Annotated in this window: 47 protein-coding genes (2 of these 47 running past the window's edge); 18 read left to right on the top strand and 29 right to left on the bottom strand. The window is 70.8% G+C overall.

Annotated features, from left to right (window positions below; all coding sequences use genetic code 11):
* The 5 genes from JKV81_RS32655 to JKV81_RS32635 all read right to left on the bottom strand — a co-directional run.
* Nucleotides 1-198 carry the 5' portion of a DUF397 domain-containing protein gene (locus JKV81_RS32655; RefSeq protein WP_129266119.1) on the bottom strand. 9 nt of this gene lie to the left of the window's left edge, so only the first 198 of its 207 coding nucleotides appear in the window; it begins with the start codon at nucleotides 196-198; its stop codon lies off the left edge, out of view.
* Nucleotides 182-1,027, bottom strand: coding sequence for a helix-turn-helix domain-containing protein (locus JKV81_RS32650; protein WP_202079227.1), 846 nt, complete (start codon nucleotides 1,025-1,027; stop codon nucleotides 182-184). Before JKV81_RS32650 ends, JKV81_RS32655 begins: the two co-directional genes overlap by 17 nt.
* A gap of 154 nt (nucleotides 1,028-1,181) precedes the next feature.
* Complete coding sequence (locus JKV81_RS32645) at nucleotides 1,182-1,820, bottom strand: class F sortase (RefSeq protein ID WP_241748541.1); 639 nt, start codon at nucleotides 1,818-1,820, stop codon at nucleotides 1,182-1,184.
* A gap of 64 nt (nucleotides 1,821-1,884) precedes the next feature.
* A complete protein-coding gene (locus JKV81_RS32640; RefSeq protein ID WP_202079226.1) occupies nucleotides 1,885-2,562 on the bottom strand; it encodes a hypothetical protein in 678 nt (225 codons plus the stop codon).
* Nucleotides 2,563-2,748: 186 nt separating this feature from the next.
* On the bottom strand, nucleotides 2,749-4,218 hold the full coding sequence (locus JKV81_RS32635; protein WP_236058336.1) for a hypothetical protein: 1,470 nt from the start codon (nucleotides 4,216-4,218) through the stop codon (nucleotides 2,749-2,751).
* 45 nt (nucleotides 4,219-4,263) lie between these two features.
* Here JKV81_RS32635 and JKV81_RS32630 point away from each other — a divergent pair, with 45 nt between their 5' ends.
* Nucleotides 4,264-4,500 carry a hypothetical protein gene (locus JKV81_RS32630; RefSeq protein WP_202079224.1) on the top strand — a complete coding sequence of 79 codons (237 nt, stop codon included), beginning with the start codon at nucleotides 4,264-4,266 and terminating at the stop codon, nucleotides 4,498-4,500.
* A gap of 78 nt (nucleotides 4,501-4,578) precedes the next feature.
* Here JKV81_RS32630 and JKV81_RS32625 read toward each other — a convergent pair whose 3' ends face one another.
* Entirely contained in the window at nucleotides 4,579-8,427 is a 3,849-nt protein-coding gene (locus tag JKV81_RS32625; protein ID WP_129266122.1) for a GH92 family glycosyl hydrolase, read from the bottom strand.
* Between the two features lie 496 nt (nucleotides 8,428-8,923).
* On the opposite strand from JKV81_RS32625, the gene ngcE reads away from it, so the two are divergent.
* The 9 genes from ngcE to JKV81_RS32580 all read left to right on the top strand — a co-directional run bounded on the left by ngcE (nucleotide 8,924) and on the right by JKV81_RS32580 (nucleotide 21,103).
* Nucleotides 8,924-10,372 carry an N-acetylglucosamine/diacetylchitobiose ABC transporter substrate-binding protein gene (gene ngcE, locus JKV81_RS32620; protein WP_124275344.1) on the top strand — a complete coding sequence of 483 codons (1,449 nt, stop codon included), beginning with the start codon at nucleotides 8,924-8,926 and terminating at the stop codon, nucleotides 10,370-10,372.
* A gap of 50 nt (nucleotides 10,373-10,422) precedes the next feature.
* A complete protein-coding gene (locus JKV81_RS32615) occupies nucleotides 10,423-11,346 on the top strand; it encodes a carbohydrate ABC transporter permease (protein WP_202079222.1) in 924 nt (307 codons plus the stop codon).
* A gap of 97 nt (nucleotides 11,347-11,443) precedes the next feature.
* On the top strand, nucleotides 11,444-12,361 hold the full coding sequence (locus tag JKV81_RS32610) for a carbohydrate ABC transporter permease (RefSeq protein ID WP_124275346.1): 918 nt from the start codon (nucleotides 11,444-11,446) through the stop codon (nucleotides 12,359-12,361).
* A 300-nt stretch (nucleotides 12,362-12,661) separates the two neighbouring features.
* The gene (locus JKV81_RS32605; RefSeq protein WP_129266123.1) at nucleotides 12,662-13,861 is read left to right on the top strand and encodes an ROK family transcriptional regulator; all 1,200 of its coding nucleotides are present in this window, start codon (nucleotides 12,662-12,664) and stop codon (nucleotides 13,859-13,861) included.
* A gap of 120 nt (nucleotides 13,862-13,981) precedes the next feature.
* On the top strand, nucleotides 13,982-15,091 hold the full coding sequence (locus tag JKV81_RS32600; RefSeq protein WP_129266124.1) for a sugar ABC transporter substrate-binding protein: 1,110 nt from the start codon (nucleotides 13,982-13,984) through the stop codon (nucleotides 15,089-15,091).
* Nucleotides 15,092-15,287: 196 nt separating this feature from the next.
* Nucleotides 15,288-16,076 carry an ATP-binding cassette domain-containing protein gene (locus JKV81_RS32595; RefSeq protein WP_124275349.1) on the top strand — a complete coding sequence of 263 codons (789 nt, stop codon included), beginning with the start codon at nucleotides 15,288-15,290 and terminating at the stop codon, nucleotides 16,074-16,076.
* Entirely contained in the window at nucleotides 16,073-17,350 is a 1,278-nt protein-coding gene (locus JKV81_RS32590; protein ID WP_124275350.1) for a sugar ABC transporter permease, read from the top strand. Before JKV81_RS32595 ends, JKV81_RS32590 begins: the two co-directional genes overlap by 4 nt.
* 173 nt (nucleotides 17,351-17,523) lie before the next feature.
* Nucleotides 17,524-19,437: a 1-deoxy-D-xylulose-5-phosphate synthase gene (dxs, locus tag JKV81_RS32585; protein WP_099174880.1), complete on the top strand. Its 1,914-nt coding sequence runs from the start codon at nucleotides 17,524-17,526 to the stop codon at nucleotides 19,435-19,437.
* A gap of 163 nt (nucleotides 19,438-19,600) precedes the next feature.
* Nucleotides 19,601-21,103: an amino acid permease gene (locus JKV81_RS32580; protein ID WP_129266125.1), complete on the top strand. Its 1,503-nt coding sequence runs from the start codon at nucleotides 19,601-19,603 to the stop codon at nucleotides 21,101-21,103.
* A 5-nt stretch (nucleotides 21,104-21,108) separates the two neighbouring features.
* Here JKV81_RS32580 and JKV81_RS32575 read toward each other — a convergent pair whose 3' ends face one another.
* Together JKV81_RS32575 and JKV81_RS32570 are read right to left on the bottom strand one after the other, a co-directional pair.
* Complete coding sequence (locus JKV81_RS32575) at nucleotides 21,109-21,510, bottom strand: NYN domain-containing protein (RefSeq protein WP_129266126.1); 402 nt, start codon at nucleotides 21,508-21,510, stop codon at nucleotides 21,109-21,111.
* Between the two features lie 17 nt (nucleotides 21,511-21,527).
* Nucleotides 21,528-22,613, bottom strand: coding sequence for an LCP family protein (locus tag JKV81_RS32570; RefSeq protein ID WP_129266127.1), 1,086 nt, complete (start codon nucleotides 22,611-22,613; stop codon nucleotides 21,528-21,530).
* Nucleotides 22,614-23,013: 400 nt separating this feature from the next.
* Here JKV81_RS32570 and JKV81_RS32565 point away from each other — a divergent pair, with 400 nt between their 5' ends.
* Nucleotides 23,014-24,087, top strand: coding sequence for a PLL family lectin (locus JKV81_RS32565; protein ID WP_129266128.1), 1,074 nt, complete (start codon nucleotides 23,014-23,016; stop codon nucleotides 24,085-24,087).
* A 74-nt stretch (nucleotides 24,088-24,161) separates the two neighbouring features.
* Here JKV81_RS32565 and JKV81_RS32560 read toward each other — a convergent pair whose 3' ends face one another.
* The 10 genes from JKV81_RS32560 to JKV81_RS32515 all read right to left on the bottom strand — a co-directional run bounded on the left by JKV81_RS32560 (nucleotide 24,162) and on the right by JKV81_RS32515 (nucleotide 38,697).
* Nucleotides 24,162-26,144 (bottom strand): glycosyltransferase, encoded by a 1,983-nt coding sequence (locus tag JKV81_RS32560; protein WP_202079220.1) that lies wholly within the window; start codon nucleotides 26,142-26,144, stop codon nucleotides 24,162-24,164.
* A complete protein-coding gene (locus tag JKV81_RS32555; protein WP_202079218.1) occupies nucleotides 26,141-27,778 on the bottom strand; it encodes a stealth family protein in 1,638 nt (545 codons plus the stop codon). Before JKV81_RS32555 ends, JKV81_RS32560 begins: the two co-directional genes overlap by 4 nt.
* An 88-nt stretch (nucleotides 27,779-27,866) precedes the next feature.
* Nucleotides 27,867-28,889 carry a Gfo/Idh/MocA family protein gene (locus JKV81_RS32550; RefSeq protein ID WP_202079217.1) on the bottom strand — a complete coding sequence of 341 codons (1,023 nt, stop codon included), beginning with the start codon at nucleotides 28,887-28,889 and terminating at the stop codon, nucleotides 27,867-27,869.
* On the bottom strand, nucleotides 28,886-30,013 hold the full coding sequence (locus JKV81_RS32545; RefSeq protein WP_202079215.1) for a DegT/DnrJ/EryC1/StrS family aminotransferase: 1,128 nt from the start codon (nucleotides 30,011-30,013) through the stop codon (nucleotides 28,886-28,888). Before JKV81_RS32545 ends, JKV81_RS32550 begins: the two co-directional genes overlap by 4 nt.
* Nucleotides 30,010-31,779, bottom strand: a complete 1,770-nt coding sequence (locus JKV81_RS32540; RefSeq protein WP_307820649.1) for a stealth family protein — start codon at nucleotides 31,777-31,779, stop codon at nucleotides 30,010-30,012. The genes JKV81_RS32545 and JKV81_RS32540 overlap by 4 nt, the downstream gene beginning before the upstream one ends.
* A 367-nt stretch (nucleotides 31,780-32,146) precedes the next feature.
* Complete coding sequence (locus tag JKV81_RS32535) at nucleotides 32,147-34,276, bottom strand: 3-hydroxyacyl-CoA dehydrogenase NAD-binding domain-containing protein (RefSeq protein ID WP_129266134.1); 2,130 nt, start codon at nucleotides 34,274-34,276, stop codon at nucleotides 32,147-32,149.
* Nucleotides 34,273-35,493 carry a thiolase family protein gene (locus JKV81_RS32530; RefSeq protein WP_099174891.1) on the bottom strand — a complete coding sequence of 407 codons (1,221 nt, stop codon included), beginning with the start codon at nucleotides 35,491-35,493 and terminating at the stop codon, nucleotides 34,273-34,275. Before JKV81_RS32530 ends, JKV81_RS32535 begins: the two co-directional genes overlap by 4 nt.
* A 270-nt stretch (nucleotides 35,494-35,763) precedes the next feature.
* Nucleotides 35,764-37,038, bottom strand: coding sequence for an HRDC domain-containing protein (locus JKV81_RS32525; protein ID WP_202079211.1), 1,275 nt, complete (start codon nucleotides 37,036-37,038; stop codon nucleotides 35,764-35,766).
* A 117-nt stretch (nucleotides 37,039-37,155) separates the two neighbouring features.
* Entirely contained in the window at nucleotides 37,156-37,818 is a 663-nt protein-coding gene (locus tag JKV81_RS32520) for a helix-turn-helix transcriptional regulator (RefSeq protein WP_033300087.1), read from the bottom strand.
* 219 nt (nucleotides 37,819-38,037) lie between these two features.
* Nucleotides 38,038-38,697 (bottom strand): DUF3000 domain-containing protein, encoded by a 660-nt coding sequence (locus JKV81_RS32515; RefSeq protein ID WP_099174893.1) that lies wholly within the window; start codon nucleotides 38,695-38,697, stop codon nucleotides 38,038-38,040.
* A gap of 158 nt (nucleotides 38,698-38,855) precedes the next feature.
* Between JKV81_RS32515 and hemE the strand changes: the two genes are divergently transcribed.
* The gene (hemE, locus tag JKV81_RS32510; RefSeq protein WP_164992769.1) at nucleotides 38,856-39,899 is read left to right on the top strand and encodes a uroporphyrinogen decarboxylase; all 1,044 of its coding nucleotides are present in this window, start codon (nucleotides 38,856-38,858) and stop codon (nucleotides 39,897-39,899) included.
* 15 nt (nucleotides 39,900-39,914) lie between these two features.
* Here the strand turns inward: hemE and JKV81_RS32505 are convergent, their stop codons facing one another.
* Together JKV81_RS32505 and JKV81_RS32500 are read right to left on the bottom strand one after the other, a co-directional pair.
* The gene (locus tag JKV81_RS32505) at nucleotides 39,915-41,294 is read right to left on the bottom strand and encodes an FAD-dependent oxidoreductase (RefSeq protein WP_129266136.1); all 1,380 of its coding nucleotides are present in this window, start codon (nucleotides 41,292-41,294) and stop codon (nucleotides 39,915-39,917) included.
* A gap of 50 nt (nucleotides 41,295-41,344) precedes the next feature.
* Nucleotides 41,345-42,328 carry a DUF4349 domain-containing protein gene (locus JKV81_RS32500; protein ID WP_202079208.1) on the bottom strand — a complete coding sequence of 328 codons (984 nt, stop codon included), beginning with the start codon at nucleotides 42,326-42,328 and terminating at the stop codon, nucleotides 41,345-41,347.
* 126 nt (nucleotides 42,329-42,454) lie between these two features.
* Here JKV81_RS32500 and hemG point away from each other — a divergent pair, with 126 nt between their 5' ends.
* Nucleotides 42,455-43,942, top strand: coding sequence for a protoporphyrinogen oxidase (hemG, locus tag JKV81_RS32495; RefSeq protein ID WP_129266138.1), 1,488 nt, complete (start codon nucleotides 42,455-42,457; stop codon nucleotides 43,940-43,942).
* 4 nt (nucleotides 43,943-43,946) lie between these two features.
* Nucleotides 43,947-44,660, top strand: a complete 714-nt coding sequence (hemQ, locus tag JKV81_RS32490) for a hydrogen peroxide-dependent heme synthase (RefSeq protein ID WP_099174898.1) — start codon at nucleotides 43,947-43,949, stop codon at nucleotides 44,658-44,660.
* A gap of 283 nt (nucleotides 44,661-44,943) precedes the next feature.
* Here hemQ and JKV81_RS32485 read toward each other — a convergent pair whose 3' ends face one another.
* The 3 genes from JKV81_RS32485 to JKV81_RS32475 form a co-directional block, all read right to left on the bottom strand.
* Nucleotides 44,944-45,720: a TIGR04222 domain-containing membrane protein gene (locus tag JKV81_RS32485; protein WP_202079207.1), complete on the bottom strand. Its 777-nt coding sequence runs from the start codon at nucleotides 45,718-45,720 to the stop codon at nucleotides 44,944-44,946.
* A 118-nt stretch (nucleotides 45,721-45,838) separates the two neighbouring features.
* Entirely contained in the window at nucleotides 45,839-46,852 is a 1,014-nt protein-coding gene (locus tag JKV81_RS32480) for a TIGR04222 domain-containing membrane protein (protein WP_202079205.1), read from the bottom strand.
* Between the two features lie 7 nt (nucleotides 46,853-46,859).
* Entirely contained in the window at nucleotides 46,860-48,152 is a 1,293-nt protein-coding gene (locus tag JKV81_RS32475) for an MbnB/TglH/ChrH family RiPP precursor modification enzyme (RefSeq protein ID WP_202079203.1), read from the bottom strand.
* Between the two features lie 315 nt (nucleotides 48,153-48,467).
* Here JKV81_RS32475 and JKV81_RS32470 point away from each other — a divergent pair, with 315 nt between their 5' ends.
* A complete protein-coding gene (locus tag JKV81_RS32470) occupies nucleotides 48,468-49,817 on the top strand; it encodes a family 43 glycosylhydrolase (protein WP_202079201.1) in 1,350 nt (449 codons plus the stop codon).
* 6 nt (nucleotides 49,818-49,823) lie between these two features.
* Here the strand turns inward: JKV81_RS32470 and JKV81_RS32465 are convergent, their stop codons facing one another.
* Nucleotides 49,824-50,576, bottom strand: a complete 753-nt coding sequence (locus JKV81_RS32465) for a DUF4142 domain-containing protein (protein ID WP_202079243.1) — start codon at nucleotides 50,574-50,576, stop codon at nucleotides 49,824-49,826.
* A gap of 158 nt (nucleotides 50,577-50,734) precedes the next feature.
* Nucleotides 50,735-51,499, bottom strand: coding sequence for a peptidyl-tRNA hydrolase (locus tag JKV81_RS32460; protein ID WP_202079199.1), 765 nt, complete (start codon nucleotides 51,497-51,499; stop codon nucleotides 50,735-50,737).
* 74 nt (nucleotides 51,500-51,573) lie between these two features.
* Here JKV81_RS32460 and JKV81_RS32455 point away from each other — a divergent pair, with 74 nt between their 5' ends.
* Genes JKV81_RS32455 through JKV81_RS32445 form a run of 3 tightly spaced genes read left to right on the top strand, consistent with a single transcriptional unit; the run spans nucleotide 51,574 to nucleotide 54,133 of the window.
* Nucleotides 51,574-52,251 (top strand): AIM24 family protein, encoded by a 678-nt coding sequence (locus JKV81_RS32455; protein WP_129266144.1) that lies wholly within the window; start codon nucleotides 51,574-51,576, stop codon nucleotides 52,249-52,251.
* Nucleotides 52,252-52,262: 11 nt separating this feature from the next.
* Nucleotides 52,263-53,927 carry an ATP-binding cassette domain-containing protein gene (locus JKV81_RS36735; RefSeq protein WP_307820648.1) on the top strand — a complete coding sequence of 555 codons (1,665 nt, stop codon included), beginning with the start codon at nucleotides 52,263-52,265 and terminating at the stop codon, nucleotides 53,925-53,927.
* A 26-nt stretch (nucleotides 53,928-53,953) separates the two neighbouring features.
* Nucleotides 53,954-54,133 (top strand): hypothetical protein, encoded by a 180-nt coding sequence (locus tag JKV81_RS32445; RefSeq protein WP_099175372.1) that lies wholly within the window; start codon nucleotides 53,954-53,956, stop codon nucleotides 54,131-54,133.
* Nucleotides 54,134-54,151: 18 nt separating this feature from the next.
* Here JKV81_RS32445 and JKV81_RS32440 read toward each other — a convergent pair whose 3' ends face one another.
* The 4 genes from JKV81_RS32440 to JKV81_RS32425 form a co-directional block, all read right to left on the bottom strand.
* Nucleotides 54,152-55,084, bottom strand: a complete 933-nt coding sequence (locus JKV81_RS32440; RefSeq protein WP_129267168.1) for a polysaccharide deacetylase family protein — start codon at nucleotides 55,082-55,084, stop codon at nucleotides 54,152-54,154.
* A gap of 117 nt (nucleotides 55,085-55,201) precedes the next feature.
* A complete protein-coding gene (locus tag JKV81_RS32435) occupies nucleotides 55,202-56,578 on the bottom strand; it encodes an alkaline phosphatase PhoX (protein WP_124275375.1) in 1,377 nt (458 codons plus the stop codon).
* Nucleotides 56,579-56,795: 217 nt separating this feature from the next.
* Nucleotides 56,796-57,233, bottom strand: coding sequence for a peptidase inhibitor family I36 protein (locus JKV81_RS32430; RefSeq protein WP_236058334.1), 438 nt, complete (start codon nucleotides 57,231-57,233; stop codon nucleotides 56,796-56,798).
* A gap of 272 nt (nucleotides 57,234-57,505) precedes the next feature.
* Nucleotides 57,506-57,671: the 3' portion of an OsmC family protein gene (locus JKV81_RS32425; protein WP_099174907.1), read on the bottom strand. Its footprint extends 260 nt past the window's final position; the window shows 166 of its 426 coding nt (coding positions 261-426); its start codon lies off the right edge, out of view; it ends in the stop codon at nucleotides 57,506-57,508.

Genomic DNA, 57,671 nt, shown 5'->3' with positions numbered 1-57,671 from the left:
GCCGCTCCTGAAGGCACCGACGAACGAGGCCCAGGGCGCGGCGGTGAAGACGAGCGCGGGGCCGTCGGGGGCCTTGCTGTCACGGACGGGGACGAGACCGGGGAAGCCGTCGGCGATCTCGACGCAACTGCCGCCCTCCCCGTTGCTGTAGGTCGACTTGCGCCAGACCGCTGTACGGGTATCAGGGGCGGTTCCCATGAGCTGCGTGCTCCTTCGCTGCCGATACGAGCAGGGCCTGCGAGGCCTCCGGTGACAGGGCCATGGCCCGTGCCAAATCGTATGCGGCCTGGACATCGGCTACCAGCCCGGGTTCTTCCGTCAGCTGACCGGAGTACGCGCCTTCCGTGTACACGGCTGGTGGGGCATCGGCGAACGACATGAGCGAGACCATCGTGTTCATGAAGGGGTGCATCCCCGCGTCGAACGGAAGAACCTGGATGATCACGTGAGGGCAGGTCCGGGCCGACTCGATGAGGCAGGTGAGCTGAGCGGACATGATGTCGGAGCCTCCGACCGGTACCCGGAGGGCAGCCTCGTGCAGGATCGCCCAGAAGGTCGGGGGCGTGTCGCGCAGCAGGATTCCTGCACGTTCCATGCGCGCGGAGACCTGTCCCTCTACCGTCGCCTCGGAGGCCAGTCGCTGGCTGGCTCGCGTCACGGCCCTCGCGTATTCACGTGTCTGAAGCACGCCCGGCACGAGCATCGGCGCGTACTCGCAGATGCTGGTCGCCCGCATCTCCAGCTCCGCCGCGTCCGCGAAGTACTCCGCCACCTTCGACTGCCGGGCCAGCCGGCACAGCCGCTGAAGGTGTTCGCCGCTGCCGAGCAGCCCGTCCAGCGCGCGCGAGATCTCCTCCTGCGGGCGCCGCTCGGCCGCCTCGAAGAGCCCGATGTACGTGCCCGAGCAGAACGCCCGCTCACCCAGCTCGTTCTGCGACAGACCCGCCGCCTCCCGCAGCCGGCGGAGCTCCGCGCCGTAGAAGGCACGGGGCTCGGCGTAGGGGTCAAGGTCCTTCGGCAGCGGCATGTGCCGGAAACTAGCGGTTACCCCGCCCCCGTACACGGCGGTTGCGCCGACGTCACCCGGACGGGTCCGCGCAGCCGTGCCGGGCACGCGGACGGCCGGTACCTCGCCCCCGAGGTACCGGCCGGTTCCGTGTGGCGTGCCCGGTGTCAGGTCGTCAGGCCGCCTTCTTCTTCAGTGAGGTGAGGTGCGCGAAGACGACGACGTTCGCCGAGTAGCCGTTCTTCTTGTCGAAGCGCCCGCCGCAGGTCAGGAGCCTGAGCTCCGGACGGCCGGTGGGCCCGTACACCTTGTCGTCGGGGAACTTGTCCTTCGTGTAGGTCTTCACCTCGTCGACCGTGAAGACCGCGGTCCGTTTGTCCGCCCGGGCGACCTTCACGGTGTCCCCCTTGCGCAGGGCGTTCAGGTTGAGGAAGATCGCCGGTCCTGTCGCGGTGTCCCGGTGGCCGACGAGCAGCGAGGTTCCCGCCTCGCCGGGGGAGGGGCCCTTCCCGTACCACCCCACCACTTTGGGCTTGCTCAGCGGTGGGGCGCCGAGCCTGCCCTTCTTGTCGAGGGCCAGTCCGATGACCGGGGCCTCGATGAAGATCGCGGGGATGGAGACCTTCACCGGCCGGGAGTGCACCAGCGGGGCGTGCGAGGCGGGTACCGCCTTCTGCGGTGTGTGCGGCGCCCGGCGGAAGGGCGGCGCCCCGCCGCCCGCGGCGTCGTTGCCGCGGGCGGCGGTGACCGACGAGGCGTCCTCGGGCGAGTCCGAACTCGCCCACACGACGCCGGTCACCAGCGAGAAGGTCACGCACAGGGTGATCGTGAGCCGGCATGCGCGGCTCGGGCCCCGTCGTCGCCGTCGGCCGCGCCTGTCAGGCCTCGTTGCGGGCACGACGCCGTGCGGATCGACGGACCATGATCAGCCCCGCGACACCGGCGGCACCGGCGACCAGCGCGGCCGAGGTCCCGATGTTTGAGTCGCTCTCGGAGCTGACGCTCTCCATGTCCGGGACGCCGCCGCCGCCCGCGGGGACCGCGCCGGACGGCTTCTCCCAGGTCTTCTCGGAGCTCTTCTCGGAGCCCGAGGACGCGCCCTGCTCGCTGTTCTCCCCACGGCCGCCCTCCTGGCTGCCGCCCCGGGCGGGCCGGTTGCAGTCGACCTCGAAGGTCTTCTGCTTCGGGACGCCGGCGACGGTCCACGCCAGCTGGTACGTGCCCTCGGGCAGCAGGTACTCCTGGCTGCGGGCCTGGCCGTTCGAGAGCGGCAGGGTGTTCGTCAGCGTGTTGCCCGGGGGGCGCTCGGTGATCGTCCACACGACCATCGGGAGCTCACCGAAGTTGTTCGCCACGAGGGCGAACTGGCAGACCTCGACACCGTCGCGGTCACCGCGCGAGTGCCAGCTGACGGAACGGACGTCGATGTCGCCGCTCTCGCCGACGGCGAACGCGGCAGGGGCTCCGGCCAGGGCGACGCCGGCGACGGCGACGGCGGCGGCCACCCTGGTGCCTGTGCGGGCGCTGCGGGAGCGGAGGGAAGCGGAAAAGCGCATGCTGGGCTCCTTCAAGCCGAGATGATTGTCGTACTGATCACCTGATCGCCTAAGAGATGACATGGATCTTCAAAAGAGTGTGTCGGGACACCGTAAAAACGCGCAAATGTACCCTGACTAGCCGATACCGGTCAGTGAATCCCCAGGTCGAAGCCGCCTGACCGCCGAGCAAAACCTGAGGCAGGGTCAGCCGGCGCGTCGCCGGTGGCGCCGGTGGAGGGCTGTCAGGGTCACGAGGGCGGCCACGGCGACCGGGATCCAGACCGCCGGCCGGAGCACGGCCCGGTAGGCGGGGGCGGGCGAGGCGTCGAGCGGGATCGCGGCGGTGTCGTTGCCGGGAGTGCGGTCGTAGGGGGTGTACGCGCGGATGGTGCCCCGTGCCCCCGCGACCTGCCGGTCAATGCGCACGTGGAACACGAGGGTGGTCGTCCCGTCGTCCTCCCCGGCCCAGGACAGCGCCTCGCCCGCCAGGTCGCAGACGAACGCGCCCCCGGGTTCCTCGGGCCGGTCGCAGCCCCAGTCCCGGTCCATCTCCTCGAAGGCGTACGGGATGGAGGTGACCGTGGTGCCCTCCGGTGGGACCACCTCGAAGCGTCCCCGCACCTCGTTGCCGCGCGGTGTGACGGGTCCCAGGGCCCGCACGCCGAGGCGGACCTCCACCGTGTCGCCGACGTGCCCCCGGACCGTCGCGGTGACCGGCCGGTAGTCGGCCTGGGCCGTGGTCTCCACCTCGACGGTGCCGTCGGTGCTCCCGAACGTGCCGTCGGCCGTGGGGACCAGGGTGATCGGCGCGCCCGTACCCCGGACCGTGTGGTCGGCGTGCTTCTCCGGGGAGGACGACCAGCTGTAGGTCAGCGTGCCGTCGAGCTGCTCGGCTCCCGCGACGTAGACGATCGGCGCACTCGTGCGGTAGGCGGCTCCCGGCGCCGCTCCGGCGGGGAACACGCACCAGGCCGATGTGGACGAGGCGCCCGCGTACGTGCAGTTGCTGTGCCGGGCCTTCAGGGTCAGGCCGTCGCTCGCACGGACGTGCAGCGCGACGCCCCGGTCCGCCGGGAACCTGGTGTGGTTGGCGAACGTCGGTGTGAGGGAGGCGGGTTGGCCCGGCTTCACGCCGTTCACCTTCGTCTCCCCGCCGGGTGCGCCCAGCGTGGGCCCGCCGACGACCATGCGGGTGGTCCCGGTGACGGGCGCCGCGTTGTCCGCGCTCGCCGTGTAGGTGACCGTGCCGCTGTCGCCCGGCTCCACACCGTCCAGGCCGACGATGTCGAAGGGGGCGTTGCTCTCGCCGTCGTTGAGCAGGGTTCCGTACGAGCAGGTGTACACCCAGCCGCTGCCGGTGCAGTTCCCGTAACCGCCCTCGGTCACGCGGGCGATGTCCTTGAGGCCGGAGGCGTCCACCACGACCTTGATGTTGCGGGCCGGTTCCTTGTTGCCGGGGACGACGGCCACGGGCACCTGGAAGTCCCCGTTCGTCGCCTCGGCCCCCTCGTCCGCGCGGTACGCCACCATCGTGCGCGGGACGTCCTTCAGGCTCAGCGCGACCTTGTCCGAGGTGGTCGCGGCGGCCGGCGGGAAGGTCACGGCGAGGAGGGTGAGCAGGCCCGCCGCGAGGGCCGCCGCGCGTCCGGTGGGGAGTGTTATGCGTGGGGGCATGCGGAGCACTATGTCACCGGTCGGATGCCGTCCGCACCGCCTGCGGTGAGCAGGACGACCCGGGTGCCGGGCGAGGGCCGGACCTCCGTCCAGGAACCCGGACCCGGTGTGACGGTCGACCCGGCTGCGGGCGACTTCTCCGGGCCGAGGAAGCCCGCCCCCAGTTCGCCGACGGCGGAGAGTTCGGTGCGCGGCGTCGACCAGTCGTCGCCCGAGGCGCATCCGGTGAGCAGGGCGGCGGTCGACGAGGCCCTGCGGGAGGAGGCCGGCCGGCAGGCATGACGGCCGCGCACACGGAAACGGGCCGCCCGGCGTGCGGGCGGCCCGTTCTCCTGCGTGCTTACGTGTGCGGCGGACGGATCAGGAGATCAGCTCGATCTCCGCCAGCGTCGCCGCCTCCGTGCTCACCAGCCGGTACTTCGCGTACGCCTTCGGCGCCTGCACCGAGAACACCCGGGTCTGCTTGTCCCAGGCGAAGGTCTGGCCGGACCTCTTGTCGATGTCCTTCCAGGACGTACCGTCCGCCGACCCCTGGAGCACCCAGCCCGTCGGGGCCTTCGCCGCCGTGGCCGAGGTCAGCGTGTACTGGACCGCCTTCGTGCCCGCGGCCGCCGGCAGCTCCACCGACGCGACCGTGGCCGAGGTGGCGGAGGTGTCGTCGTACAGCGCGCCGTCGCCCTTGAGCACGTCGCCCTTCGGGGCGGGCACCTTGTCGTCCTGGGTGACGGAAACCGGGGCCGCGTTCTTGCCCGTGCCCCACGCCGACGGCTTGGCGCCCATGTCGAACTCCAGCACCCCGCCCTTCGCGAGCAGGTCGTGCGGCAGCGACGTGGACGTCCACTTCTTGCCGTTGACCTTCAGACCCTGGACGTAGATGTTCGTGGAGCTGTTCTTCGGGGCCTTGACGACCAGGTCGCGCCCGTTCTCCAGGTGCACGGTCGTCTTCGTGAAGAGCGGCGAGCCGATCGCGTACTCACCGCTGCCCATGACCAGCGGGTAGAAGCCGAGCGAGGAGAAGAGGAACCAGGCCGACTGCTCGCCGTTGTCCTCGTCGCCGTGGTAGCCCTGGCCGATCTCGCTGCCCGTGTACAGCCGGCCGAGGACCTCGCGGACCTTCTCCTGCGTCTTCCAGGGCTGCGAGGCCGCGTCGTACATGTACGTGGCGTGGTGCGCGACCTGGTTGCTGTGGCCGTACTGGCCCATCCGCACGTCGCGCGCCTCGGTCATCTCGTGGATCACGCCGCCGTACGAGCCGACGAACTCGGGTCCGGCCGTCTCCGGCGTCGAGAAGTACGTGTCCAGCTTCTTCGCCAGACCGTCACGCCCGCCGTAGAGGTTGGCCAGGCCCCGGCTGTCCTGCGGCGCCGTGAAGGCGTAGCCCCAGCCGTTGGTCTCCGTGTAGTCGTAGCCCCAGACACGGGGGTCGTACTGGTCGGAGGGGAGCCGCCAGTCGCCGTTCGCCTTCTTGCCCTGGAAGAAGCCGGCCTTGTCGTCGAAGAGCTTGACGTAGTTCTGCGCGCGGTTGAGGAAGTATGCGGACTCCTCCTTGTAGCGCTGCTTCTTCGTCTTCTTGTAGAGGGCCTGGCCCATCTGTGCGATGCCGTAGTCGTTGAGGTAGCCCTCCAGCGACCAGGAGAGGCCCTCGTGGGTGTCGGTGTTCGCGTAACCGGTGAAGACCGAGGTCTCCATGCCCTTGCGGCCGACGCCCGAGGACGGCGGGGCCACCGTGGCGTTCTTGACCGCCGCGTCGTACGCCGCCTCGGCGTCGAAGTCGACGCCCTTGACGTACGCGTCGGCGAAGGCCACGTCGGAGCTGGTCCCGGTCATCAGGTCGGAGTAGCCGGGGGAGGACCAACGGGAGATCCAGCCGCCGTCCTTGTACTGCTGGACGAAGCCGTCGACCATCTTCCCGGCCTGCTTCGGCGTGAGGAAGGAGTACGCCGGCCAGGTCGTCCGGTAGGTGTCCCAGAAGCCGTTGTTGACGTACACCTCACCCTTGACGATCTTCGCGCCGGTGTGGGTCGGGGTGTCCGTGCCGGTCTGCGGCGAGAAGGGGCTCGCGTAGGTGCTTCTGCCGTCGACCTGCTCGAAGCCCGAGTTCGGGTAGAGGTAGAGCCGGTACAGGCTGGAGTAGAGCGTGGTCAGCTGGTCGGCGTTCGCGCCCTCGACCTCGACCTTGCCGAGGATCTTGTCCCAGGCCTTCTGCGCGTTCTTCCGGACCTTGGAGAAGGAGTCCTTCGCCGGCAGCTCCATGGCGAGGTTCTTCTTCGCCTGGTCGACGCTGATGAGCGAGGTGGCCAGGCGCAGGCCGACCTTGCGGTCCTTGCCCGCGTCGAAGCGGAAGAAGCCGGTGACGTCGTCTCCGCCGCCGCCCTTCAGCTTGCCGCTGTCGGTGACCGGCGCGTCGAAGGAGCCGTATACGAAGAGGCGTGTCGCTCCGGTGGAGCCGCCGCTCTTCACGTCGGAGTAGCCGGTGAAGGAACCGGTCTTCGCGTCGAGGGTGAGGCCGCCGTCGTTGGAGACATTGTCGAAGACGAGGCTCGCGTCGTCACCGGGGTAGGTGAACTGCATGCGGGCCGCGTGGTCGGTGGGCGTCATCTCGGCCTTGAGGCCGTTCTCGAACGTCACCCCGTAGTAGTGCGGGGTCGCCGTCTCGTTCTCGTGGCGGAACGGCAGCGCGCGGGCCTTGCGGGAGGCGTCGGGGGTGCCGGAGGCCGCCGAGGGCATCATCTGGAAGGTCTGGCGGTCGCCCATCCAGGGGCTCGGCTCATGGCTGGCGCTGAACGCCTGCAGCGTGGGCAGGTTGTCCTCGTTGTTGCCCCGCGCGTAGTCGTACAGCCAGCTCGTGGAGCCGGCGTTGGTCACCGGCGTCCAGAAGTTGAAGCCATGCGGGACCGCGGTGGCGGGGAAGTTGTTGCCGCGCGAGAAGCCGCCGCTGGAGTTGGTGCCCCGTACGGTCGACGCGTAGTCCGACAGGTGCGCCTTGCGCTTCTCCGGGGCCTTCGGGGCGATCGTGACGTCGTCGATCCAGCCCTGGAACTTCGACGGGCCCTTGGGGGAGTCGTACGCCACCAGGATCCGGTCGACGGTCTTGCCCGCCGCGACCGTGCCGATCCGCGAGGCGACCTTGTTCCACTGGTTCACGTACAGCCGCTTGGCATCGGCCTGGCCCTGCGGGGTGAGCAGCCCGCCGTGGCTGTCGGTGGCCTTCAGCTCGCTCAGGTAGGTGCCGTCGGTGAAGGCCAGGTCCACCGCCACGTGCGTCGCGGGGTAGCTGAGGTCCGTCTCGCCCATCTGCGGGTACACCAGGTAGGACAGCTGGGTGTCCTTGGTGACCGCGGTGTTGACGTCGAAGACCTTGTTGTACGAGTAGGCGCGGCCGTCCGGCTTGTGCGTACCCGCGTAGCGCAGCGCCTTCTTCCCCGTGAACCCGGCGCCCTGCTTGGCGGTGGGGGAGCCCGAGGGGCCCCGGTCGGCCTGGGTGCGCATGTCGTCGGGGGCGGGGGTGGAGGTGTCCCCGTTCGAGAACTGCACGTCGGCGAGCTGGAGCGCGTCGGAGGCGCCGTTGTTCTTCGTGATCTCCAGCCGGAAGTGCTGGTAGGCGGTGTCCGTCGTGAAGTCGTACGACTTGGTCTGGAGGCGCTCCGAGAACGTCTGGCCGGTGCGGGTGTCCAGATCCGTCCACGTCTTGCCGTCGGATGAGCCCTTCAGGGTCCAGTCCTTGGGGTCCCGCTCGTCGTGGTCGTTGGCCGAAGTGAGGGCGTAGGTCACGACCTTGACGGGCTCGGCGAGGTCGAACTCGACCCAGCCCGTGGACTTGAAGGCCAGCCACTTGGTGCCGGGCTCCCCGTCGGTCAGGTTCTCCTTGACCTCACCGCCGTCGGCATTCTCGCCGCTGGCGCGCAGATCCGTGACCTGATCGGTGACATTGCCCGGTATTCCGGCGGAGAATCCGCCGTCCACACCCGATGCCCTCTTCTTCCCGTCGACGCCTTCTTCGACGGTATTACGCCAGTCCGGCTGCTTTTCGTCCGCCTCGAAGGAGGAGCTGAACGACGTGTCGCCGGAGGGCTTCTTGGTGGCGCCGGAGGGCTGGGCGAGGGCCGCGGTGGGGGCCGCCAGGGCCAGGACGAGAGAGGCCGCGAGGACCGCGGCGGAGTGGCTGTGTCTGTGACGCGAGCCGTGCTGAGGACCACGTAGGGGCTGCATACGGAGCCGTTCCTCCCGGGGGCGAGCTCTGGACAACGTTGTCATTGGGGGATGCGGGTTCCAGTAGGGAGCCAAGTGACGGGATGTGTCAAGGGTGTTGCATGCGGTGGACGCCGTTGATTCGACCGTATTGCGGGAAACGGCGTTTTCGCGCGAAGGCGCGCGGTGCCGAGGTGTCCGTGAGGTCTCAACTCGGGAAAGACTGCCGCTCAACCATGCATTCGATCTTGCTCAGTTGGCGGCAAGTGGACTATACCTGTCGGCGTCTGCACAGCCGCTTCACAACGGCACGCGGGCACGGGGGAGGGCGAGCAGCTGCGGGCGCGAGGGCGTCCTGCCGTGCGTTCGCCCGAAACTCCCCCACTGCATCTGGAAATCCGGCAATCTGCACGACCCAAGCGCAACTGACCGCGGTGGCGGGACCCTTCGCCTGAGGCGAATTCACGACGGGTGACCGGTACACCGCCTGAGTCCTGGAGAAGGCGAGGACTTGAGCATGGGATCCACCTCCGGCCGCACGAATGAGGGCCTTGGCCGTCGCGATGTGATCAAGCGTTCTGCCGCACTCGGCCTGATCGCTGTTCCGACGATGAGCTTCCTGTCCGCCTGCGCGAGCAGCGACGGCGGAAGCGACGAGAAGGCCGAGAAGGGCACCAAGAGCGCGAAGAACCCGCTCGGTGTCAATGAGACAGCCGCCCTCGAGGTCGTCATCTTCAACGGTGGTTTCGGCGAGCAGTACGCCATCGACGCCGAGAAGAAGTACAACGAGGCCTTTCCCAAGGCACCCAAGGTCAAGCACTCCGCGACCGAGAAGATCCAGTCGATCCTCCAGCCGCGCTTCAACGGCGGCACCCCGCCGGACCTGATCGACAACTCGGGTGCCGAGCAGATGGACATGGGTGTCCTGGTCGGCAAAAAGCAGCTCGCCGACCTGACGCCGCTGATGGACGCCCCGTCGTACGACGACCCGTCGAAGAAGGTCCGCGACACGCTGCGCCCCGGTGTCCTGGAGATGGGCCAGTTCGACGGCGACCCGGTCTGGATCATGTACTACGCGTACACGGTCTACGGCGTCTGGTACTCGCAGACCAACCTCGAGAAGCTCGACGCGACGTACCCGGAGAACTGGGACGACATGCTCGCGCTCTGCGCCAAGGCGAAGAAGAAGGGCATCGCCGGCTGGACGTACCCGGGCAAGTACCCGTACTACCTGCCGTTCTCGCTCTACCCCTTCATCGCCAAGATCGGCGGCCGCGAGGTCCTCGACAAGATCGACAACCTGGAGCCCAACGCCTGGAAGGACCCGGCCGTCAAGGCCGCGTTCGAGGCGTACTACGAGCTCTTCCAGAAGGGCTACATCCTCAAGGGCACGCCCGGTCTGACGCACATCCAGTCGCAGACCGAGTGGACCAAGGGCAAGGCGCTCTTCATCCCGAACGGCTCGTGGGTGGAGAACGAGGCCGCGCCCACCACGCCCGAGGACTTCAAGATGATGGTCGGCGCGCCGTCCAGCCTGGACTCCTCCGACAAGATGCCCTTCGGCACCCTGTGGGCGTCCGGCGGTGAGCCCTTCATCGTCCCGGCGAAGGCGAAGAACACCGAGGGCGGCATGGAGCAGCTGCGCATCATGCTCAGCGAGGAGTCCTCCAAGAACTTCACCAAGTCGGTGAAGTCCCTCAGCGCCTTCAACGGCGGCACCGACGGTCTGACGCTCTCCACCGCGCTGCAGTCCGGCGTGGACGTCCTGGCGAAGGCCGGCGAGAACGTCGTGAACCCGCGTATGCAGGACTGGTACGTGAAGCTGCAGAAGGAGCAGATCGGTATCGCCGGAATCGGCGAGATGATGGCCGGCCGCGCGACCCCGGCGGAGACCATCAAGAAGATCCAGGGCTTCGCCGACGCGGCGGCCAAGGACCAGTCCATCAAGCACTACAAGCACCAGTGAGTCACCGTCACCAGTGGCGGCACCCGCTCGGAAATCGGGGTCGGTAAACGATGCAGCACGGCAAGTACCGGTTCATCGTGGGGTTCCTGGCAGCCCCACTGGCGTTGTACGCCATCTTCGTCATCTGGCCCTTCGCCCAGTCCATCTACTACTCGTTCACGGACTGGACCGGACTGAGCTCGGACTTCAAGATGGTCGGCTTCGACAACTACAGTCGGATGCTCGACGACGACATCTTCTGGAAGTCACTGCAGCACAGTGTGCTGCTGGCGCTGCTGCTGCCACTGGTGACGCTGGGCCTCGCGCTCTTCTTCGCCTTCATGCTCAATGTCGGTGGCCGCCGGCGTAAGAACGCCGCGGTCGCCGGCGTGCGCGGCTCCGCTTTCTACAAGGTCGCGTATTTCTTCCCGCAGGTCCTGTCGATCGTGATCGTGGCCCTGCTCTTCCAGTTCGCGTTCAACCCGACCTCCGGAATGCTGAACGCGACACTCAAGGCCGTCGGGCTCAAGAGCCTCCAGCCGGACTGGCTGGGCGATCCGGATCTGGCGCTGTACTGCGTCATGGTCGTCCTGATCTGGTCGACGGTCGGATTCTTCGTCGTCCTCTTCTCCGCCGGAATGGCGTCCATCCCGAAGGACTTCTACGAGGCCGCCCTGCTCGACGGGGCCAGCCGCATCACGACGTTCTTCAAGATCACGCTGCCGCTGCTCTGGGACACCGTGCAGTCCGGCTGGGTCTACATGGGCATCCTGGCGCTCGGGGTGGAGGCCTTCACCGCCGTACAGGTCATGACGGTGGGCCCGGGCGGCCCCGACTACTCCACCACCGTCCTGCCGCTGTACGTCTACCAGACGGCCTTCCGGGACGCCCAGGCCGGCTACGCCACCACGATCGGTGTCGGGCTGCTCATCGTCACCATGCTCTTCGCGGGCATCGTGATGAAGCTGGGCCGGCGCGAGCGGCTGGAGTTCTGATGCGGTTCGTTGCGGGGTACGGCGACCGGACGACCGGTGGCGCGCGGAACAGTTCGGTCCCGGGGGCCGGCTCGACAGCTGTACGAGGTGAGCACACATGAAGGTCACTGAGACTCCTCCCGCCGTCCCGGCACCGCGCTCGCCGGTGACCAAGACGGCCGCCCCGGCCGTGGAGCCGGCGAAGAGCAGCGAGGGCAAGGTCCTCAATGTCTTCTCGCACGGTGTGCTGGTCATCTGGGCGGTGCTCGTCGTCATGCCGCTGCTCTGGGCGGTGATGTCGTCGTTCAAGACGGACGACTCCATCCTGTCGACGCCCTGGTCGCTGCCGGACAAGCTGCACTTCGAGAACTGGTCGCGGGCCTGGAACCAGGCCCATATGAGCGACTACTTCCTGAACACCATCCTGGTGGTGGGCGGTTCACTCATCGGCACGCTGCTGCTGGGCTCGATGGCGGCGTACGTGCTGGCGCGGTTCGACTTCCCGGGGAACCGCTTCATCTACTTCCTCTTCATCGGCGGGATGAGCTTCCCGATCATCCTGGCGCTGGTCCCGCTGTTCTTCGTCATGAACAACATGGGCCTGCTGAACTCGGTGCACGGGCTGATCCTGGTCTACATCGCCTACTCGCTGCCCTTCACCGTCTTCTTCCTCACCTCGTTCTTCCGTACCCTGCCGACCTCGATCGCGGAAGCGGCCATGCTCGACGGGGCCACGCACACCCGGACGTTCTTCCAGGTGATGCTGCCGATGGCGAAGCCCGGTCTGATCAGCGTCGGGATCTTCAACTTCCTGGGGCAGTGGAACCAGTACATGCTGCCGACGGTGCTGAACACCGACCCTGACGGCAAGGTGCTCTCCCAGGGCCTGGTCGAACTGGCCACCAGCCAGGGGTACAAGGGGGACTGGTCGGGTCTCTTCGCCGGTCTGGTGATGGCGATGCTGCCGGTCCTCGCCGCGTACATCGTCTTCCAGCGCCAGGTCGTCGCGGGGCTGACGGCGGGGGCACTCAAGTAGGGGAGACGCCCGGGCGCCATCTCTTGTCGCCGCCGGCCGCCGACGTCAGCTCTTGTCGTCACCCGCCCCCGGGGCAACAACAGTCACCAGAACCGAACAGGCCCCCTGGGCAGCGAACCACCCTCCGGTCACCGGCCGGAGGGTGGCTTTATGCCCTTTCTGACCCTTTTGCTCCTGTCGGAATGTGGAGGCCCGATGCTCATCGGAGGCTCCGGCTGCTCAAGGTCTTGACGGGGGGCACCCCAAAACGCTCAGCTTAGGGTTCACATGTTAGAGAAAACGGCAGGAGTGAGTGAGTCGATGGAGACTCCGGGGTCGCAGACATCTCTGCATAGGGCCAACCTTGAGCGGGTCGTACGTGCCGTACGGATGGCGGGGTCCCTGACCCAGGCCGAGATCGCCAGGAGCACCGGCCTCTCCGCAGCCACCGTCTCCAACATCGTGCGCGAACTCAAGGACGGCGGCACGGTCGAGGTGACCCCCACCTCGGCGGGCGGCCGCCGCGCCAGGAGCGTCTCCCTGAGCGGGGACGCGGGCATCGTCATAGGGGTGGACTTCGGTCATACGCACCTGAGGGTGGCCATCGGCAACCTGGCCCACCAGGTGCTGGCGGAGGAGTCCGAGCCGCTCGACGTGGATGCCTCGTCGGCGCAGGGCTTCGGCCGGGCGGAACAGCTGGTCAACCGCTTGATCGAGACCACCGGGATCAGCCCCGGGAAGGTGATCGGCGTGGGCCTCGGGGTGCCGGGCCCCATCGACGTCGAGTCCGGCACCCTGGGCTCCACCTCGATCCTGCCGGGCTGGACGGGTATCAACCCCAGCCAGGAGCTCGCCGGACGTCTCGGCGTACCGGTGTACGTGGACAACGACGCCAACCTGGGGGCGCTCGGCGAGCTCGTCTGGGGCGGCGGCCGGGGCGTCAAGGACCTGGCGTACATCAAGGTCGCCAGCGGGGTCGGCGCGGGCCTGGTGATCGACGGGCACATCTACCGGGGCCCCGGGGGCACGGCCGGCGAGATCGGCCACATCACCCTCGACGAATCGGGCCCTGTGTGCCGCTGCGGCAACCGCGGCTGCCTGGAGACCTTCACCGCCGCCCGGTACGTCCTGCCCCTGCTCAAGCCCAGCCACGGGGCGGATCTCACCATGGAGCGGATGGTCCAGCTGGCCCGTGAGGGCGATCCGGGCTGCCGCAGGGTCATCGGGGACGTCGGCCGGCACATCGGCAGCGGCGTGGCCAACCTGTGCAACCTGCTGAACCCGAGCCGTGTCGTGCTCGGCGGATCCCTCGCGGAGGCGGGGGAGTTGGTGCTGGGGCCCATCCGCGACTCGGTCTCGCGCTACGCCATTCCCAGTGCCGCCCGGCAGCTCTCGGTGCTCCCCGGGGCGCTCGGCGGGCGGGCCGAGGTGCTGGGCGCGCTGGCCCTCGTGCTCAGCGAGATGGGGGATTCAACCCTTTTGGAGAGCACCCTCCCCGCGAGCACTCCTGCCTTCACTTAGATAACGAATGGCACCGTTGTCATCTCGTTAAGTATTTACTCCTTGACGCTGACCTCGCGGCCGAGTTGACTTCCAGCCACCTCGGCCGCAACGTCGCGGCCTCGTCAGGGAGGTTCGAAAATGAACACGCGTATGCGTCGTGCCGCCGTTGCCGTTGCCGCCACCACCATGGCCGTCTCGCTCGCCGCTTGCGGGAGTGCCAAGGAGTCGGGCGACAAGGCCTCCACGGACTCGGGTAAGAAGGGCGACGCGATCAAGATCGGCCTGCTCCTTCCCGAGAACGTCACCGCCCGTTACGAGAAGTTCGACAAGCCGGTCATCGAGAAGAAGGTCAGCGAGCTGACCAGCGGCAAGGGCGAGGTCGTCTACGCCAACGCCAAGCAGGACGCCACGCTGCAGGCGCAGCAGGTCGACACCATGATCACGAACAAGGTCGACGCGCTCATCATCGACGCCGTCGACGCCAAGGCCATCGAGAACAGCGTGAAGAAGGCCAAGGACGAGGGCATCCCCGTCGTCGCCTTCGACCGCCTCGCCGAGGGCCCGATCGACGCCTACACCTCCTTCGACAACGAAGAGGTCGGCCGCGCGCAGGGCAAGGCCCTGCTGGAGGCGCTGGGCGACGCCGCCAAGCCCACCATCGTGATGATGAACGGCGCGATCACCGACCCGAACGCCGCGCTCTTCAAGAAGGGTGCCAAGTCGGTGCTCGACGGCAAGGTGACGTACGGCAAGGAGTACGACACCAAGGAGTGGAAGCCGGAGAACGCCAACGCCAACATGGAGGGCGCGATCACGGCCCTCGGCAAGGACAAGATCGCCGGCGTCTACTCCGCCAACGACGGCATGGCGGGCGGCATCATCCAGGCCCTCAAGTCCGCCGGTCTCTCCAAGCTCCCGCCGGTCACCGGCCAGGACGCCGAACTCGCCGGTGTGCAGCGCATCCTCACCGGTGAGCAGTTCATGAGCGTCTACAAGTCCTACCCGCAGGAGGGCATCGTCGCCGCGGAGATGGCCGTCGCACTCGCCAAGGGCGAGAAGCTCGACTCCATCGCCACGTCCAAGATCGACAATGCCGGCACCAAGGGCATCCCGACGGTCATCGTCCCGGTCATCTCGCTGACCAAGACGAACATCAAGGAGACCGTCATCAAGGACGGCATCTGGACGCTCGACGAGATCTGCTCGGCCAAGTACAAGGCCGCCTGCACCGACGCCGGCCTGAACTAGGCCCCAGCCGCCCGGCCGGCCCCCCGGGGCAGGGCCGGGCGGCCCCGCGAAGCCTGTCCGGCGCCCGGTCCATCAACTGTCCCGCTGCCGGGCCGGGTGCCGGACAGAATGCTTCTGCTCTCTCTCACTCTTCTGCTCAACCACCGAGCCTCCCCCCAGAGGCGCGGTATCCCCGCCGGGTCAGGCGGCGAAGGAGATGGTTCACGTGTCCGCTACGCCCGTGTTGGCGTTGCGAGGGGTCTCCAAGCGGTTCGGTGCCGTCCAGGCGCTCACCGACGTAGAGCTTGAGGTCCACGCCGGTGAGGTGGTCGCCCTGGTGGGTGACAACGGCGCCGGTAAATCAACGCTGGTGAAGACGATCGCAGGTGTGCACCCCATCGATGACGGAGTCATCGAGTGGGACGGCCGCCCGGTCCAGATATCCAAGCCGCACGATGCCCAGAACCTGGGGATCGCGACCGTCTACCAGGACCTCGCGCTCTGCGACAACATCGACGTCGTCGGCAACCTCTACCTCGGCAGGGAGCTCCGCAAGTTCGGGATCCTCGACGAGGTCGAGATGGAGCGCCGCTCGCGCGAGCTCCTCAGCACGCTGTCGATCCGCATCCCCAGCGTCCGCATCCCGATCGCGTCCCTGTCCGGCGGTCAGCGCCAGACGGTCGCCATCGCCCGTTCGATGCTGGGCGAGCCCAAGCTCGTCATCCTCGACGAGCCGACCGCCGCCCTCGGTGTCGAGCAGACCGCGCAGGTCCTCGACCTCGTCGAGCGGCTGCGCGAGCGCGGTCACGCGGTCATCCTCATCAGCCACAACATGGCCGATGTGAAGGCCGTCGCCGACAAGGTCGCGGTGCTCCGGCTGGGCCGGAACAACGGTGTCTTCGATGTGAAGACCACCTCGCAGGAAGAGATCATCTCCGCCATCACGGGCGCCACGGAGAACGCCGTGACCCGTCGTGCGGCGCGCAACGCGGAGGCCCAGAAGTGACAACCGACAAGACGTCCACCGCAGTGGTCAACCCGGAGGCGGCCAAGGGCGCCGACACCGTGGTCGACCCCCGGCTGCTCGTCCGCGAGCAGGGCCTCGCCGGATACCTCACCGAGTTCAAGCGCAAGATGCGCGGCGGTGACCTCGGCTCGATCCCCGTGGTCATCGGCCTGCTCATCATCTGCGTCGTCTTCCAGAGCCTGAACTCCGAGTTCCTCTCCGCGAAGAACGTCAGCGACATCGCGGTCACGATGGTGGCCACCGGCATGATGGCCGTCGGCATCATCTTCGTGCTGCTGCTCGGTGAGATCGACCTCTCGGTCGGCTCGGTCAGCGGTGTCGCCGGCGCGGTCGTGGCCGTGCTCAGCGTCACCCACGGGGTGAACGAGTGGCTCGCCGTCCTCATCGCGATCGCCAGCGGTGCGGTCATCGGCGCGATCCACGGCTTCTTCTTCGCGCGGATCGGCGCCCCCGCATTCGCCGTCACCCTCGCCGGTCTGTTGTTCTGGCTGGGCTTCATGCTCCAGTTGCTCGGCGACACCGGCACCATCAACCTGGACAGCGACGGCGTCATCGGCAAGCTGACCACCTACTACTTCACGGACGTCGCCGCCGCCTACGGCCTCGCGGCCGTCGCGGTGATCGGCTACTTCCTCTCCGCCTTCCTGGACACCCGCCGCCGCGAGGCCGCGGGCGTCCCGTCGCGGCCGCTCGTCGACATCGTGGTGCGCACCGCCATCCTGGCGCTGTTCTCCTTCGGCGCCGCGTTCATGTTCAACCAGTACCGCGGTCTCCCGCTGGCCCTGGTCCTCTTCCTCGTGGTCCTGGTCGGTACGGACTTCGTCCTGCGCCGCACCGCCTACGGCCGGAAGATCTTCGCGCTCGGCGGCAGCGTCGAGGCGTCCCGCCGCGCGGGCATCAACGTCACCGCGATCCGGATCTCGGTCTTCTCCATCGCCGGCACCTTCGCGGCGATCGGCGGCCTGTTCTGGGCCTCCAAGATCGCGGCAGCCAACCAGGGATCCGGCGGCGGTGACCTCCTGATGAACGTCATCGCGGCGGCCGTCATCGGCGGCACGAGCCTCTTCGGTGGCAGGGGCCGCACCTGGAACGCCCTGCTCGGCGTCATGGTGATCGTCTCGATCCAGTACGGCCTGGCCCTCGAAGGCATCGCCACGCCGATCAACTACATGATCACCGGCGCTGTTCTTCTCATCACGGTCGTCATCGACTCCATCAGCCGCAAGACGCAGAAGACCGCAGGCCGCGCCTGACCTTCGCACCTGCGCACATGTGCCCGGCGTCCTCCGTGACGTCGGGCACCCGCGCGTCCGGCGGGAACCGGCGCGGCGCGACGGAATGCGCCGCCCGATGACCGGGGCCGTCGGCGGAACATTAGACTCATCGGATCGGCAAGCTCGATCAGCTCACACGCAAGGAGGCACGGGTGGATCTGCTGACCCGCATCAGGGGACCGCGCGACCTGGACCGGCTCGGCCTCGAGCAGCTGGACCAGCTCGCCGGGGAGATCCGTACCTTCCTCGTCGAGGCGGTGTCCAAGACCGGCGGCCACCTCGGCCCGAACCTGGGCGTGGTCGAGCTGACCATCGCCCTGCACCGCGTCTTCGAGTCGCCGCAGGACAAGGTCCTCTTCGACACCGGCCACCAGAGCTATGTGCACAAGCTGCTCACCGGCCGGCAGGACTTCTCGAAGCTCAAGAGCAAGGGCGGGCTCTCCGGATACCCGTCCCGCGCGGAGTCCGAGCACGACGTCATCGAGAACTCCCACGCCTCGACGGTCCTCGGCTGGGCCGACGGCCTCGCCAAGGCCAACGAGGTCCTGGGCAAGGACGACCACGTCGTCGCCGTCATCGGTGACGGCGCGCTCACCGGCGGCATGGCCTGGGAGGCGCTGAACAACATCGCCGCCGCCAAGGACCGCCCCCTCGTCATCGTCGTCAACGACAACGAGCGCTCGTACGCCCCGACCATCGGCGGCCTCGCGAACCACCTCGCCACCCTCCGCACCACGGACGGGTACGAGCGGTTCCTGGCCCGTGGCAAGGACCTCCTGGAGCGCACGCCGGTCGTCGGCAGGCCCCTGTACGAGACCCTGCACGGCGCCAAGAAGGGCCTCAAGGACTTCATCGCCCCGCAGGGCATGTTCGAGGACCTCGGCCTGAAGTACGTCGGCCCGATCGACGGCCACGACATCGAGGCCCTGGAGTCCGCGCTCCAGCGGGCCAAGCGCTTCGGCGGCCCGGTCATCGTGCACTGCCTCACCGAGAAGGGCCGCGGCTACACCCCGGCCCTCCAGGACGAGGCGGACCGCTTCCACGCGGTCGGCAAGATCCACCCGGACACCGGCCTGCCGATCTCGACCTCCGGCCTCGACTGGACCTCGGTCTTCGGCGAGGAAATGGTCAAGCTGGGCCACGAGCGCGAGGACATCGTCGCCATCACGGCGGCCATGCTCCAGCCCGTCGGCCTCGGCAAGTTCGAGGAGGCCTTCCCGGACCGGATCTACGACGTCGGGATCGCCGAGCAGCACGGCGCGGTCTCCGCGGCGGGCCTGGCCACCGGCGGTCTGCACCCCGTCTTCGCGGTGTACGCGACCTTCCTGAACCGCGCCTTCGACCAGGTCCTGATGGACGTGGCCCTGCACAAGTGCGGCGTGACCTTCGTCCTGGACCGGGCCGGTGTCACGGGCACGGACGGCGCCTCGCACAACGGCATGTGGGACATGTCGATCCTCCAGTGCGTGCCCACCCTGCGCATCGCCGCCCCGCGCGACGCCGACCAGGTCCGCGCCCAGCTGCGCGAGGCCGTCGACGTGGACGACGCACCCACCGTCGTCCGCTTCTCCAAGGGCGCGGTCGGCCCGGCGGTCAAGGCCGTCGGCACCGTCGGCGGCATGGACGTCCTGCGCGACGCGGGCACGGACACGCCCGACGTCCTCCTGGTCTCCGTCGGCGCGCTCGCCCCGATGTGCCTGGAGATCGCCTCGCTGCTCGACGCCCAGGGCATCTCCACCACGGTGGTCGACCCGCGCTGGGTCAAGCCCGTCGACGAGGCGCTCGCCCCGCTCGCCGCGGGCCACCGGGTCGTCGTCACCGTCGAGGACAACAGCAGGGCCGGCGGCGTCGGCTCCGCCGTCGCCCAGGCCCTGCGGGACGCGGACGTCGACGTACCGCTGCGCGACTTCGGCATCCCGCCGGTGTTCCTCGACCACGCCTCGCGCGGCGAGGTCATGGCCGAGATCGGGCTGACCGCACCGGACATCGCCCGCCAGGTCACCGGCCTGGTGGCCAAGCTCGACGGCCGGTACGAGAGCCGGGCCGTGGAGCCGGTCCGCGACTGACCCTCCGCACGGCACAGCACCGCTCAGCACCGCGCCGGGCCGGTCGGCCACCCCACTCGGGTGGTCCGACCGGCCCATTCGCGTGAAATCGGGGCGTACTGCGTATTTCGGGGCGTCCGGTTCCGAATCATGGCGTGCACGACGAGTGCGTGGAGGTACGCCGGTGAGCACGCAGCAGGACACGCCCCCCAGCGGAAAGGGACTGTTCCGGACCAAGACGGTCGAGCAGTCCATCCGCGATACCGAGGAACCGGAGCACGCGCTCAAGAAATCCCTCTCCGCGCTGGACCTCACGGTCTTCGGGGTGGGTGTCATCATCGGCACCGGAATCTTCGTCCTCACGGGCAAGGTCGCCAAGGAGACGGCGGGCCCCGCCACGGCCCTCGCGTTCGTCGCCGCGGGCATCGTCTGCGCGCTCGCGGCCCTCTGCTACGCCGAGTTCGCCTCCACCGTCCCGGTGGCGGGATCGGCGTACACCTTCTCCTACGCCTCCCTGGGCGAGCTGGTCGCCTGGATCATCGGCTGGGACCTGGTGCTGGAGTTCGCGCTGGGCACGGCGGTGGTGGCGGTCGGCTGGTCCGGCTACGTCCGCTCGCTCCTGGACAACATCGGCTGGACGATGCCCGAGGCGCTGTCCGGCCCGGACGTGGCGAGCGGCTTCGGCTTCGACATCCTGGCGTTCGCCCTGGTGCTGATCCTGACCGTGATCCTGGTCCTCGGGATGAAGCTGTCCGCCCGGGTGACCACGGTCGTCGTCGCCATCAAGCTGGCGGTCGTGGGCATCGTGATCATCGCCGGCCTGTTCTTCATCAAGGCGTCCAACTACTCGCCCTTCATCCCCGAGGCGGAGAAGCAGCCCTCGGGCTCGGGCCTGGACGCACCGCTCGTCCAGCTGATCTTCGGCTACGAACCGACGAACTTCGGCATCATGGGCATCTTCACCGCGGCCTCCATCGTCTTCTTCGCCTTCATCGGCTTCGATGTCGTGGCCACCGCGGCCGAGGAGACCAGGGTCCCGCAGCGCGACATGCCCCGCGGCATCCTCGCCTCGCTCGTCATCTGCACCCTGCTCTACGTCGCCGTGTCGATCGTCGTCACCGGCATGCAGAACTACTCCGAACTCTCCGTCAGCGCCCCGCTCGCCGACGCCTTCAAGGCCGTCGGCCACCCCTTCTACGCGGGTGTCATCAGCTTCGGCGCGGCCGTCGGCCTCACCACGGTCTGCATGATCCTCCTGCTCGGCCAGACCCGGGTGTTCTTCGCGATGAGCCGCGACGGACTGCTCCCGCGGTTCTTCTCGGTGACACACCCGCGCTTCGGGACCCCGTACCGCCCGACCATCCTGCTCGGCGTGATCATCGCGGTCGTGGCCGGCTTCACGAGCATCAACGAGCTGGCGACCCTGGTGAACATCGGCACGCTCTTCGCCTTCGTGGTCGTGGCCCTCGGCGTCATCGTCCTGCGCCGCACCCGCCCCGACCTCCACCGCGCCTTCCGCACCCCGTGGGTGCCGCTGCTCCCGATCGTCTCGGTCGCGGCGTCGGTCTGGCTGATGCTGAACCTGCCTGCGGAGACCTGGCTCCGGTTCGCGATCTGGATGCTGCTCGGCGTGATCATCTACTTCGCGTACGGGCGAAGGAACAGCCGTATGGCGAAGGCGTCCTGACGCTGTCAGACCCCGCGTGACGGCGGCAGCGGCCGGACCGTACGCGGGCCCGTGCACCGGGCCCCGTACGCCTCCACCCGCTGCCGCAGCCCACGGTCGGCCGTGACGACGACACAGGTCCGTACGCCGTGGGCGGTGGCGGCCAGCTCGGCGATCAGATCGTCCCCGCTGCCGGGCGCCGCCTCCACGCGCACCCCCGGCACGGAGGCGACCCCACGCGCGGCGCCCTCCACGACCAGCACCAGCTCGACGGGCCCGGACTCCCCGGGCAGCCCCTGGGCGGCGTACGGGACCAGCGAGTCCCGCAGCCGCTCGGCGGCGCCCCGCCGGTCCCGCCACCAGCCGTCCGGAACCGACCCCACCACATTGGCGGCGTCGACGATCACGAGGGCCCTCTCATCCGTCATCCCCGAAGGATGTCAGGTCAGCCGCCGGTGGCCGGAGACTTCTTCGCGGACTCGGGGATCGTGCCGTCCTTGCGGATGGCCTTCCAGAGGTCGCCCGCCTGCGGCTCGGCGGCCACGACGCGGTTCGGGTCCTGCTTGTCGTAGGCGACCGGCAGCATGATCGTCTCCATGGTGGAGGGATCGACGCCGTTCATGGAGCGGGCGAACTCGCTGAGCGAGGTCAGGGAGGCGAGCCCCTCGTCGGTCGTCAGCGACTTGGTCGCGGAGTTGGCGATCCTGTACGTCGTCGTCGGACTGCCCAGCAGGTCCTGCGACTTGATCTCGGTGAGCAGCGCGAGCAGGAACTGCTGCTGGAGCCCGATGCGCCCCAGGTCGCTGCCGTCCCCGATGCCGTGGCGCGTACGGACGTAGGCGAGGGACTGGGTGCCGTCGAGCTTGTGCGTACCGGCGGTGAGGTCGAGGCCGGAGGCCTTGTCCTTGATCGGCTCCTCGACCTTGACGGTGACGCCGCCGATGGCGTCGACCAGATCCTTGAACCCGGCGAAGTTGATCTCCAGGTAGTGGTCGATGCGGATCCCGGACATCTTCTCGACGGTCTTCACCACACAGGCCGGACCGACCTGCGAGTACACGGAGTTGAACATGACGCGCTCGGCGGACGCCATGGCCGAACCGTCGGACTTCACGCACTCGGGCCGTGTCACGAGGGTGTCGCGCGGGATGGACACGGCGACGGCCTCGGTGCGGCCCTCGGGTATGTGCACCACCAGCGCGGTGTCGGACCGCGCCCCGCTGACGGCACCGCCGCCGCCCAGCTCCTGGTTCTCGGCGCCGGCGCGCGAGTCGGAACCGAGGACGAGCAGGTTCTGACCGGTGGTGGGGAGCTTCTCGGGACGGTCCTCGCCGAGCGCCTTGTCGATGTCGACGCCGGTGATGTTGTCGTCGAGGTCCTTGTACATCCAGTAGGCCGTGCCACCGCCCGCGAGCAGGAGCACGAGCAGGATCCCGAGCGTGATCTTGAGGCCGCGCCGGCGCTTACGGGGCTTGGGGGCGCGTCTGGAGGGCGTGCCGTCGGACCGGTGGGAAGACGTCTGGTCAGTCATGGGCTCGTCTGGTTCTTCCGTCGGGACGCGCCGGGCGCGTGCGAGAGGAGAGGAAGGGAAAAGGCGGACGGTCCGGTCCAGGTGATCCGGAGCCGTCCCTCGGTGCGTATCGTCCGGGCGTTGTTCACGCCTCGAAGTCGCATTCTGTGATAGGAAGCACGCTGAAATCGACCCCTGTCGAGTATTATTGTGACACCAGTTGACGCTGTGAAAGCAAAACTGGTCATTCGACAGAAAAAACCACGGGACTCCGCCCATCGCCGTTCGGCACCGGAGGAAGTACTCGGTGAAGAACGGGCGGGGAACAATGGGTGTGCGTTCAGGGCGCAGACGTGCCGGTGATCCTGTCGGGGGGACCTCTTCCGGAGCCGCCGGCCGGCCCGCCTCCGCACCGCGCGGCGTGGCCGCCGCGCCGCGCACCACCGGGTGGCTCGTACCGGACAGGGAAGGCCGCCTCACCGCGTACGCCGCCGGAAGGACCGGGGGCATCGTGCGCTGGACCGAGTCCGCGCAGCAGCCCGCCGGCTGGTCCCCGCCCGAACTCCTGCTCGCCGACGGGGGGATGCTCCCGTACCTCTCGGTCGCGCGCAGTGCCCACGGTTACGTCGACCTCTTCACGATGCGCCGCAAGGGCCAGGGCCCCCAGGCACCCCTGGAGATCGTCTACGCCTCCCAGTACCAGACGGGCCGGCCGATGACCGGCTGGCACGCGATCGGCAACCCGCACGGGCAGGACGCCGCGCAGGCGGCGGCCATCGGTGCGCCGGTGGCCGTCGTCGACGGGAGCGACGTGGTCCACGTCTTCGTCCGCAGCGCGACCGGCGGGGTGTTCACCCGCCGGCGCGGTCAGGGCGGCACCTGGGGCAAGTGGACGGCCCTGCCCTGCAAGCGGGTGCGGGAAGGCATCTCCGCGGTCGTCACCGGATCGGGCCGCGTCGAACTCTTCATGCCCGCCGACAAGGGCGTGTACGTGTGGCGGCAGGAGAAGCCGGGAGGCTCCCTGGACCGTGCTCCCAACCTGGTGTTCATCGCCCGCCCGGAGACGGCGTCGGGCATCGAGTCCTACGAGGACCGGGTCACCCATTTCTGGCGGGACGAGGCCACCGGTGACGTCGTCGCCTACCGGGTGCCCGGACCCGGCGACGAGGATGTCGCGCCCGCGCCGCTGGACGGCCGGTCGGGCCGGGGACCGCTCGCCCTGTCCCGGTGCGTCGTGGACGGCTACGACTGCACCGTGCTGGCCCAGGCCGAGGGGACCGGCACCCTCGCGGTGACCGCCTACCCGACGGAGCTGGAATCCGCCGGCGCGTGGTGGGCCGACACCGACGAGCCCTGCGCGGGCGCACCCGCACTCGCCCGCGACCGGGCGGGCCGGCTGGTCGTCGCGGCGATCGGCCGCGAGGGCGGGCTGAGCGTGACCAGGCAGCGGGCGGACCAGCAGGGCATGGCCCTGGAGGGCTGGCTCCGCGTCTGAGCCCGGCCCCGCGCAGCACGCGGGGCACGCGGGGCGGCCTCCGGCCGGAGGCTGGGTCCTGTCCACCTGTCCCGCTACTCCGCCCGCTCGGAGACACGGACGGAGAGCTCGGTGCCGGCCGTGTAGTACGGCTTGACCAGGACGGCCGGACCGTCGTCGGACGTCACGACGGTGTTGGGGTAGGCGAAGACGCTCTTCACGTCCACCACATCCGTGAGGAAGCGGCCCAGCCGTGCGACCACGGGGTCGTACCGTCTGCCCACCCACAGGTCCCACAGCTCATGACGGCCCACGAGCTGTTCGGCCAGGTCCGACGCGGGCAACGCGAAGGAGAAGTCGGCGGCGCCCGACGAGCTGCCGGAGAGCCAGAAACTGTGTCCCTCCACGCCACGGCGGCGCATCAGGAGCAGGGGCTCCGCCTCACCGAAGTCGGACCCGTACAGGACGCCCCGCAGGTGGATGGTCCCCTCGCTGATCCAGACCTCCGTGGCCTCCGCATGCCGTTCCCGCGTCCAGGTACGCAGCACCAGGTGGCCGCTCTCGGACGCGTAGGGGAGCTGAACCACGGTTCCCTCGGGGCCGGTTGCCACCGGACCGAAGCCCCGCAGATCGATGCTTCCCGGCCGGACCTTCGCGGGTCTGCCCTCACCGGTGTCCAGATGGACGTCCCATCGGCCCTCCGTCAGCACCTCGGGTCCGGCCGGGACCACCGCCGAGTAGAGGTGTGCCCCCAGGTGACCGGCGGGCAGCAGGGGGAGCCGGACGGGCCGCTCACCGCGCCCCGCCTTGCGCCTGTGCAGCACCAGGTGCAGACCCTCGCGGCCCTCCTTCACCCCTGCCAGGCGCAGACCGATCAGGCCGTCGGGCTCCACGACGCACCCCACCGTGACCTCGGTGGCGGGGCGGGACTCCCTGCGTGCCCTCCGGGACATCCTGATGACCTTCTCGAAGCGCCCCGCGGCCTCCTCCGGACCGTAGCGGCCGGAGTCCTGGAGGGCCTGGCCCCCCATGGTCACGCGGGCCTCCTCGTCCTCGACCAGGCGCAGCAGTGCGGCGGCGAACGCGTCGACGTCGCCGACCGGCGTGAGCAGCCCGTTGATCTCGTGCCGGACGATCTCCGGCGGCCCGCCCGGGCAGGCCGTGGAGACGACGGGCAGACCGCACCGCATGGCCTCCGCCAGTGCCAGACCGAACGACTCGCGGTCCGACGTGCCGGCGGCCACGGCGGACGCCGCCCACTGGGCCTCCAGCCTCGGCTCCTCCATCATCAGGAAGACGTGGTTGTAGAGGTCGAGGTCGGCGACCAGGGCACGGAGCGCCCCGTACTCCGGGCCGGTGCCGAAGATCCGCAGCTGCCAGTCGGGATGCGCCGCGCACACCTGCGCGAAGGCCTGGACGAGCAGATCGAAGCGCTTCTCGGGGACGAGCCGCCCCGCCGCCATCACGACCCGGGACCGGCCGTCCGCCGGACGCACCCGCGGCTCGGGCACGCAGTCGGGGTGGGCGTACACCGCGATGCCGCCCGGCAGTCCGGCCTCCGTGACGGCCGTGGCCTCGGCCGCGCTCGGCACGATCACGGCGTCCAGCCTGCCGAGCCCGGCCCACGCACGGCTCTGCTCCTGCGGGGACAGCACCGTGCTCAGCAGGTGCAGCTGGCCCAGGCGCAGGGCCCTGGGGCGCCCCCAGCGGGACACGTAGGCCGCCAGCTCCAGGCTGGTACCCACGACCACCTGGGCCTGCGTCTCCCCGAGGTACTCCTCCACCTTGTCGTCGGTCAGCAGGCTGTAGCGCCAGGACATCGCCTGCGTCCGCGGGATGACCCGGGACGGGGTGAGCCGCCGGATGTCCTGCTTGTCGGGGCGGCGTCCCTCACGCAGATCCAGCAGGGAGACGGCGCGCACGCCCGGGGCCGGCGCGAGGGCCGGGCGGTCGAGCCAGCGGAACACCGAGACGACCCGGACCTCGTGGGTGTCGGCCAGCGCCCCCGCGAGATTGAGCACGGCACGGGTCGTACCGTCCGCCGCGAAAGCGTTCTGGACCAGGAAGTCGATCTTCAACGCTGCGCCGGCTTCTCGTAAGGACTGGGAAGGGGGAAGTACGCCTCGAAGAACGGATGGATCAGGGCCTCCTGATCGGCCACGTCGTCCTCGGTGGTGAACGAGTCGTTCACACAGAAGACGGCGGCGTCCCGCCGCTTGAGCAGCCTGTCGAGCTTCTTGGAGAGCTGGACCATCGAAAGATGGAGATAGGCGTACGGAATGGAGTCGGGCACTCCGCGCCCCGTGAAGTACGAGTAGTACGGATACATGCAGGTGCCCACGTCGATGTCCGTACCGCTGCGGAAACGGGCCGCCGCGGTCGCACGGAACACCTCCGCGTATTCCCGTTCCATCTCCTCCAGCACACTGCGGCGCAGCGGCACCGGCGTGTGCTTCATCGCGTCGATGATGGTGCGCCCGAACCGCTCCTCCAGAAGCGCGCGCACATTCTTCCGGGCCACCTCGTGCGGCAGGTCGTCCGGCCGTACCGGGCCCATCGGAATGCGGACCGTGTCCGGGTAGTACTTGGACGCCCCGTTCGGCAGGAAGAACTCGTGCGGGGTGATCGGCCTGCCCACGAAGACGTCGTCGTTGAAGTGGATGAAATGCTCGGAGAGTCCGGGGACGCGGTGCAACTGCGCGCTGATGGCGTGCGAGTTGAACACCGGCAGACGGTCCGTCTCCCGGAAGATCTCCCGGTGCGACACGACGGTGATGCCCTCGGCGGACTCGTCGAGCCAGTGCGGCACCTGGTCGTCGGTGACCAGGAAGATATGGCGGACCCACGGGGCGTACATGTGCAGCGAGCGCATCGAGTACAGCAGTTCGTCGCGGTTGATGTAGCGCCCGGCGCTCGCGGACTCCTCGTGGAAGACGTCGCCCGAGGCCTCGGCCCTGCGCCGCTGCCAGGCCGGGTCGTCGCTGTCCACCCAGGTGTAGACGACGTCGATGGGGAAGGTGATCTCGTCCGGCCCGGTGCAGACGAACTCCCGGCGGGTCGGCAGGCCGGCCGGTTCCGGCTTGCGTCCCCAGCGCCGCTGCCTGGGCGCCTGTTCCGTACGGAGCGGCGGTGCCAGCCGGCTGAAGCGGTGCGGCGAGACGAGCGTCATCTCGCCCTCCGGCAGGAGGAAGCTCGCGCCCCGGTTGATCCTGGGCGGCAGCAGGCGGCCCTCCTCCTCCCGCCAGAACTCGATGTCGCAGCCGTACTCGACGCCGTACACCAGCTCACCCGAGAGATCGGCCTGGAACCAGATGGCGCGCAGCACGTCCACGGTCTCCAGGCCCTGCCAGGAGGACTCGCGGGCACCGAGGTGCAGCAGCTCGCTGGTGCGCTGGACGGGGACCCTGCGCTGGATGTATCCGGGACTCCGGCTGAACAACGACCGCAGCGTCTGGGCCACCCGGCCGCGCTGGGTGTCGCGTACGCCGATCGCCGACGAGGTGTCCTCGGTTCCGGGCACCACGAAGTGCTCGACGCCGGCCTGCGTCAGCGCGGTGGACACCAGCTGAAGGTGCTGGGCCCGCACCGCCAGAGGGGTGAGGCCGGGCTGCACGTGGGCCAGCCGCCGGTGCATGCCGACGGGGATCTCGTGCATGCCCGCCGGCAGGGCCCGGCTCGGGCGTTCAGCCGTTGCGTTGATCGGATGGATCACCGAATACTCCAGAACTTCAGTGCGCCGTGAAGGACGGCGGGGACGCCGCTCACGCGGGTGGCCACGGCAGGCCACCCGCGTGATCCGGTCAGACGGAGGCCACCGGCCGGACCGGGCCCACGGGGACTCCGGTCCGCTTCGCCGCGGCTTCGAGAACGGCTTCGGCCACGGCGACGGTGCCGGTGGCCTGTTCGAGCGTGACGATGTCGGCTTCCTTGCCGAGCACGGCGTCACGGAAGGTCTCGTGCTCGACCAGCAGGGGTTCGCGCTTGACGATCGCGTAGCGCGTGACATCGCCCTCGGACACGCCGCGGAACTGGCGCAGTCCCTCCCACTCGGTGGGCCGGGAGCCGTTCGCGTAGAACCACAGGTCGGCCGTGAGGGTGTCGGCCACGAAGCAGCCGTGCTCCCCGGTCACGATGGTGACCCGTTCCTTCAGCGGGGACAGCCAGTTGACCAGATGGCTGGTGACCGCCCCGGAGGACAGGTGCCCCACGAACGCCACGAGGTCCTCATGGACACGCCCGCTGCGCGAGACCGTCGCGGAGGTGACCGACTTGTAGTGGCTGTCGGTGAGCCAGGCGGTCAGATCGATGTCGTGGGTCGCCAGGTCGTAGACCACCCCGACATCCGCGATCCGGGCGGGAAACGGCCCCTGACGCCGTGTCACCACCTGGTAGACGTCACCCAGTTCGCCCATGTCCAAGCGGGCCCGCAGCTCCCGGAGAGCCGGGTTGTACCGCTCGATGTGCCCGACGCCGGCCACCAGGCCCGCCTCGGCGAAGGCGCGGGTGATGATCCCGGCCGACCGTACCGACGGGGCGATCGGCTTCTCGATCAGGGCGTGGACCCCGTGGCCCGCCAGCTCCAGCCCGACCTCTTCGTGCAGCGCGGTGGGGCAGGCGACGACGGCGTAGTCGATGCCCTCGGCCACCAGTTCCGCGACCGTACGGAAGACCGGCACGGAACCGGGCGCGTCGTCCGCCGCCGCCACCGGGTCGGCGACGCCTGCCAGCTCGACGCCCTCCAGACCGTGCAGCACCCGGGCGTGGTTGCGCCCCATCGATCCGAGACCGATCAGCCCGGCCCGCAGAGACCTCTCCCGGCTCATGCGCGTCCCCCCACGACCTCGTTGACGGTGACCGTCAGACGGTCGAGCTCCTCGGGCGTGAGCAGCGGGTGCACGGGTACGGAAAGCGCCTGCGCCGCGGCCAGCTCCGTCTCGGCGAGGTCCCCGCTGACATGGCCGAGGGCCCTGTCGCCGCTCCGGAAGGGCTTCAGACGGTGCACCGGGGTGGGGTAGTACACCGCGTTGCCGATCCCGCGCTCCTGCAGTTCCCGGGAGACCGTGTCCCGGTCCTTGCCTGCCTCGGCGTCCACCCGGATCGTGTACTGGTGGTAGACGTGCCGGGCGCCCCCGGCGACAGGCGGGGTGATGACGCCGCTCAGTCCCGCGTCCAGCGCGGAGGCGTTGGCGCGGCGCCGGTCGGTCCAGGCGTCCAGGCTGCGCAGCTGGACGCGCCCGATCGCGGCCGACACATCCGTCATCCGGACGTTGAAGCCCACGATCTCGTTGGCGTAGCGCTGCTCCATGCCCTGGTTACGCAGCAGCCGCAGGGTCCGCGCGAGTGCCGCGTCGCCCGTGGTGACCATGCCGCCTTCGAGGCTGTGCATGTTCTTGGTCGGGTAGAAGCTGAAGCAGCCGGCCGCGCCGAAGGCACCCACCGGTGTCCCGTCCAGCGCGGCGCCGTGCGCCTGGGCGGCGTCCTCCACGACGGCGAGGCCGTGCCGTTCGGCCACCGCGGTGAGCTCCGCCATGGCCGCCGGGTGGCCGTACAGGTGTACCGGCATGATCGCGGCGGTGCGCGGAGTGACGGCGGCCTCGGCCGCGCGCGGGGAGAGGCAGAAGCTGTCGCGCTCGATGTCGGCGAAGACCGGGGTGGCGCCCACGAGACGGACCGCGTTGGCGGTCGCGGCGAACGTGAACGAGGGGACGATCACCTCGTCGCCGGGGCCGATGCCGAGCGCCGTCAGCGAGAGGTGCAGGGCGCTGGTGCCCGAGTTGACGGCCACGCAGTGGCGGCCGTCGACGAACTTCGAGAACTCCTCCTCGAAGGCGGCGACCTCCGGGCCCTGGACGACCATGCCGCTGCGCAGTACACGCACCGCAGCCTCGATCTCGTCCTCTCCGATCACCGGAGCTGCGGCGCGTATCACCTGGGGGTCAGTAGTCATGGGTTCCACTTCACAGAGTTCGGCAGGTCGAGGGCGGGCTCGGGCCGGGCGGTTTCCACCGGGCCGTGGTCGAGCCGGGGAGTGTCCGGTCCAGGCCGTTCGTAGGGGCTGGGCACGGGGAAGTAGGTGTCGAGGAACGTCCTGAGCATCGCGGTCCGCGCTTCCGCGGTGTCCGGGTCGTCGACCGTGTCGTTGATGCAGAACGTGTGGTAATCGCGCCTGGCGAGCAGCCTGTTGAGATGCCTGCCGGTGTTGGGGGCGGCCAGGTCCAGATACGTGTAGCGGATCCGCCCCGGCACCGAACGGCTCGTCTGCTGGCCGTAGTAGTGGTGCAGCGACGAGGTGATCGAGAGGTCGGTCGGGCTGCGGAAGTGCGAGTGCTGCGTCTGCCGGTGCTCGGCCGGGTAGCGGTCCTCGATCTCCTGGAGGATGTCGCGCCGCAGCGAGTGCGGCACGTGCTTCATCTTCCTGGTCAGCACCCGGTCGAAGGTCCCCGCGATGACGACGCGGTTGTTCTTCGCGGCGATCTCCGAGGGCGGGTCCTCGGCGGAGGCCGGAGTCATGGGGACGAGCGAGTTGGAAGGGAAGTACTTCGAGAGCCCGTTGGCGTGGAAGAACTCCTCGGGGGTCACGCTGCGGCCCAGGAAGACATCGTCGTTGAAGTACAGGAAGTGGTCCGAGAGCCCCGGGATGTGGTGCAGCTGGCTCTCGATGGCGTGCGAGTTGAACGTCGGCAGGGCCGAGGCATCGCTGAAGATCTCGCTGTGCGGGACCACCTTGAGCCCGGGGTGGTCGGTGTGGAGCCACGCGGGCACCTGCCCGTCCGTGACCAGGTAGACGGTGCGGAGCCACGGCGCGAACTGGTGCAGGGAGCGCAGCGAGTAGCGCAGCTCGTCGCGGCTGGTGAAGCGCGCGGCGCTGATCGCCTGCTCGTGGTAGTCGGTCCGGCCGAGCGCGGTGGCCCGGCGGCGGATCCACTCGGGGTCCGCGCCGTCGACCCAGGTGTAGACCGCGTCCACCGGGAAGGTGACCTCGTCCGGGAGGGACAGCGTGAACTCGGACCGTGTCGCGACCTGTGGGGCGGCGCCCACCAGACCGCTGACCGGACCGGTGAAATGACTGACCGGCACCCGGACGGGGTTCTCCGCGGCGACCACGGCGGTCGCGGTGAGATTGGGGACGGGGGCGAGGAGCAGCCCGTCGTCCTCGGTCCAGTACTCGATGACGCACGCGTGGTTGGGGCCGAGCGTCCACTGCCCGCCGGGATCGGTGAGGAGCCACCAGATCCGCAGAATCGTTTCTTCCGAGGTCTGGGCCCAGGAGGCACGCTGATCTGCGTGCAGGGGCTTGCCTCCGGCGGCGCCGCCGGCCAGCAGGGCCCCCGCGGCGAGTGCGCTCACCCGCAGGGCCCTCTCGGCGCGCTGGCGTTCGCCTGCCGGAACCGCCACGGCGGTCATGGTCACGGAGGTGCCGCGGACACAGAAGTACGGGATGCCGTGACGCTCCAGCACGTCGGTCACGCGCAGCAGGTTCGTCGCGCGGGCGACGGACGGTGTCAGCCCTTCCGTCACCTCGGCGGCACGCACCCCGCGGGCGTACCAGACCAGCTTCACGCCCGGCCGGTGCGCGTCGCGCCGCAGGCGCTTGCTCAGCCGTACGCTCAGGTGCTTGCGCAGGACACGTGAGGTCGTCCCGAGCCCGGACAGGCCGTGCTGGAGTATCAGCCGGTTGCGGGCGGGCAGGAGTCGCACCAGAAGGTGCCTCACGGTGTGCGGCAGCATGCGCCGGTAAAGGCGCAGCAAGGTAGAGGCCTCCGGGTTGCCCATTGCTCGTCTACTCCGTGTTCCCCCGCTCGGCCTCACGGCGAGCAACCATCACGCGTCACAGCGACCGTGCGTCGGACTCGGCGGGCGGAGCGCGGAGGTGGGGATCCGCCGGAAGGTGCAGCCAAGTGAAGCAAACGTGTCGCAGAGGTGAAGAATAACAAGATTCTAAGGTTGAGTCTGCAATTAAATGATTCCGATTCGGCTACGTAGCTGGCAATTCCGGACACGCGAAAGCGGGCCGTACGGTGATCCGTACGGCCCGCTCTCCGCTGATCGCGCAGATTCGGTGAAGAGGACAGCGGTGGCGTTACGCCGGGACGCTCGCCACGCCCTGCGCCAGGAACGGCTTGCCGTTGACCCGCTCCGAGACGCCCTCGCGGTCCAGGTACGGCGTGATGCCGCCCAGGTGGAAGGGCCAGCCCGCGCCGGTGATCAGGCAGAGGTCGATGTCCTGCGGCTCGGCGACGACGCCCTCGGCCAGCATGAGGCCGATCTCCTGGGCCACCGCGTCCAGGACGCGGTCACGGACCTGCTCCTCCGTCAGGACGGTGTCGCCCTGCTTGAGGAGCGCGGCGACCTCGGGGTCGAGGACGGGCGCGCCGGAGTCGTAGACGTAGAAGCCGCGCTTGCCGGCCTTGACGACCGCCGCGAGGTTCTCGGAGACCGTGAAGCGGTCCGGGAACGCGCGGTTCAGGGTCTCCGAGACGTGCAGGCCGATGGCCGGGCCGACCAGCTCGAGGAGCACCAGCGGGGACATCGGCAGGCCGAGCGGCTCGATGGCCTTCTCCGCCGTCTCGACCGGGGTGCCCTCGTCGATGATGTTCTGGATCTCGCCCATGAAGCGGGTGAGGATACGGTTCACGACGAACGCCGGGGCGTCCTTCACCAGCACCGCGGTCTTCTTCAGCTTGCGGGCGACACCGAAGGCCGTCGCCAGCGAGGCGTCGTCGGTCTGCTCGCCGCGGACGATCTCCAGGAGCGGGAGGATCGCGACCGGGTTGAAGAAGTGGAAGCCGACGACCCGCTCGGGGTTCTTCAGCTTCGACGCCATCTCGGTGACCGAGAGGGACGAGGTGTTGGTGGCGAGGATCGCGTGCGCCGGGGCGACCGCCTCGACCTCCGCGAACACCTGCTGCTTGACGCCGATCTCCTCGAAGACGGCCTCGATGATGAAGTCGGCGTCGGAGAAGCCCTCCGCCTTGTCCAGCACACCGGAGACCAGGGCCTTCAGGCGGTTGGCCTTGTCCTGGTTGATACGGCCCTTGCCGAGCAGCTTCTCGATCTCGGCCTGGACGTAGCCCACGCCCTTGTCGACGCGCTCCTGGTCGATGTCCGTGAGGACGACCGGGACCTCCAGGCGGCGGAGGAAGAGCAGGGCGAGCTGGCTGGCCATCAGGCCCGCGCCCACGACGCCGACCTTGGTGACCGGACGCGCCAGGGACTTGTCCGGGGCACCGGCCGGGCGCTTGGCGCGCTTCTGGACCAGGTTGAAGGAGTAGATCCCGGAGCGCAGCTCGCCGCCCATGATCAGGTCCGCGAGGGCCTGGTCCTCGGCGTCGAAGCCGGCGCTCAGGTCGCCGTCCTTGGCCGCGGCGATGATCTCCAGCGCGCGGTACGCGGCCGGGGCCGCCCCGTGCACCTTGGAGTCCGCGATCGCCTTGCCGCGGGCGACGGCCTGGACCCAGGCGTCACCGCGGTCGACCTCGGCACGCTCCACCGCGATCTCGCCCTTGAGGACGGACGCGGTCCAGATCAGCGACTGCTCCAGGAAGTCCGCGCCCTCGAAGATCGCGTCGGCGATCCCGAGCTCGAAGACCTGCTTGCCCTTGAGCTGACGGTTCTGGTTCAGCGAGTTCTCGATGATCACCGAGACCGCGCGGTCCGCGCCGATCAGGTTGGGGAGCAGCGCGCAGCCGCCCCACCCGGGGACCAGACCGAGGAAGACCTCGGGCAGCGAGAACGCGGGCAGCGCGCTGGAGACGGTGCGGTACGAGCAGTGCAGCCCGATCTCGACGCCGCCGCCCATGGCCGCGCCGTTGTAGTACGCGAACGTCGGGACCGCGAGGCCGGAGAGGCGGCGGAAGACGTCGTGGCCGCCCTTGCCGATGGCCAGCGCGTCCTTGTGGTCCTTGAGGAGCTCGACACCCTTGAGGTCGGCGCCGACCGCGAAGATGAACGGCTTGCCGGTGACACCGACACCGACGATCGTGCCCTCGGCCGCCTCCTTCTCGACCTGGTCGACGGCGGCGTTCAGGTTCGCCAGTGACTGCGGGCCGATGGTGGTCGGCTTGGTGTGGTCGAAGCCGTTGTCCAGCGTGATGAGGGCGAAACGGCCCGCACCGCCGGGCAGGTCGAGGTGGCGTACGTGCGCCTGGGTGACGACCTCGCCGGGGAACAGCTCGGCCGCACCCTTCAGAAGCTCAGTGGTGGAGCTCACTTGCTGCCTCCGTTGAAGTTCGGGTTCTCCCAGACGACCGTCGCGCCCATGCCGAAGCCGACGCACATGGTCGTCAGGCCGTAGCGGACCTCCGGCTGCTCCTCGAACTGGCGGGCCAGCTGAGTCATCAGGCGGACGCCGGAGGAGGCGAGCGGGTGGCCGTAGGCGATCGCGCCGCCGTACTGGTTGACGCGCTGGTCGTCGTCGGCGATGCCGTAGTGCTCCAGGAAGGCGAGCACCTGCACGGCGAAGGCCTCGTTGATCTCGAAGAGACCGATGTCGTCGATGGAGAGACCGGCCTTGGCCAGGGCCTTCTCCGTCGCCGGGATCGGGCCGTAGCCCATGACCTCCGGCTCGACACCCGCGAAGGCGTACGAGACGAGACGCATCTTGACCGGGAGGCCCAGCTCGCGGGCGGTCTCCTCGGAGGCGAGCAGCGAGGCGGTGGCGCCGTCGTTGAGACCCGCGGCGTTACCGGCCGTCACGCGGCCGTGGGCGCGGAACGGGGTCTTCAGACCGGCCAGGGACTCCAGCGTGGTGCCCGGGCGCATCGGCTCGTCGGCGGTGACCAGGCCCCAGCCCGTCTCGCCCGCCTCGGCGTTGGTGCGGCGCACGGAGACCGGTACCAGGTCCTGCTGGATCTTGCCGTTGGCGTACGCCTTGGCGGCCTTCTCCTGCGAACGGACCGCGTACTCGTCGGCGCGCTGCTTGGTGATCGAGGGGTACCTGTCGTGCAGGTTCTCCGCGGTCATGCCCATGAAGAGGGCGGACTCGTCGACCAGCTTCTCCGAGACGAGGCGCGGGTTCGGGTCCACGCTCTCGCCCATCGGGTGGCGGCCCATGTGCTCGACACCGCCGGCGATGACGACGTCGTACGCGCCGAAGGCGATGGAGCCGGCCGTCGAGGTGACGGCGGTCAGGGCGCCCGCACACATGCGGTCGATGGAGTAACCGGGGACGGACTGCGGCAGACCGGCCAGGATTCCGGCGGTGCGGCCGAGCGTGAGGCCCTGGTCGCCGATCTGCGTGGTCGCGGCGATGGCGACCTCGTCGATCTTCGCGGGGTCCAGGTCCGGGTTGCGGCGCAGCAGCTCCCGGATGGCCTTCACGACGAGATCGTCGGCGCGGGTCTCGTGGTAGATGCCCTTCGGGCCCGCTTTGCCGAACGGGGTGCGGACGCCGTCGACGAAGACGACGTCCCGGATGGTACGAGGCACGGTGGCTCTCCTCCAGGGTGCGGGATGGCACTGCTGCGGGCGCACGCATCGGCGCGCCACGACCCTCATGCTACTTGCGGGTAACCGGACTGCCCACCCCCCACCACCGGAGCGGCGAACGTCACATACGGAGGGGGCGCGGCCGGTGTCCCGGGAAGGGCGGACAACTGGCGTGAATTCGATCCTCCTCGACGGTCCGGTCCGCCGTGCGGTCCCGACACGCGAACGCCCCCCACCGATCCGGCAGGGGGCGTACGCGTGTCGTCGGGGTCAGGCGCTCGTGTCCAGCGCCCGCAGCAGCAGGGGGCCGACCTGCTGGATCTGCCAGCGGCGCGCGCCGTGCCCGGCCAGCGCGGTCTCGACCGCGCCCGGGGTCAGCACCTTCGGCGGCTCCCAGCAGACCCGGCGCACGGTGTCCGGGGTGATCAGGTTCTCCTGCGGCATGTGCAGCCGCTCGGCCAGCTCCGACACGGCGGTACGGGCCGCCGACAGCCGGGCCGCGGCGGCCGGGTCCTTGTCCGCCCACGAGCGGGGCGGCGGTGGGCCCGCCGGCTGCTGGCCGGGCTGCGGCAGCTCCGACTCGGGCAGCTCCTTGGCCCGGTCGACGGCCGCCTGCCACTGCTCCAGCTGACGGCGCCCCATGCGGTGGCCGAAGCCGGGCAGCGCGGTGAGCGCCTGTACGTTCGCCGGGAGCGCCAGGGCCGCCTCGATGATCGCGGCGTCGCCGAGCACCTTGCCCGGCGAGATGTCACGGCGCTGCGCCACCTGGTCACGGGCGGTCCACAGCTCCCGTACGACCGCGATCTGACGGCGGCGGCGCACCTTGTGCATGCCGGAGGTCCGGCGCCACGGGTCCTTGCGCGGGGGAGCCGGCGGGGCCGAGGCGATGGCGTCGAACTCCTCCAGCGCCCACTCCAGCTTGCCCTGCCGGTCCAGCTCCTCCTCCAGGGCGTCGCGCAGATCCACCAGCAGCTCGACGTCGAGCGCGGCGTAGCGCAGCCAGGGGTCGGGCAGGGGGCGGGTGGACCAGTCGACGGCGGAGTGGCCCTTCTCCAGGGCGTAGCCGAGGACGTTCTCCACTATGGCGCCGAGGCCCACGCGCGGGAATCCGGCCAGCCGCCCGGCGAGCTCCGTGTCGAAGAGCGAGGTCGGGGTCATGCCTATGTCGCGCAGACAGGGCAGGTCCTGGGTGGCGGCGTGCAGGATCCACTCGGCTCCGGTGAGGGCCTGGCCGAGCGTGGACAGGTCGGGGCAGCCGACCGGGTCGATCAGCGCGCTCCCCGCGCCCTCGCGGCGCAGCTGCACGAGATAGGCGCGCTGCCCGTAGCGGTACCCCGAGGCGCGCTCGGCGTCGACGGCCACCGGTCCGGTGCCCGCGGCGAAGGCCGCGACCACCCCGGCCAGCGCGTCGTCGGTCGCCACCACCGGGGGGATGCCCTCGCGCGGTTCGAGCAAGGGGATCGGCGCCGGGGCGACGTCGTCCGGGGGAGCGCCCCCGGTGGTTCGCAGTGAAGTGTCTGCTGCGGTCTCTTGGGCGTCGGTCACATGCCAAGGGTATCTGTGTATGTGCGTCGCCCGTCGACGGAACGTTCCGTCGACGGGCGGCCATGCACGTAAACCGGCCGGATACGCATCCGCGCAGGTGCCGGTGGGGTGGGGGGATCAGTGGATGATGCCCGTACGCAGGGCCACGGCGACCATTCCGGCGCGGTCTCCGGTGCCGAGCTTGCGGGCGATGCGGGCGAGGTGGCTCTTGACGGTGAGGGCGGAGAGGCCCATCGAGACGCCGATGGCCTTGTTGGACTGGCCTTCGGCGACCAGGCGGAGCACCTCCACCTCACGGCCGGAGAGTTCGCGGTAGCCGCCCGGGTGGCTCGGGGAACCGGGAGGCCTGCGGTGCATTCGGGCGGCGTTGGCACCGATGGGGGCGACGCCGGGGCGGGTGGGGTGGCCGATGTTGGTACGGGTGCCGGTGACGACATAGCCCTTCACGCCGCCCGCGAGGGCGTTGCGCACCGCGCCGATGTCATCGGCGGCGGAGAGGGCGAGGCCGTTCGGCCAGCCGGCGGCTCGGGTCTCGGACAGCAGGGTCAGCCCGGAACCGTCGGGCAGGTGGACGTCGGCAACGCAGATGTCGCGCGGGTTGCCGACGCGGGGGCGGGCCTCCGCGATGGACGACGCCTCGATGACGTCACGAACTCCGAGTGCCCACAGATGGCGGGTGACGGTGGAACGGACGCGCGGGTCGGCCACGACGACCATGGCCGTCGGCTTGTTCGGGCGGTAGGCGACCAGGCTTGCGGGCTGCTCGAGGAGAACGGACACCAGGCCTCCTGGGGAGTGGCGGGACGGGCCGGCTCGGGGATGAAGCCGGGGCGAACCGTGCTTGAAGGGTCATTGACCTCTTCGGCAGCAGGTGCGTCCTCCTTTAGAGGAAGATCACGATTTAGTGAGTAACAATTCGGGCAAATAGGACGCGCGATCGATTGTACGAAAAGAGAGCCGGTCCCTGTGCGACCGGCTCTCCCCGAAGATGACGCAGCGTTATGAGACCTGGGGCCCCCGCCGCTGGGGCAGGCTCACCACCGCCGCGTCGGCCGTCCCCGACGGCGGCAGACCGGCGAGCTGGCAGAGCAGATCGCCCCAGGCGACGAGATGGCCCGCCGTGTCGGGCACCCCGCCGCGCCCCTCACGCGGCGTCCACGACGCCCGGATCTCGATCTGCGTCGCCGGGCGGCGCGCGGAGAGCGCACCGAAGTAGTGCGAACCGGCGCGCGTCACCGTCCCCCCGGCCTCCCCGTACGAGAGACCCCGGGCGTCCAGCGCGCCCGTGAGCCAGGTCCAGCACACCTCGGGCAGCAGCGGGTCGGCCGCCATCTCCGGTTCGAGTTCGGCCCGGACGAGCGTCACCAGGCGGAACGTGCCCTGCCAGGTATCGTGTCCGGCCGGATCGTGCAGGAGGACCAGGCGGCCGTCGGCGAGATCGTCCTCGCCCTCCACGACGGCGGCCTCCAGGGCGTACGCGTGCGGGGCGAGCCGCTGCGGCGGCCGTGTGGGCTCGACCTCCAGTTCGGGGCGCAGGCGGGCGGAGCGCAGCGCGTCGACCGCCGCCCGGAACGCGGGCGGGACGGTGTCGCCGTCCGCACCCTCCTCGCTGTCAGTGCCATCGGAATGATCGGAAAATTGTCCCTGAGCCGGAGCCATGCGGGGAAGAGTAGGCGGAACCGGAGCGCCGTGCAGGGAGGGACACCCATGCGACGTCCGGCTCGTTGCCGCTCCGTGCGAAGATTCTGTGCGTGAGTGCCAACGACCTTCCCCGAGAGCGCAGCTCCGTCCGAACAGGGGAGGGCCCGTCCTCGGGCCTGCGGACGACCCCCGCCACCCATGATTCGGCCTTCCTCAAGGCCTGCCGCCGTGAGCCGGTGCCGCACACCCCGGTCTGGTTCATGCGTCAGGCGGGGCGCTCGCTGCCCGAGTACCTGAAGGTCCGCGAGGGCATCGCGATGCTGGACTCGTGCATGTTGCCGGAGCTGGTCACCGAGATCACCCTGCAGCCCGTACGCCGCCACAAGGTCGACGCCGCGATCTACTTCAGCGACATCGTCGTCCCGCTCAAGGCCATCGGCATCGACCTCGACATCAAGCCCGGCGTCGGACCGGTCATCGCCGAGCCGATCCGCACCCGCGCCGACCTCGCCCGGTTGCGCGACCTGACGCCCGAGGACGTCCCGTACGTCACCCAGGCCATCGGGATGCTCACCGCCGAGCTGGGGTCCACCCCGCTGATCGGCTTCGCAGGCGCGCCGTTCACCCTGGCGAGCTACCTCGTGGAGGGCGGCCCGTCCCGCAACCACGAGCACACCAAGGCGCTGATGTACGGCGACCCGGAGCTCTGGGCCGATCTGCTCGACCGCCTCGCCGACATCACCGGCGCCTTCCTCAAGGTCCAGATCGAGGCCGGCGCCTCCGCCGTGCAGCTCTTCGACTCCTGGGTGGGCGCCCTGGCCCCCGCCGACTACCGCCGCTCGGTGCTGCCCGCCTCGGCGAAGGTCTTCGACGCCGTCGCGCCGTACGGCGTCCCGCGCATCCACTTCGGTGTCGGCACCGGCGAACTGCTCGGCCTGATGGGCGAGGCCGGCGCGGACGTCGTCGGCGTCGACTGGCGGGTCCCGCTGGACGAGGCCGCCCGCCGGGTCGGCCCCGGCAAGGCGCTCCAGGGCAACCTCGACCCGGCGGTGCTCTTCGCGCCGACCCCCGCGGTGGAGGCCAAGACCCGGGAGGTGCTGGACGCGGCCGCCGGTCTGGAGGGCCACATCTTCAACCTGGGCCACGGCGTCATGCCGAACATGGACCCGGACGCGCTGACGCGCCTCGTGGAGTACGTCCACCGGCAGACGGCCCGTTAGCCGGCCGCCCGCCGGTCAGCTCCCCGCCGCCCGCACCGCCGACACGGCCTTGCGGGCGGCGACCAGGACCGGGTCCCAGACCGGGGAGAACGGCGGGGCGTAGCCGAGGTCGAGGGCCGTCATGGCCTCCACCGTCATCCCGGCGGTGAGCGCCACCGCCGCGACGTCCACACGCTTCGCCGCCCCCTCACGGCCGACGATCTGCACCCCCAGCAGCCGGCCCGTCCGGAACTCCGCGAGCATCTTCACCGTCATCGGCTTCGCCCCCGGGTAGTAGCCGGCGCGGCCCGTCGACTCGATCGTCGCCGTGACGTAGCGCAGGCCCACCGCGCGGGCGTCCTTCTCGCGCAGCCCCGTCCTGGCGATCTCCAGGTCGCAGACCTTGCTCACCGCCGTACCGACCACGCCGGGGAACGTGCCGTACCCGCCGCCGACGTTGGACCCGATGATCTGGCCGTGCTTGTTGGCGTGGGTGCCCAGCGCGATGTGCCGGGTGCGGCCGGCGACCAGGTCCAGGACCTCCACGCAGTCCCCGCCCGCCCAGATGCCGTCCTGCCCCACGACCCGCATCGACAGGTCCGTCAGCAGGCCGCCGTGCGGCCCCAGCGGCAGACCGGCCTCACGGGCCAGCCCCGTCTCCGGCTCGACGCCGATACCGAGCACGACGACGTCCGCCGGGTAGGTGCCCCCCTCGGTGACGACCCCCGTGACCCGGCCGTCGTCGCCGGTGTCGATCCGGGTCACCTCGGCGCCGTTGACGGTGGTGATGCCCAGCCCGTCCATCGCCTCGTGGACCAGCTGCCCCATGTCCGGGTCGAGCGTCGCCATCGGCTGCGCGCCGCGGTTGAGCACCGTCACCTCGAAGCCGCGCTTCAGCATCGCCTCGGCCATCTCGACGCCGATGTAGCCCGCGCCGACGACGACCGCCCGGCGCCCCGGGGCCCGTTCCAGCGACTCCAGGAGCGCCTGTCCGTCGCCCAGGGTCTGCACCCCGTGGACGCCCGGGGCGTCGATCCCGGGCAGATCGGGGCGCACCGGCCGCGCGCCCGTGGCGATCACCAGCTTGTCGTAGCCCGTCCAGTACGTCTCGCCGCTGTCACGGTCCAGCGCCCGCACCCGGTGCCCGGCGACGTCGATCTCCGTCACCTCGGTGCGGGTGCGCAGATCGATCGAGCGGGCCCGGTGCTCCTCGGGCGTCCGGGCGACGAGGGCGTCCGGACCCTCGACGTCGCCGCTCACCCAGTACGGGATGCCGCAGGCGGAGTACGACGTGAAGTCGCCCCGTTCGAAGGCGATGATGCTCATCGCGTCCGGCCCCTTCAGCCTGCGGGCCTGCGACGCGGCGGACATGCCCGCCGCGTCGCCTCCGACGACCACCAGTCGCTCCGCCGCCATGCCGGGTCCCTTCGCCGTCACCTACAGGTCAGGGGCCCACGCTACGGCTCCTACGCGGCCGGCGGGGGCTCCGGAGCCTCCGGGGCCTCGGGGACCCGCCTGGACGGCGTCGTACGGCGCCGGGGCAGCCGGCCGCGCAACAGCCGCCACAGCAGCACCAGGAGGGCCGCCGCGGCCAGGAACGGCGCCGTGGCACCGACCGCCACCGCGATCCACCGCAGCATCGTCACGAACGCGTCCCAGCCTCCGCGCAGCGCGTCGAGGAAGCCGGTGCCCTCCTCCTCGGACCCGTCGCCCCTGCCCTCGGGTTCGCTGAGTTCGAGCGTGACGGTCGCCAGCGTCGTACGGTCCTTCAGCGACGCCTGCTGGGCGAGCAGCGACTCCAGGTCCGCCTGGCGGCTGCTGAGTTCGCCCTCCAGCGTCACCACGTCGGTGAGCTTCTCGGCCTTCTCCATCAGGTCGCGGACCCTCGCGACGCTCGCCCGCTGCGTCGCGATCCGGCTCTCGACGTCGACGACCTGACCGGTGACGTCCTTCGCGTTCGACGTGCGGGACAGCAGCTTCCCCGACCCGGTGAGGCCGCGCAGCACCTCGTCGTACCGGGCCTGCGGCACGCGCAGCACGAGACGGGACATGTCGTGGGTGTCGTCGACCCGTTCCGTGGTCTCGTCCGCCACGAGTCCGCCGGCGTCCTCCGCGGTGCTCCGGGCCGCCGCGACAGCCTTCGGCACGCTCCTGACCTCGATGGCCAGGGTGGCCGTGCGAATGACGTGGACCGCGATCGTGGAGCCCGGGTCGGGCGCCGAGGACGCGCCGGCGGCCGGCTTCGGCGCCGCCTCCCCGGCTCCGGCGCCGGGCGCCGGGCCCGCCTTGCTGTCGGCCGCCGACCTGAACCCCTCCCCGCCGCTGTCGGAGGCACCGCCGCACGCACCGGTGGCCAGGAGCACCACGAGAAGTCCGGCGGCCGCCGGCACGCGTGAGCGGCGGCGGGTGTGAGCGGGTGGATGACTGTCCGTGTGCCGGTCGAAATGCATGAGCGTCCCCCCAGGGCCGTTGTCGATGGTGCCGGTTCGACGTACGCGACCCGTGCGCGGGTTTCCCGCCAGGGGTTTCGAAGCGGTCACGTTCGGGACTCGGGACGGGTTTGAGAGAGTGGACCCATGCAGCGTTCTCTTCAGCGCGACACCACACGTACGGGCCACGCCGTCGTCATCGGCGGCGGCATCGCCGGACTCGCCGCCGCGCACCGGCTGTTGGCCTCCGGCCTCCGGGTCACCGTCCTGGAGGCGACCGAGCGGCTCGGCGGCAAGCTGATGACCGGCGAGATCGCGGGCACCCAGGTCGACCTCGGTGCCGAGTCGATGCTCGCGCGCCGGACCGAAGGGGTCGAGCTGGCCACCGCGGCCGGGCTCGGCGGCCGGCTCCAGCCGCCCGCCACCGCCACCGCCTCGGTCTGGACCCGCGACGCCCTGCGCCCCATGCCCAAGGGCCATGTGATGGGCGTACCGGGCGATCCGTCGGCGCTCAGCGGGGTGCTCTCGCCCGAGGGCCTGGCCAGGATCGCCGAGGAGCGCGACCTCACCCCGACCGCCGTCGGCGACGACGTCGCGGTCGGCAGTTACGTCGCCGACCGGCTCGGCCGCGAGGTCGTCGACCGGCTCGTGGAGCCGCTGCTCGGCGGGGTGTACGCCGGGGACGCCTACCGGATCTCGATGCGCGCCGCCGTGCCCCAGCTCTTCGAGGCCGTGAAGGAGGGCGGCCCGCTCCTCGACGGCGTCCGGCGCATCCAGGAGAGGGCCGCGGCCCGGCAGCGGACCGGCCCGGTCTTCCAGGGCCTGGAGGGGGGCATCGGCACCCTGCCGGGCGCCGTGGCCGACGCCGTACGGGCCGGGGGCGCCGAGATCCTCATGGAGACCCCGGTGCTCGGCCTGACCCGCACCGCCGGGGGCTGGGACGTGCGCACCGACAGCGGGGTGATCGCCGCCGACGCCCTCGTGCTGGCCACCCCCGCCTGGTCCGCGTCGACGCTGCTCGCCGCCGAGTGCCCGGCCGCCTCGGTCGAGCTGGCCGCCGTCGAGTACGCCTCGATGGCCCTGGTCACCATGGCCTTCCGGCGCTCCGACATCGAGGGGAACGCGGCGCTCCAGGGGCGTTCCGGCTTCCTCGTGCCGCCCGTCGACGGCCGCAGGATCAAGGCCGCCACCTTCTCCAGCAACAAGTGGCGGTGGGTCGCCGACGCGGCCCCCGACCTCTTCGTGCTGCGCACCTCCCTCGGCCGCTACGGCGAGGAGGAGCACCTGCACCGTGAGGACTCCGAGCTCGTCGCCGCGTCCCTGGGCGACCTCGCCGACGCGGCCGGACTGACGGCCCGGCCCGTGGACACGCAGGTCACCCGGTGGATCGGCGGGCTGCCCCAGTACCCGGTCGGCCACCTCACCCGGGTCGCGCGGATCCGCGAGGAGGTCGCCAAGCTGCCGGGTCTGCGGGTCTGCGGAGCGGTGTACGACGGCGTCGGGATCCCCGCCTGCATCGCGAGCGCGCACCGCGCCGCGGACGAGATCGTCCACGACCTGACGGGCGCGGGCGCGGGGGAGATCGACAACACGCCGACCCGGGTTCGGGGCACCGGGAGCGAGGCGGGACAATAGCCGTATGAGTGCGCCAGAAAAGCTTCCGAACGCAGGCAAGAAGGCCAAGGACCTCAACGAGGTCATCCGCTACACCCTGTGGTCCGTCTTCAGGCTGAAGGACGTCCTGCCCGTGGACCGCGCCGGTTACGCCGACGAGGTCCAGGAGCTGTTCGACCAGCTCGGGGCCAAGGACATCACGGTCCGTGGCACCTACGACGTGTCCGGCCTCCGGGCCGACGCCGATCTGATGATCTGGTGGCACGCCGAGACGTCCGACGAGCTCCAGGAGGCGTACAACCTCTTCCGGCGCACCAAGCTGGGCCGCGCACTCGAGCCGGTCTGGTCGAACATGGCGCTGCACCGCCCCGCCGAGTTCAACAAGTCGCACGTGCCGGCCTTCCTGGCCGACGAGACCCCGCGCGACTACATCAGCGTGTACCCCTTCGTACGCAGCTACGACTGGTACCTGCTGCCCGACGAGGACCGCCGCCGCATGCTCGCGGACCACGGCAAGATGGCCCGCGGTTACCCCGACGTGCGGGCCAACACCGTGGCCTCCTTCTCGCTGGGGGACTACGAGTGGGTGCTGGCCTTCGAGGCCGACGAGCTGTACCGCATCGTCGACCTCATGCGTCACCTGCGGGCCTCCGAGGCACGGCTCCACGTCCGTGAAGAGGTGCCGTTCTACACCGGACGCAGGAAGTCCGTCGCAGAATTGGTGACCGGACTCGCATAGCCAGCGTTTCCGGTCATCCCGACCCGGAAGATCAGTTGGCGGGCAACGGCGCGTGTGACGCCGCCCGTCGTTCCAGCGACACCGGGTCCCGGTGCCGGGTGCACATCGGCCGACGGCCGGCGAACTGTCGTGATCCGCGGGGGAGTCAGCCATTCCTCTCCGCGGGCCGCCGCTCCTCGCCGGTCAGGCCGATGTGTCCCGGGCCGCACAACTGGATAGCGCAGCACGGAGGGCCGCCCCGACGGGGCGGCCCTCCGTGCTGCGCGGCCTCCGGTCCGGCGGGTCAGCCGGCCGCCCGCGCCCCGCTCAGCAGGGCCGCTCTCAGGTCCGGGTCCTCCAGGGCCCCCACGCCCCGCACCGCCACCGCCGCCAGCAGATCGCGGTCCGCACCGCGCACCGGGGCCGGCAGCGAGTCCAGCCAGCGCTGTCCGGACGGGGAGGCCCACGGGCTGTACGGGTGGTTCTCCACGCGCGCGATGGCCAGGCAGCCCAGCGTCAGGACGAGCGGCAGCCCGAACCAGGCGGCCACCGGGCCCGCGTAGCCCGTCTCCTGACCTGGCATCAGCATGGCGGTCGCCGCCAGGACCACCACCAGCACCGCCGCGCCCCGTACGGCACGGGCCGCCGACTCCAGGTCCGTACGGGTCCCGTGGGGTACGGCGAGCCCCGCGGCCACCAGGCGGTCGGCGAGGGAGCGTACGGCGTCGGCAGCCGCCGCAGCGGCCCGTATCGGGGCTATCCGGGACTGTCCCTCCGGGCCGATCGCGCGGATCACGGTGCGCTCGACCTCGTCCCGGCCCTCCGGGTCGACCACCGTCGCCCAGCCGGTGCGGGCCAGCAGCAGCCGGTGCCGCAGATGCATGGAGACCAGCGCCAGATCGGCCACCCGCTGCGGGCCGCCGGCCAGGAACGCCGTCTCGTACAGGTTGAGTTCGGGGGAGACCAGTGCCCGCGCGGCGCCGGACGGCAGGGGGGCCGCACCCGCGGTGACGAGGCAGAGCCGGATGCAGGAGACGGCGGCCGCGCCCCACGCGACCAGAAGAAGCAGGACCCAGAGCATGGCCGAGTTCTATGCGAAACCGGCATGGGAGCGCCATGCCGTGTTCACCATATGGACCAAGATCGGTCACGGACGGTCACCGGTGGCTGAATCCGTATGCCTGCCGTCCCGCGCGCTCTCAGGAACTGCTGCCGCAGCTGGAGCCGCCGCCGCAACTGGAGCCGCTGCTGCAGCTCGATCCGCCCCCACAGCTGGAGCCGCTGCTGCCGCAGCTCGACCCCGAGCTGCACGCGGACCCGGAGCCCGAGTCGCCGCCCCCGCCGCTGGATCCGCCGCAGCTCCCGCCGCCGGGACTCGCCCCGGCGCACCACACCACCGGCGTGAGCACTGCCGCCGTGGCGGCCGAGCTGGTGGACGCCGAGGAGCGGCGCCCGGCGGGCCGTTGCCGGGCGGCGGCCACCAACTGCGCCTGGAGCTCCGCGTCGGGAAGCGCGGACAGCCCCCGGGTGGCCACCAGGTGGGCGGGGTCGGTCAGATGGGCGTTGGCCGCCCGGTAGCCGTCGGCGGCCCTGCGCCCCGACCGGGTGAGCCGAGTCCGGGCGGACGCGGCGGTGACCAGGCCGACCACCGAGCCGGCCACGATCGCGGGCAGCATCTTCACCACGAAGGGGAACGGCAGGTCCGCGTACGCGTCGAGCGTGGCGTACTGCACGACCGTCACCACGATGGCGCCCGGGAACCCCAGGATGCACCAGATACCCAGCACGAGCCCCCAGGAGCGCCGGGTCCGGCTCTCGCCCGGCGCGACGAGCAGCCCGCGGGCCGCGAGCCCGTCACCGATCTCCTGCACCGCGGGATGGCGCATCACCGCCTCCCGCAGGGTGTGCAGGGCTCCGCTCGGGGCGCCTGCCAGCTCCTGGAGCACGGCGCGCTCCACGGCGTCACGGGCCTCGTCCCGCTGGACCGCGACGATGCCGGGACCGCCGACGGCCAGCCGCCCGTCCGCGTGCATACGGGTCAGCGCGGTGTCCACGACCCGGGCCGGTCCACCGCTGAGAAAGGCCGCCTCGGAGAGGTCGTGCACATACGCGGCGGTGTCGTCGCCCCGCCGCCGGGCGCGCTGCGTCGCGACGATGAGGAGCGTGCAGGCCACGGCCACGGCCACGGTCAGCAGAAGGGCGAGAGCGTTCATCGCGGGGTCACTTTCCGAGAAGGGCGGTACGGGCGGCGTGGACCAGGCGGGCACCTCGGCGCGGCGGGCGCGCCGCCGCGCGCTCCTGCCACCAGCGGGTCAGCCTCCGCCGGGCGGCGTCGTCGGCCGGGCGGCCCTCGATGAGCAGCCGCTCGGCGAAGTCCAGGGCGTCGCGGCGGTAACCGGCGGACATCGGCCGGTTCCTGGCGTACGCGAGGAAGGCCGGGCGGTAGCCGTCGCCGAGGATCCCGGGCAGCTCGGGCGCCACCTTGGCGACGACATCGGCCCGCTTAGCCGCCAGGGCCCGGCTCTGCACCCGCAGGCGCCGGTGGTCGAAGCCGTCCGGCGCGGGGGTGCCGGCCACGAGCGCGGAGAGCAGCGCGGTCTGCGCCACGGCCGTCCGGTCGCGGGCCCCGGCCGGACGCGCGCCCGGCTCCGGGGGCCGGGCCGCAGGGTTCCGGGAAGCACCGGAGGCGGGGGCCGCGGCGGCCAGGGTGGTGCGGATCGCGGTCAGTTCACCGGCCAGCTCGTCGGCCGGCGGGAAGTCGTCGTCGCGCTCCAGCAGGACGCCAGGCGGGTCCACCCGGGAGCGGAGCTCGGCCAGCACGTCCAGGACCGGACGCGTCACCGGGTGTGCGTGCGTGTCGTGCCAGACGCCGTCCTTCTCGACGCCGCCCGCCACATGGACGTACGCGATGGCCTCCACCGGCAGTTCGTCGAGTGCGGTCGCGGGGTCCTCGCCGCGGTTGACGTGGTTGGTGTGCAGATTGGCGACGTCGATCAGCAGCCGTACGCCGGTGCGCTCGACCAGCTCCGCGAGGAACTGTCCCTCGGTCAGCTCCTCGCCGGGCCAGGAGATCAGGGCGGCGATGTTCTCCAGGGCCAGCGGCACGGGCAGCGAGTCCTGCGCGATCCGCACGTTCTCGCACAGCGCCTCCAGGGCGTCCCAGGTGCGGGGCACCGGCAGCAGGTGGCCCGCCTCCAGGACCGGCGAGGCGGTGAGCGGCCCTCCGGCGCGTACGAACGCGATGTGCTCGGTCACCAGGGGCGTGCCCAGAAGTTCGGCCCGTGCGGCCAGACCCGCGAGGCGGCCGGGATCCGGCCGGTCGGCGCCCCCCAGGCCGAGGGAGACCCCGTGCGGGACGACGGTGACCCCGCGCTCCCGGAGGCGCACGAGGGAGTCGGGGAGATGGTCCGCGCAGAGGTTCTCCGCGACCGCCTCGACCCAGTCGATCCCCGGCAGAGCCTCGACGGCGTCCGCGATCTCAGGCCGCCATCCGATACCGATCCCCAGCTTCATGGTGTCCCCTCCCCGTTCCGTGCACTGGTCATGGCCCCGCCGCGCGCCGGTGAACCCGGAAAGGGGGACGTTCAGAGCTGAATTTGAGGTTCCCGGACCGGCACCAAATGCGCCGTTACCCGATCGTGATGCTCCGTACGGGCTCGTCGGCACCCCACCGACCTGCGGAAACGCGGACCGCCACCGATATGCCGACGAGCCGGACACTCCGGATTAATTCCATGGTCCGTTGACGGAGATCAACAGGCGTTCGCATGCTCGTCGACATGCCGGGAGCACGCCGTCCCGGACGGACGAACGGAGGACGTGACCGACATGACCGGCACCGAGAACAGGCCGCCCCTGGGCCGACGGTCCCTGCTGGCCCGTGCCGCCGGAGTGGGCGCCGCCGCCGCACTCCCCGTCGCCGCCGCGCCGGCGCAGGCCTCGGCGGCCCCGGCCGCCCCCGCCAGGGCCGGGGCGAAGCGTCGGTACCCGGCGAACTGGCCCGACCCCGAGCCCTACGGCCGGGCCGACATCCGGCAGGACCTGTGGCCCCGGGAGGACAACTCCTTCGTCCTCCCGCTGGAGCTGCGCCCGCGTGACAAGGAGCGCGGCGTGGTGTGGATGCGGGACACCTACGTCAACTGCTTCGTCGTGGACGGCCGTCCGCTCTACGTCGCCACCGGCACCACCCGAGTGCCCGGACTCGAAGCGGCCGGCCCCTGGAACGACGGCATCTTCGTCTGGGTGGCGCGTTCCCTCAAGGGCCCCTGGAAACTGGCCGACACGACCGGCATCCGGCCCGGGGCGGAGAAGGGCAAGGTCTGGTCGCCCGAGTTCACCGACGAGAACCGGCCCGGACGCACCGTCGTCGCCCCGTGGCAGGAGTACTGGCACGACGAGCAGTTCGGCAAGCGCGGCCAGGCCTGGGCCCCGGAGCTGCACCGCTTCCGCGGGAAGTGGTACATCGTCGCGTGCATGGGCGACCACTCCCGGAAGGTCGGCTCGTTCATGCTGGTGAGCGAGGGCGGCGTCGAGGGCCCGTACCGGCTCGTCGAGGGGAACCTGGAGAAGCCCTTCGGGGAGTCGTTCATCGGCGGACCGAGCTTCATCGAGCCCGGCGCCTACCACCACATCGACGGCAGCCTCTACAGCGAGGGCCGCGACGCCTGGCTGGTGCTGCACAACAACCTCTACGCGAAGTTCCGCGACGACATGGAGGACATCGTCACGCCGGTGGACCTCCCGCTGTTCCGCCAGACCCCCTACACGCCCGAGCCGTACCTCGAAGGCGCGTACGTCTTCAAGCACGGGGGAAAGTACTTCCTCCTCCACGCCGCCTGGGACCGGACGTCGATCGACGCCGACGGCACCGCACGCCAGGGCTACGACCCGGCCGGCACCGGCCGGGTGCAGTACCAGTACGACGCGGTCGCCGCCGTCTCCGACCACTTCGAGGGGCCGTACTCCGAGCGCTGGACCGTCGGCGTCGGCGCCGGGCACAACAACTTCTTCGAGGACGCCGACGGCGACCTCTGGGCGACGTTCTTCCGCAACCCGAACTTCGGCCACTGGTCCAACCCGTCCCGCCTCCCCGACGCGGCCGTGCCCGGCGTCGTACGGGTGGAGTGGACAGGACCGAAGGGCAACCGCCTGTACGTCCAGCGCCGGGACCGTGACTGACGGGCCCTACGGCTGAGGCAGCGGATCCATCGTCGGTGGCACCGGGCGCGACGTGAACGACTGGTCGCCGCTCGGGGTCACCGGCACCGGGACCTGCGGGACATCGCCCCCCGACGGCATGGGCGGACCCGAGGGGCTGGCCGTCGAGGCTCCGGCCGCCTCCCGTGCCAGGCCGTCGAAGTCGACGAAGCCCGTGCGCTCCAGCATCGTGATGTGGTCCAGCACCGTCTGGTTGGCGTCGGAGGCCAGCTGCCGGATCAGCGAGTTACGGGTGGTGTGCCGGACCTGCGCGATCAGCGCGAACACCTTGCCGTGCGCGGCGCGCAGGAGGTTGGCGAACTTCTGCTCGTACTCCTGGCCACTGGCCGCGGTGAGCTCCCTGAGCCAGCCCTGCTGCTGCTCGTTCGGCTGGTTCGGGAGCTCCACGCCGAGCTTGGCCGCCACGTCGCGGGCCCGCCGGTCCAGATCCGTGTGACCGACCACCAGATGATCGCCCGCGAGCTTCACCCCCTCGCTGGGCGCCCGCTCGATGGCCTGCTGCCCGGCGGGCAGTTCCCACAGCCCCGCCAGACGCACCTTGACCAGGAAGTCCCGGTCGGTCGCGGAGAGCGGGCCCCACTGGGTGGCCACGCTGGACGCGTTCAGATTGGCCTCGCCGGTCCCGGAGCGGTCGGCGTACGACCACACGGGGAAGGCGAGCGCGCCGAGTGTGGCGACCAGCGCGGCGATGATGAGGGCCGTTCCGTTGATGCGTCGCAGCAAGATGTCTCCCGGGCAGGTGCGTGACAACGTCGAATCAACCGCCAACTGACTCGTCGCTCAACCTACTTGGCGGTAATGCCGGTGCGGCAGTACCGGGAGGTACGTATATCGGCGCAGGAATGTTCAGCCGGCCGGACTTCCGGCCCCGCGACCGTTCAGCGGCGCAGGGCCGGGTGGTCGGCGACGACCGTGCAGGACCCCGGGGCGACCTCGGTGAAGCCGGCGTCCCGCACCACCGGCAGTCCGCTCGCGGTCAGTTCGCGCCAGCGGGCGGCGTCCGGGGTGGCGACGGAGAGCGGGAACCCCGCCTCCCGCCACGCCTTGCGCTCCGTCTCCGACAGCTCCCACCAGGCGAGCTGCGCGCCGTGCCCGGCCTGCGCCATCGCCTTGCCCGCCGACATGGCGACGTCCGGATTCATCCACAGCACCGGGCCGGACGGATCCGGCGCGGGCGGGGCCTCCGGGTCGTCCAGGTCGGTCCCCGACACCTGGAGCTTGGCCAGCTCCTTCGGCCAGCCGTCCAGGGGCACCGGCGGGAAGACCCGCACCTCCGCGTGCTCACCCGTGACCGTGATCCCCGGCAGCGCGGAAGCCTTGCGCCACTCCGCACCGCGCGCCCGCCGCACCACCTTGCGGATCCGGGCGTCCTGCCAGTCGCGCATGACCTGCGCCCACTCGCCCTCCGCCCCGCCCTCGTCCTCACCGAGCGAGCGCGGGTCCGAGAGGATCGTGAGCACCGCGCGGGCCGCGGTCACCAGGGCGTCGTTGCGCGCCGGCGGGTCGGTCTTCTCCAGGTGCACCACCAGCGGCAGCACGAACTGCGGGGCCTCGTCGCGGGCCGTCGGTTCCGTACGGAAGGGACTGCCGGCCGGGGCCTCCGGGGAGACGGGAAGGGGCTCGGGAATGCTCTCGGTGCTCACACCCACCAGTCTGCCAGGCCGCCGCGACCACCCGTTCTTGGCGGAACGAAGGGCTCCGGGCGAGGATGCACGCCATGAAGAGCGATCTCTTTTCCAGCGAGCACATGGCCCAGCAGGCCACCGCCCCCGGCATGACCCTGCAGAACGCCAAATCCATCAAGTACGCCGTCAACGGTGAGATGCACGCACGCCAGGGATCGATGATCGCCTTCCGCGGCGATCTCCGGTTCGAGCGCAAGGGCCAGGGCATAGGCGGCATGCTCAAGCGCGCCGTGACCGGCGAGGGGCTGGCCCTCATGGCGGTCACCGGCCGGGGCGAGGCGTGGTTCGCCCACGAGGCGGCGAACTGCTTCATCGTCGAGATGGAGCAGGGCGACGTCCTGACCATCAACGGCCGCAACGTCCTCTGTTTCGACGCGACCCTCTCCTACGAGATCAAGACCGTGAAGGGCGCCGGGATGACCGGTGGCGGCCTTTTCAACAGCGTCTTCAGCGGATACGGGAAGCTCGGCCTGATCTGCGACGGCCACCCCATCGTGATCCCCGTGACCCCGCAGCAGCCCGTGTACGTCGACACGGACGCGGTCGTCGGCTGGAGCGCCCAGCTCTCCACCTCGCTGCACCGCTCGCAGAGCTTCGGCTCGATGGTGCGCGGCGGATCGGGCGAGGCGGTCCAGCTGAAGCTGGAGGGCGAGGGGTTCGTGATCGTACGGCCGAGTGAGCTCAAGCCGGAGAAGCCGTCGGCCCATTGATGCTGAGAGGAGTGGGCCGCCGGTACGGCCTGCGCGGCCCCTGGGTGCTGCGCGGGCTCGACCTGGACCTGCCCGCGCACACCCTGGTCCGGATCGAGGGAGCCAACGGAGTCGGCAAGTCGACACTCCTGCGGCTGCTCGCCGGCATCGACGCGCCGACCGAGGGGCGCATCACGGGCCGGCCGCGCACGGCGTACGTCCCCGAACGCTTCCCCGCCGCGCTGCCGTTCACCGCGGCCGGCTACCTCACCCACCTGGGGCGCGTCCACGGGCTCCCGGCAGCCGAGGCCGCCGCACGCGGCCAGGAGTGGCTGGCGCGCTTCGGGGCCGCCGGATACGCCCGTACACCCCTCGCCGAGCTCTCCAAGGGCACCAGCCAGAAGGTCGCCCTCGCCCAGGCGCTCCTCGCCGGGCCGGACCTCCTCGTCCTGGACGAGGCCTGGACCGGGCTGGACACCGAGGCCCGCGGAGCACTGGACCGGGCCGTCGCGGAGCGGGCCGCCGACGGCGCCACGGTGGTGTTCGTCGACCACGACCCGGGACGGCTCGCCGGCACGGTGGGCCTCGCGTACCGGCTGGAGGACCGCACCCTCACCCCGGTGCCGGCCTCGCCCGGTGACGACGGGCCGCGCGTGCGGATCGAGGCGACGGGCCGGCCGTCCGCCGCCCTCCCGCCGGAACTGCCGGGGGCCCCGGCGGTGGAACGGGACGCCGGGAATCCGGCCGCGATCCGGCTCACGACCTCCGCGGCGTACTCGGACCCCCTGCTCCACGCCCTGCTCACGGCTCGCCCGCCGTGGCACATCACCGGGCTCTCGCAGCTCCCCGCCCCGGTCCCGGCCTCCGCCCCCGCCGCCGCCTCGGCCGTGGCAGCCGTGGACATGACGCCCCGGCCCGCTGCTCCCGGCGCCGGACCCACGGGCACCACGGACGCCGCACCGGAGACGGTCTCCCTCCCGGTCCGCCCGGCCCGCCCGGCTCTCGCGGTCCGGCCGCCGGGCCGCCGCACGGCCGCCGCGGCGCGCTACCAGGCGGCGCTGCTGGCACGCTCCCAGCGCTGGCTCGCGCCCCTCCTCCTGTACGCCGCCTTCCTCGGCATCGGCGTACGGGCGGGGCAGCCCCTGCTGGACTCGCTCGGTTACGCCGCCGCCGCGCTGCTCCCCGTGGCCGCCTGGCTCGTACGGCTCTGCGTCACCCAGGAGCCGCCCGCCGCCCGGGCGGTCACCGCCGCGGCCGTCGGCCCGTCGCGCGCCCACTGCGCCTCGCTGCTCACCGGCCTCGGGTACGCGCTCGCCCTGGGCGGCGCGGGGACGGGGGCCGTTCTGCTGATGAGCGCACCGGTCAGCACCGATCACACCGTGGCCGTCCCGCTCCTGCCCGCCGCGCTCGCCGGACTCCTCGCGGCGGCGTGCTCCGCCCTCCTGGGCGGCGTGGTCGGGGCGCTCTGTGCCCGGCCGGTCCTGCGCCGCCACGGCTGGTCGCTCGCCGCGACCGTATCGGCCGCGCTGCTCGCCCTGGTGACCGACGGGTCGCCCGCGAAGGCCGCGGTGACGGACCTGGTCACCGGCTCGCTCACCGGCACCGTGCGGCTGCCGCTCCTGCCGGCCGCGGGGGCCGCCGTCGTCGCCGTCGCGGTGGCAGCCCTCACGGCCCGCCTCGCGGCCCTGCGCGAGTGAGTACGCTCGTACGCATGGACGAACGCATGGATGATGCGTACTGCGGGACGCCCGCGCCGGACCCCGCGCCCGTGGACGCGGGCCCGCCGTACGCCGAGTGCGTGCTCTGCCGGAAGCCCACCGAGTACCCGGAGTCGACGAAGGGCGCCACCCTCTGCCCGGTCTGCGCCTGGCAGGAGGCGGGGCGTACCGCCTGTTCGGGCTGACGCGCGGGCGCGCCGGACTCAGCCGCGCATCAGCTCGGAGACCTTGACGAAGCGGTAGCCGCGCTCACGCAGCTCCGGGACGATCCGGCGTACGGCGTCCTCGGTGACGGGCGCCGCGCTGCGGGTGCAGTGCATGACCACCAGCGACCCCGGCTTCACCCCGTCCAGCACCTGCTCGGCCACGGCGTCCGCGTCCGTGGCGAAGGCGTCACCGCTGACCACGTCCCACTGGACCGCGGTCACCCCGGTCGGGGCCAGGGCCTTCAGCGCGACATCGTCGTAGCAGCCGCCGGGGAAACGGAAGTACGGCACGACATTGCGCGCCCCCGTCCTCCGGATCGCGGTGAAGGCCCGCTCCACATCGCGCCGCATGTCCGGCTTCCCGACGGTCGGCAGCCCGTAGCAGGGGGACGAGAAGGCGTAGTGGCTGAACGAGTGGTTGGCGATCTCGAACAGGGGGTCGGTGCCGATCGAGCGGGCCTGGACCGGGTACTCCTGGGCCCATCGGCCGGTCATGAAGACCGTCGAGGGGACCTTCAGCCGGCGGAGCGAGGCGATCAGCGCCGGGTTGTCGAAGTGCTCGCCGTCCGCGGCACGGGGCCCCTGATCCGCCGTCATGTCCGCGTCGAAGGTGAGCGCCACGACCTTCTCGCCCCCGGATGCTCCCGGCGTTCCCGAGGCCGCGCTTCCGCCTCGCGTCCCGGCGCCCGGCCCCGAGGTGCCGTCCGCCCGTCGCTCGAAGACCGGGGTGAGACCGCCGGGGCCCGGAGCCAGCACGGGCGGCCCGCTCTCGGGTGCCCGCGACGGGGAGGCGGAACCCGTCGCGGGCCCGGACGCCGCCGGTGCCGCCGCGTCCGGAGAGGCCGTCGGAAGCGCGGCGGTCCTGGAGCGGGTGTCCTCCGGGGAACCGCAGCCGGCCAGCACTCCACCCAGAACAGTCAGCACGATCATCGTACGAACGGATTTGATCACTGGGGGACGTTAGCCGGTGGTGCACCGGATCCTGTGCACGGCGCTCCGGCCGCCCGTCCGGCGGGCGGCCGGATCACCCGTCTGCTGGTGCCTCGGTCAGTGCCAGGGGCCCGTCACCGCGAAGGTCGTCCCCGGCGTGTAGCAGTTCACGAACATCGTCCCGCCGTCCGGCGAGAACGTGACACCCGCGAACTCGCCCCACTCCGGGTCCTCGGCGGTCCCGATGTTCTGCCGGCCGCGTGCCATCGCGTAGACCTCGCCGCGCCGTGTCACCCCGAGCACGTGCTGCGCGCCGCCGCCGTCCTCGCAGACCATCAGCCCGCCGCCCGCGGCGAGACAGATGTTGTCCGGGGACTCGCCCGGCAGCTGGACGTCGGTGTCCGGGCCGAAGACGATCACCAGGGTGAGCCGGCGCCGCTTCGGCTCGTACCGCCAGACCTGGCCGAAGTGGTCGGCGGCCGAGCCCTCCGAGCTGTGCGCGAAGCTCGAGACGAAGTACACCGACGAACCGCCCCAGTAACAGCCCTCCAGCTTCTGGGCGTGCGTGATGCCCTTCGGTCCGAAGTCCTGCAACCGGATCGGCGTCTCGGCGGCCTGCGGATCCGGTACGGGGACCCACTCGATCCGGTCGAAGCTCGCCCCCGTCTCCTGGATCACGGACAGGTCGGGCACGCCCGGCACCCGCATGGCCTCCAGCGCGCCGCCGGCCCGCAGGGAGCCCGTACCGCCGAGCGGCTTCTCGGGGAGGAAGCGGTAGAAGAGCCCGAACGGCTTCTCGAAGGCGTCCTCCGTCTCGTAGACGATGCCGTTCCGCGGGTCGACCGCGATGGCCTCGTGCTGGAAGCGGCCCATCGCGGTCAGCGGGACGGCCCCGGTGCGGCGCGGATCGGCACCGTCCACCTCGAAGATGAAGCCGTGGTCCTTCGTGTAGCCGTTGGTGCCGGCCCGGTCCTCGGTCTCCTCGCAGGTCAGCCAGGTGTTCCAAGGGGTGGGGCCGCCCGCGCAGTTGACGGCCGTGCCCGCGATGGCGACCCGCTCGCCGTGCACGGTGCCACGGCCGTCGAGTTCGAGAGCCGTACAGCCGCCCTTGCCCATCGGGTCGTAGGTGAGGCCCTCGATCGTGGGAACCGCGATCTTCGCGCTCTCGCGGTTCTCGTGGTTGCGCACGAGGTGGACCCGCCCGTGACGGCCGGCGAAGGCCGCCATGCCGTCGTGGTTGCTGGGGACCCGGCCCTCGCCGGAGCGGAGCTGGTCGCCCTCCCGGGAGAGCACCCGATAGCGGAAACCTTTCGGCAGGTCGAGCAGGCCGTCGGGGTCCGGCAGGAGGGGGCCGTAGCCCCCGTGGCCCCTGGCTTCGGCGGTGCCGGAGAAGAGTTCGGTGAAGGCCCCGGTGAAGGCGACCGAGGCGGCGGTCGCGGCGCTGCCGGCCAGGACCTGTCGTCGTGTGGCGAGGTGACGCGGTGCGGATGACATGAGGCAACTCCCTGTTGGCGGACAGGTGAAGTGACGTGCTCGGTCAGGCCTGCCCCGTGGGACACCCTCCTGAACCCTGTCATGCCCATGTATAACGCGGGGGCCGGCGGACCGCCCCGGACGCACCCGTCGAGGGCCTCTCTCCCGCCCGTCGGCGGGGGAGAGGCCCTCGGTTGCCGTCCTCAGTGGTCACCGGCCGTGCGGCGGCCGGACCCCGTCACCCGCAGGCGCCGGTGATCCACTGGTGCGAGCGCAGCGCGCGGCCCTGCGTGAAGTTGCCGCCCTTGCCCTGCGGGGTGCAGCCGACGCGGTTGGAGTAGCTGGCGCCCGAGTAGTAGGCGACGCCGGACTTGCTGCTGGTGCCGGCGTTCCACACGGACCTGGCCAGGGTGCCGTTCTTGGCCCAGGAGCACTGGAGGCTTCCCGCGTACCAGTCGGGGTCGGCGTCGAGCCAGGTGCACTTCGAGCCGGTGTAGTTGGCCCCGGACCAGAAACAGACGTGTCCGGAGGCGCAGGAGGCGGCCGCGGCGGCCGACTGCGCCGCGGTGGGCTGGGCCACGGCCGAGGCCGCGCCGGCCTGGCCGGGGAGGGCGACGACCGCCGCGCAGGCGGCGGCCATTCCGAGTGCGGCCTTGATCTTCTGGAGTCGGTTCATGGCAGTGCTGCTCCTTCACGAGACCTGTGCGTTCCGGTGAGCGCGGAAGTCAGGGCCCCGGGGCCGCGCCCTTGCGTCAGTGAGTATTCCTGCCGAAGGGGGCCCAACTGAGGTGCCGCAGAAGGCAATTGCTGCCACCCGAGTGCAGGATGCTGCCAGCCGGAGTGCAGGGGGGCCCGCCGGATCCCGGGCAGCGCGGCGGCGGCCGGGCGGACGCGGACACACGTGTCCCCCGGGAGGCGCGGCCTCCCGGGGGACGGTGGTGCGGGTGCTCAGGCCAGCGACGCGGTGAGCGTGATGGTGGTGCCCGAGAGCGCCTGGCTGACCGGGCAGTTCGCCTTGGCGTCCTCGGCGGCCTTCACGAAGCCCGCCTCGTCGAGACCCGGGACCGAGCCCTCCACCGTGAGGTGGATACCGGTGATGCCGGTGCCGGGCTGG

The organism is Streptomyces silvae (assembly GCF_016745505.1).
Classification (GTDB): domain Bacteria; phylum Actinomycetota; class Actinomycetes; order Streptomycetales; family Streptomycetaceae; genus Streptomyces; species Streptomyces silvae.
This window is presented reverse-complemented; position numbering and strand designations above follow the sequence as displayed.

Coding starts and splice junctions, on each gene's coding strand:
- JKV81_RS32515 (WP_099174893.1), bottom strand. CDS start 38,697: ATGGCTCCGGCTCAGGGACAATTTTCCGATCATTCCGATGGCACTGAC.
- JKV81_RS32605 (WP_129266123.1), top strand. CDS start 12,662: ATGGAGACTCCGGGGTCGCAGACATCTCTGCATAGGGCCAACCTTGAG.
- hemG (WP_129266138.1), top strand. CDS start 42,455: ATGCAGCGTTCTCTTCAGCGCGACACCACACGTACGGGCCACGCCGTC.
- JKV81_RS32570 (WP_129266127.1), bottom strand. CDS start 22,613: ATGACTGACCAGACGTCTTCCCACCGGTCCGACGGCACGCCCTCCAGA.
- JKV81_RS32435 (WP_124275375.1), bottom strand. CDS start 56,578: ATGTCATCCGCACCGCGTCACCTCGCCACACGACGACAGGTCCTGGCC.
- hemQ (WP_099174898.1), top strand. CDS start 43,947: ATGAGTGCGCCAGAAAAGCTTCCGAACGCAGGCAAGAAGGCCAAGGAC.
- JKV81_RS32550 (WP_202079217.1), bottom strand. CDS start 28,889: ATGAGCCGGGAGAGGTCTCTGCGGGCCGGGCTGATCGGTCTCGGATCG.
- JKV81_RS32500 (WP_202079208.1), bottom strand. CDS start 42,328: ATGCATTTCGACCGGCACACGGACAGTCATCCACCCGCTCACACCCGC.
- JKV81_RS32595 (WP_124275349.1), top strand. CDS start 15,288: ATGGTTCACGTGTCCGCTACGCCCGTGTTGGCGTTGCGAGGGGTCTCC.
- JKV81_RS32635 (WP_236058336.1), bottom strand. CDS start 4,218: ATGCCCCCACGCATAACACTCCCCACCGGACGCGCGGCGGCCCTCGCG.
- JKV81_RS32445 (WP_099175372.1), top strand. CDS start 53,954: ATGGATGATGCGTACTGCGGGACGCCCGCGCCGGACCCCGCGCCCGTG.
- JKV81_RS32475 (WP_202079203.1), bottom strand. CDS start 48,152: ATGAAGCTGGGGATCGGTATCGGATGGCGGCCTGAGATCGCGGACGCC.
- JKV81_RS32625 (WP_129266122.1), bottom strand. CDS start 8,427: ATGCAGCCCCTACGTGGTCCTCAGCACGGCTCGCGTCACAGACACAGC.
- JKV81_RS32470 (WP_202079201.1), top strand. CDS start 48,468: ATGACCGGCACCGAGAACAGGCCGCCCCTGGGCCGACGGTCCCTGCTG.
- ngcE (WP_124275344.1), top strand. CDS start 8,924: ATGGGATCCACCTCCGGCCGCACGAATGAGGGCCTTGGCCGTCGCGAT.
- JKV81_RS32545 (WP_202079215.1), bottom strand. CDS start 30,013: ATGACTACTGACCCCCAGGTGATACGCGCCGCAGCTCCGGTGATCGGA.
- JKV81_RS32575 (WP_129266126.1), bottom strand. CDS start 21,510: ATGACGGATGAGAGGGCCCTCGTGATCGTCGACGCCGCCAATGTGGTG.
- JKV81_RS32600 (WP_129266124.1), top strand. CDS start 13,982: ATGAACACGCGTATGCGTCGTGCCGCCGTTGCCGTTGCCGCCACCACC.
- JKV81_RS32505 (WP_129266136.1), bottom strand. CDS start 41,294: ATGGCGGCGGAGCGACTGGTGGTCGTCGGAGGCGACGCGGCGGGCATG.
- JKV81_RS32610 (WP_124275346.1), top strand. CDS start 11,444: ATGAAGGTCACTGAGACTCCTCCCGCCGTCCCGGCACCGCGCTCGCCG.
- JKV81_RS32615 (WP_202079222.1), top strand. CDS start 10,423: ATGCAGCACGGCAAGTACCGGTTCATCGTGGGGTTCCTGGCAGCCCCA.
- JKV81_RS32485 (WP_202079207.1), bottom strand. CDS start 45,720: ATGCTCTGGGTCCTGCTTCTTCTGGTCGCGTGGGGCGCGGCCGCCGTC.
- JKV81_RS32440 (WP_129267168.1), bottom strand. CDS start 55,084: ATGATCGTGCTGACTGTTCTGGGTGGAGTGCTGGCCGGCTGCGGTTCC.
- JKV81_RS32480 (WP_202079205.1), bottom strand. CDS start 46,852: ATGAACGCTCTCGCCCTTCTGCTGACCGTGGCCGTGGCCGTGGCCTGC.
- JKV81_RS32640 (WP_202079226.1), bottom strand. CDS start 2,562: ATGCGCTTTTCCGCTTCCCTCCGCTCCCGCAGCGCCCGCACAGGCACC.
- JKV81_RS32430 (WP_236058334.1), bottom strand. CDS start 57,233: ATGAACCGACTCCAGAAGATCAAGGCCGCACTCGGAATGGCCGCCGCC.
- JKV81_RS32455 (WP_129266144.1), top strand. CDS start 51,574: ATGAAGAGCGATCTCTTTTCCAGCGAGCACATGGCCCAGCAGGCCACC.
- JKV81_RS32650 (WP_202079227.1), bottom strand. CDS start 1,027: ATGCCGCTGCCGAAGGACCTTGACCCCTACGCCGAGCCCCGTGCCTTC.